The sequence below is a fragment of the Hymenobacter sp. GOD-10R genome, from assembly GCF_035609205.1.
GTDB lineage: Bacteria > Bacteroidota > Bacteroidia > Cytophagales > Hymenobacteraceae > Hymenobacter.
In genome coordinates, this window is sequence record NZ_CP141187.1 from 57,672 (window position 1) to 114,996 (window position 57,325).

Genomic DNA, 57,325 nt, shown 5'->3' on the forward strand with positions numbered 1-57,325 from the left:
CCAGGCCGGAGCCAAGGCGAATGGTGACCGCCGGCACGGGCTGTTTGGTTTCCGCGTCTAGGATGAGGCCCCTCACTTGTGCCTGCGCCCGGCCCGGCAGGCTACTCCAGAGCAGCAGCACGAGCAAGTAACAGTTGATCAGCGGCCAGGCAGGGTGGCTTCTGCCACTCGTGCGCGTGTGCCTGCTGGGTGGATGGCCAATGCATGTTAGCACAGACTACTGCGGGGATGTTGAGTAGCCAACCTCGAAGGAGAAACTATCCATAGCTACTCTTAAGAGCCAGCATTGTAGCGGCTAGGTTGCATCCCTGCAATACAAGCTTGTATTTACTAGCTCAGGCAACTGCTAGGTTCCTTATCAAGCGTATCGATGTAATAGAGCGTAGGTTACAACAGAAAAGCCACTTTCTATTGGGAGGTGGCTTTTTGGTTTGAAAGGCGGCTCATTGGCGTTGTGCGTTCAAGCGTTTCTTCAGCGCCTGTATTCGTTGTTCTAGCACGTGGGTTTGCTACTTTGTTTGTTGCAGGGCGAATGCGTTGCCTTTGTAGCTGCTTGGAGTAATGCAAAGCGAATGAGCAACAAAAAACCCACCGTGGTGCGCTAATAGCGGCGGAGCCGTGTGGACGTGCTAGGTGGACCGGCCGAATTGGTAGAGCACCCGGTAGTGAGAGCGGAGCGCGCTCCAGAAGGAAGTATTTTCCAGGTAGGGCAACGCAAACTCGTGGGCCGTTTGTTTCACGATCCGCGACAACGCGGGATAGTGAATATGACACACGCGGGGAAACAAATGATGCTCAATCTGGCGATTCAAACCACCACATAGGAAACCAGCCAACAAACTCCGGGGTGCAAAGTTGGCGGTCGTGCGCAGCTGATGAATGGCCCACGCTTCCTGCAAATCCCCCGTCTCGTCCGGCACCGGAAAGACCGTGCCTTCTACCACGTGCGCCAGCTGAAAGACCAAGCCCAGCACCAGCCCCATGACCAGATGCAGCGTTAAGAAACCAACCAGTAGCTGCCACCACGTGAGTGGCAGAACCAGGTAGGGAACAACCAAGAACAGCAGGTAGTACAGGGCCTTGTAGCCAAAGAGATTCCAATATTCTTTCCGGGGATGGGCAGGTGGGGCATACTGACCGATGGTGCGCTGAAAGAACTTGACGTAGTCTTTGCGCAGTACCCAGGACAGTGAAGCCAGACCGTAGAGGGGGAAGGCATACCACTGCTGGTAGCGGTGCCAGGGGTGTTGGGGCTCCTCGGCCGACAAGCGGATCAAGCCCGGGGCTACTTCCAGGTCTTCATCATGGCCGGCAATGTTGGTATAGGTATGGTGTACGACGTTGTGGGTCAGGTTCCAGACGTACGGGTTAGCGCCGATTAAGTGAAACAGTAAACTGAAGGCGTGGTTTACCCGCTTGTTAGCAGAGAAGGCCCCATGAATGGCGTCGTGGCAGATGTTGAAACCGATCAGCGCACTACACGCCCCAAGCAAGGCCGCCAACCCCAACAAGCCCCACCCGTTAAAGGAGCCCAGCAAAATCAGCAGATACAGTCCCGCGAAGCTAAGCAGTAACCCAATCGTTTTGCGCCACATGGCGCTGTTGGCGTGCCGCGAGAGACTGCGGGTCGTAAAATAGGCGTCCGTCCGTTGCCGCACGGTAGCGTAAAAGGCGGACTGGGTCGTGTTGGTAAAGTGGAGTTTGGTAGCCATGCAGAAACGATGCACGAGCACCGGATATAAAGCGGCGTAGGATACGCAAGGTACCCAGGACGACCGCCGAAAGAGAAAGGAGAGTATAAGTATAGTAACCTGTTGAGCACCTGAAAAGGTCAATCGTTGTGCTTCTTTCTTGGTAGGCAGCCCCGCGTGCACCGGCCGATAAGTATCGGCCGGGAGTTCTCCTAAGCAGGGCTTTTTGTTGTCAGACGGTAAGCCAAGAAGGTATAGTTTAGGGGTAAGTACACGACGCTACGGAGCCAACTTCACGAGAAAGCACAGAAGCTTATAAGCTAGTAACTCCAGAAAGCTCCTCTACTAAGGGGACATTTTTGGTGTCCAAGACCTAGATCAATTCGATCCTGGGTGATCGATTCCTTCTCCTAGTTCGCACTTGAGACGCTGAGCTTATGGGAGGAGTAAGGTAAGTAGTGGATGAGTTGTAGCGCGTTGCACCGCAGCCGCCTGCCGGACACATCGGTTTGTTGCAGAATTCGATTTTTGGCGTCGATGTTCGCTTGCGCAATCGCTTAAAAGGCGTGCGTGCCGTCCTCCCCGGTTTGCTTGAGTAGCTCGTGGAGTTTACGGGCGCTGTTGGCGACCAAGCCCAGGCCGCGGATGGGTCCGGTGACATCTAAGGTAAATTCTGCCATGCCCCGAAGGTCCGGGAAGAGATGGGATCATAGAACGAAGTACAAAACGGAGCGAACCGCGGCGTCACGGTCCTGCATAGCGAGTGCTAGTGAAATCATTCGCCAAGCTAGCCACTCCTCCTGGTTTTTTGGTTGCTGGTGTGTGCTGCATTCAAGCATAGGAGGAGCAAGGGGGTGTCCGCCTGTTCTTGGAATTATGCAGTCGCAACGGCCTCGCTTTGTTGACGATTTATGTTCACTAAGGTATATATAATTATCTCACTTACACATGTTTGTGTGATTGACACGTCTTCGCCGAAGCTGGATATTGCGTCAGTCAACTAGGTACTGCGTCTAGCTAGCGCGACGTACTGATACTGCTCGAGCCATTCAGTATACCTCGCCTAGTTGAATCATCTATGCGTTCGCATCGCAATCTTCTTTGTCGATTTCTTCACGTTGATTCACCTTCTCTTACTATGAAACTTCTCCCTTTCGGCCTGTCCCTTCTCCTGACAGCCGCCGTTACCAATTTCGCCTGTGGCCAAACCAAAATGGCCACCACTGCCACTAAAACGATGGCTGCCGCCAAGCAGATTTCTGCGCAAGATCAAAAAGAGATCAAGCAGTTAGTTGGCGACAAATACGACGTGAGCTTCGCCAACGGGTCGGCCGTCATCAGTGAAAAAGCGTCTAATCTATCCCGTGTAAAAGTCTCAAATGGCAAGACAGTGGGCGGTAATGGCGTAGGCGCCGTTGCCATCATTACCGTGGATGTGGTCATTAATAAAAATGCCAAGGCGGGTATTGACAACCTCAGCCAGCGCTTGGATAAACAAAGCGTGCAACGCCTGCAAAGTATCATGATGAAATATCAGTAATGGGGCGAACGGGCTTACGGGCTACTTCAGTCCGTAAGCCCGTTCCTTCTGTTACTACCAGCTTGCTTGCGCAAGTTGGTTTCAAGCGGAAGAGCCCGCCGAGTTGCACACTATTTCTTGCGTTTTATGAGACTGAAACTATTCTATCTGCTGCTCGGGCTTCATTTTACCAGAATTGTACTGGCCGTATCGCACCTCGATACGCTCTTGCCAGATGGTACTTTTCTAGAACTTTTGGATTATACCTCCGCCCTCAATAAGTCCAACTGGACCTTCGGCTACTTTGGCCATGGCATCGAGACAAACGCGAAACTAACTTTTCTTATCCCCGCCCGCGGCGGCACCATCAACTCCGTGAACTCGGACGCTGGGGTAGCCCTCCTCAGCAATGCTGGGGACAACGCCATCCGGTTTTACGGCTTCAAAGCCCGGTACTGCAATGTTGCCTGGAACCCAATAGTGCACGATTTGTACGCCAAATCCATGGGCTTGTATCTGCTTAACCGGTACCGGGCTCGCAAAGTAGAGATCCGAACCGAGCGGTGCGTGACAGCGGATCTGGACCACGCCCGGGCCCAGGCCTCGAACGTCGCTTGTACAAGCGTAGACTCGAAAATCGTGGAATTCAAGTAAATACTGCCATGCGGAATCCTACACCCTCAGCCCTGTTACCAGACGGGCGGTACCACCTGTTTTTACCGGTTTTGCGGATCGGCACGGCCTCATTCTGTTTGGTGCAGTGCTGGTACTGGTGGAGTAATCTCTACGATCTCTTCGGCGACCAGGGCTGGATCCAATGGGAGATTTCCAAAGCTGCTGCCACTACCTGGAGCCTGCATCTGGTAGATTTCAGTGAAGTGGTGGCTCCTGCGGGATTCGACAAGAACGAATCGGTGGTGCTCTTTTTTGCGCTATATAGCTTGCTCGCCGTCGCCGTCTTACTTGGCTTTTGTACCCGGGTCAGTGCGGGCTTGTTATGGGTGCTGCACGTGATGATCCTCAATACCCTTTCGGACTTTATCTACGGGGTGGATATCTTCCTGCATATCGCGTTGTTCTACCTGGTTATTTTTCCCGTGAACCGCTACTGGTCGCTGGACGCGCGACTCTTCGGGCAAAAAGCGAAAGGAATCAGTGACAAAACCTACAACAGAATCTTTCAGCTGCACTTGTGTCTGGTGTATTTCTCCTCCGGCCTGGAAAAAGCCTTGCACGCGGACTGGTGGAATGGAAACGCCATCTGGTATACGCTCAACCACGCGGACTTCACCACCATTCACGTGGCGGATACCCTACTGCACTACCCGTGGTTGCTCCAACTGCTGGGCATTGGAACGCTGTTTACGGAGCTCTTCTATTCGGTGGTGATGTGGATTCCGCGCTGGCGCGTGTTGCTGCTTGCCTTTGTTGTTATGATGCATCTCTACATTGGCATTGCGCTGGGATTGCGTATTTTCTCGGTGATGATGATCCTGTTGTCCGTGACCGCTTGGCTGTCGGATTGCGTTAATGATTACCAGGGGTTTTCTTTCAAACCACGCATAGTGCCTCAACAAGATCCTTTGCAATGGGCGAACGGGCGTTTGTCTTAAAAGCTTCAGTGTCGTGTGTAATGCTCGATTGCTAAACCAAGGAGGCCCCATCTTCTGCTGGATAAGGTAGCAAACAGCCTAGTGCTATAGTCGGGCTTGAAGTGTCTGTTCACGATCGGAAGAGTGGCTTTGGTCAACCACCTGCGCATTTAGGATCTAGAAGACCGTAAGCATTTGACTAGGAATAGAGGGTGCTTGATCCACCCACTTTCCTGAAGCCCGGTTGTTCCACCAGCCGGGGCTTCGTCTTTTCAGACGTTGCGTTGGCGGGAGACTACCGTGCGAACAGAGGCGAAGATACGCGGGTTTTAAAGTCCTGAGCGGGTTTTAGAGAAGAAAAGGAGCTGCTGTAAGGGGGGCAGAGATAGCTCGGTCAGTCCAGTTGCTGAGAAGTATGTTTTGGGTGAGAAAGTATTTTTACGGTCACTATGCCTCCAAGTGGCGGCCAGATATAGCATTTCTGGTATAGGATAGCTGCTCCAAGCTGCCCGCTGATACAACATGGATGGGTTGATCGTAGTAATTCTTCTACTTGGTCATCAGATCAAACAGCACGACAACTGAATGAGCATCATGCAGACAGAACAGGTAGCACTGCGGCCGACGGAGCAAGCGGACCTAACCATTTTGTTTCACGTTCAACAGGACCCCGAGGCGATGTACCAAGCCGCCTTTACGCCCAAAGATCATACGGATCAAGCCGCCTACGTGGCCAAGTTCACCCGGTTTCTGCTGGACCCGACGATCCACACGCACACCATTTTGGTGGGGGAAACCATCGTCGGTAGTATGGCCAAGTATAAAGTGGCGGGCCAAGCGGAAATTACCTATTGGCTTGACCGCTCCTGCTGGGGAAAGGGCATTGCCACGACCGCCTTGACTACCTTTCTGACCCTGGAAAAGACCAGACCTATTTTTGGGCGGGTTGCCTTTGACAATGTCGGCTCACAGAGGGTGCTAGAAAAAGGTGGGTTTACAAGAGTCGGCACGGACAAAGGGTTTGCCCACGCGCGTCAAACGGAGGTAGAAGAGTTTATCTACAAACTACTCTAACGACAACTCATGCCAGAATCAGAAAGATGAAGCAAGCCACAGAATACGGCTAACCACCAGGATACAGGGCAAACCTAACGCGGACGAGTCGAGCCTTCCGCTGCCTGAAGTGAACTTAACCCCGTACGCATCGCTTGACCTAAGTACCCAAGGACGAGTGACTTTGAAAGCAGCGTTTCGCTGCGTCAGGTGAACGGATCGGTGGAACCACCCGCTACTTTATAACGGCTTACCCTGTGATGATGACAAACTCCTCCTTGCAAAGCCTAGGCTTTGTTCCGACGACCAAAGAACGGAATAAGGCTCAGCCAACGTTTGACCAAGCCTGGCGCTACCGCCACGAACACCAAGCCCAAGATGGGACGTTGCTGTTCATTGAACACCCTTTTGGTATCAGTGTCTGCCGCCTTAGCGAAGTGGAAGCGCCCTTAGATATGCGCGACGTCGTCGCAACGGTGCCTTTACTGGATCAATCAGGTCTAGAAACCGCTGTGAAGGCATTTTTTACCGCGCATGGGGGACGAGGTGCTCTCGTTGCGCAGGTCGGTTCGCATCCATTCCGTCCCTACCGCCTCCCCTTGTAGTAGTGATTAGCAAAGGAGCTAGAATATACCTGCTGAGTTATTCATAGCAAGTAAGCCACAGACCCAGAAAGCCCCTCGTACTAGAGGGGCTCTCTTGTTCTCGGACTCCGCGTATCTTCCCGTATGAAATGGATATATGCCGTGCTCATAGCGGGCTTGGTGGGGTGCAACCGCTCCTCGGAGGAGAATGTAAAAGCAGAAGTCGGCGACTTCATGCGTGAGCAACTAGCTGATCCGACCAGCTACCAACCCCTCAGCTACACGTATCGGGCGTACACCCGCGTCGATTCTCTAACGCGTCATCAAGCAGCCCTGGAGCAACTCCGCGACGCCAAACTCGATAGCGGGCTGGCCATCTCCGCGCAGCACGAGGTAAGTGACCAAGAAATTATGGTTGAGCAAGCACGCTTTAGTCGAGAGGCAGCGGCGCTAACCGAGCAAATGGTACAGCTGGCCGGCTTCGGTGACACGACCCGCATCGCCACCCGGGTAGAGCATGCGTTTCGGGCGAAAAACCAGGCGGGGACGCCGATAAAAAGCAAGGAATCCCTGCTGGTCTATCCCAACGGAGTGGTCCAAGTACTAGAGTAGTGCCGGTGCCCGTTTCGTCGCAATCGCAAAGTCGGCATGCAGGAAACAGCAGAAGCCTACTATAAGGTCTTTGTAGATGGGTAGGTGGGGTATGTGTCGAAAGCGCTACTGGCTAGTCGTCGGTAAGAGCCTATTGCGTTGGAGTAAGAAAGCCCGACCATGGGGCTAGGCTTTCTTGTGTAAGGTTGCCTAGCTGACTACTCTTGCCTTAGCGTCTCTTCACGTCTGGTATAGAAGTAAACAGCCACCTAGCCATGCTTTCTCTTATCAGGTTCGCTATTTGCGGGCAACGGTATAGCGGGTTTTGACTCGCTCGTAGAGCCAGCCCGTGAATTGGCTCGCAGATTGAAAGGCCTGTACTTCGTTGGGGCTGCCTAGCTGCACAATGGTCCTGTGCGCAAAAGACAAACGGGCAGTGGGGTCGGCCGGGATGGTGAAACAACGGACCAATTGCTTAATGCCGGTTGTGAACTCTGGTAAGGGAATCGAATAGGGGACAAACGGCTGACCTGGGTGATAGGCATAGATCTCATGTTTCAGCGTGACCTGGTTGTGGAGGATGGGTAGTTCTCCGCTGCTGCCATTGATCAGCTCTAGCGCACCCTGGTGTTTTTGCAGAAACAACACCAGGCGTTGGCCTTTGGCTGCTTTGGCGTAGCGCACATCGCACGTCCACTCTTCAAACTGTTGAACGGTCAGGGTTGAGCGGCCGCTGCCTTTCACGTAGTCGGTTACGTGAAATTGGTAGGTGCTGTCTTGCACGGAGACAATCTCCCCGCTAACAATGTAATCCGCTTGTAAAGCAATGACCTCAAGCGGCAGGATCATTTTCTTTGCCGACGCAAGCGTAGCAACGGCTAACAACAGCGTGAGAAAAAGGATCTTTGTAGTCATGCTATCGGACTAGTTATCAGAGGACGTAAGGGATGATAAGATAGCAAAAAGCCCGGCCATGTGGTCGGGCTTTTTAGTGTACTAGGTAATTCACGGATGCTTACTGACCCATATCTGTGATCTCTATGCGTCCTTGTTCATCATAGCGGATGACGAGCAGAGAAGCTGTAGAAGCAAGAAAGCCCCTCCTGATACAAACCAAACCACACAGTAACCGATTGTATTGTACTGCTCAGGTAATGCACAATTACCCAGCTTGAGTCTTTACGGATTGATTACGCAGAAAAAGTAATGTCAGCAGAGCTATTAAGGCTGGCAGAACGAACGCCGAAACCCACCAACCGGCGAACATGCCGGCTGGTCGTGCGTGGGTTGCTTGCAGCCGGGCCAACTCCGTGGTGATGTTCTGAGCACTCCGGCCAGCTGCCATCAGCTCAGTCCGCTTCAACGCTAACACCGCGGAAAACCACTCTGGATTGAGGCGCGTGTGATAGGCATACAGATATGGGCGGTAGAGCAGTTCTGCCACGTGGCCTATCCCCACGCTGACCGCTATGCGTTGCCCCGCACCCAAGTAGCCCTGCCGCCGCTTGTGTTGGCGAATAGCGGCACTCATGAACCCGATGGGTAAGAGTACGACTACAATGTCTAGGTACTGCCCAGTTGCCAAGTAGCGGGTATCAAGCTGGGTAAGCCACATCAGGGTGGTGTAGAGGCATAGGGCCAACCCTAGCAAAAGGCCGTAACGCAGAATGTTTTTTAGTAATCGAGAGATGTTCATCTGATAATGGAGGAGAGAAAACAAGCACTAACAAGGTCAGCAACCGTTCCCCTACGAAGCACTTCTTCGTCGCCCAAGCGCTTCGTAGGGGATACGATCAGTCACTTGAACGGCGTTCTTTATAAGCAGGCAGCGAAGAACGGTGGCAGGAAAACAGCCAATGCCTGCTCCCGGCTAGCAGGAAAAAGCCCCCCAGGCAAAGCCAGGCGAAGAAGTCACCCCAGGCGTGGTAGGGAGTCCACACCGGCTGTACCGGCACGGTGGCCAGCAATGCCTGCACGGTCGGCGAGAGGTGCTGCTGGCTGTTGCGGGTTTCGCCGTAGGCGGTCGTCAGACTGCTGGTGCCGTGGCTGGTGATGCGAAACAGCGCGAAGCCATTCTCCACGGCCCGCGTTGCGGCCATACGCGCGTGCAGCTCACCAATGCCAGGCCAGTCGGCGGCCGGTGCAAACACGATATTTGCCATACCAGCGTGCCGAATGATACTAGGATAGTCGAAGTCCGCGCAGATTGCCCCAGTATACCGAATGCGATCTATTTGGAACAGCGTCGGAGGCTGCTGGGCGGCCAAGGCGGGCTCCATTCCATCAACGGGCTTGTTCTTAGCGTAGTCGTAGAGCACTTGTCCTTGGGGCGAGAAGATTGTGAGGTGGTTCGTACCGGGCTGGGCGGGGAAGCGTTCGTCCACCAGAAAGTAGGTCACGCCTAGATACAGCTTCTCGGCCGCCGCGAACCGAGCATTGCGGGCTGCAAAGGCGGCGTAATCGGGCCAGTAAACGACTAGGGCAGCCTCTTGCCAGATGACCCACCGGGGGTGGTAGCGCCGGACCCAGTGTTGGGTTTGGGTTAGATAATAGCGATGCGCTGCCACCGCCTTTTGCCGAATCTGCCTGCGGTCGTGGCGTAGCGTTAAAGACGGGCTCCCTACCAATTGTTGAAACCAGGGCCACGAGCGAGCATCCTGAAACGTGAGACCCAACACCCGCACGCTGGCCCGCACCGGGGCTTGCTGTTGTAGGCGCAGCCAGCCCAGGGTGAAACACACGACGAGGAGCCCCGCCGCTAGCCTGAGCGGCCGGCCGGCCCGTTGGCCCACCCGCCAGTACCCAAGGGCTTCGAACAATAGACTAGCCGTGGCATAGAGCAGAAATGTCAGCCCATAGATGCCCGTGCAGGCTGTCAGTTGCCGCAAGTAGAGGTTCTGCTGCGAGTAGCCTACTGAGCCCCAGGTGCCGTTAGGGCCCAGTGCCAGTACGTACTCAACACTGACGGCTCCCAGTGGCAAGAGCAGCCAACGGCCGGCAGGAGCTACCCGCTGCATCAGCGTTCGAGTGAGTAAAAACGGCAGCAGGTAGGTGGCGGCAAAGACGAGGTTGGTCACGTGAAAGCTAGTGCCTTCTAAGATGTTGACCGTATGCTGTGTACTGTACACCAGCGTGAGCCCCAGCAGGCCCACCCCGTAGCCCACCAGAGGACGGGTATGGTGAAAGAAAAGGAGCCACAGCAGGGGGACCACCCAGGCAACTAGTGCCCAGTCGGGGTGCTCGCCCGACACGTATTCTAGTACGCCCAAGGGTAGTACGATCAAGGGCCAGGCGGACCAGCGTTCCTTGGCTAAACGGAGAGAGAGCATAGGGCAAAGGTGCGCTCCCGGCACTAATCGCTACTTGATTACAATCAAAAAATGCGCGGGGGCCTTTTTCGCACTGATTCGCTAATGCCCCTACGACGAATAGATATTGCTTGGTTAGCCTTTGGCGCGCACTCGGCTGAGCGTTTCGGGAGTGATGCCTAAATAGGAAGCAATCATACCCAGCGGCAACCGCCCTAGAATCGGTTGGTAGTACGTGCAGAAGTGCTGGTACTTCTCTGCTGGCGAGGTAAAGCGGAGTGAATTCAGACGCTCGGATTGCTGGATAAACTGCGCGCTCATGATCATGCGTCCGAAGCGTTCCATTTCGTGAAACTGGTCAAAGAGATGGAGCAAGTCCTCCAGCGACCAGGAATACGCCTCGGTAGGCTCGATAGCGGCAATGGCATAAGCGTCCGGCACCCCCCGCATAAAGCTGTACGCGGAGGTCATCCACTCGTTTTCGGCGGCAAAGCCATCCGTTACGATCTTGCCGTCCTTGTTGAAATAGATGCGCACGAGTCCCCGCTGAATCCAGTAGGTGCGCCGGCAGACCGTGTCAGCTTTGTGCAGCAGTTCTTGCTTGCGAAAGTGGTGCGACTGTGTGCGCTGGCGTAACGTGGCGGCTAGTTCCGCAGAGAGGGGAACAAACTGAGCAATATGGTCCAGCAAGGCCTGCATACGCTTGTCAAGATAGGCACTCGTGCAGGATTTGTGGTGCCGTAACAAGTAAGAACATCGTCACGCTGCTGAGGAATACACGCGCGCTCCTCGTCGATGCGCCAACCTGTCAAAGGCCAAGGTAGCAGAAGTAGAAAGCTTAAGCGGTTTGATCAAACATGTTGATGAACTGCTGCATGGCTTGTAAGCCTGTTTGACAGACATCTGTTAAGTTGTACTCCAAATTGTTGAAGGAGAGTACAATTACTTTTTGCGTCTCTTCGGCGGCTATAAAACAACCATCCTCATAAAGTAAAAAAGTCCCATCTTCTGCCAGCATTGCGCTAGCGTGATGGCTGTCAGCTCGATACGGCAACCAGTACCTCCGATTTCGGCTCGCAACGACTTCCTTTCCACGTTTCTTGCCCTTCTCCCGCGAGCGAACCCGCTGCCACGTCCTCAGCACGCCATAAGCCACCGCATGCGTCCGTGATTTGGTCAGCGTTAGCTGGTCCCACACCCGGCTACCGGCTCTCTGCAGTGGCCAGCGGGAGCACCGGGCTCACCGGCATGCTGTAGCCGTTGCAGCCGAGAGAACGTGTACGCGCGGATGTAGCCCGTCGCTGGGATGCGGGACGCTGTGGTTTAAGCCTGTGGGCTAAGCGATTGATGCACAAACTTCTAGGAGATTTTTTTATCTTCGGGCATGCATGCTGCGCTGGGCGATGTCTTGTTTGCCTTTGTAGAGAAGGACCACTTGTGGTTGAGTCCCACCTACCACCTGCAAAAAGCGTGGTGGTCCGTGGCGCTTGACCGAAAGCGGTTGCTGCATCAAGGAGCACTGGAATACGGGCAAGCCTTATGCGCGGCCTACTTGCAAGCGCATCCCCAGGAAGCACACCGCGTGGGCCAGGGCCAAATTCTGAGTGTGCTGCTGCGGGCTCTAGATACGCTTGGGTAACGACGAGGCGAAATGCTGCTGCAGAACGTGCTCGATTTGCTGCTGCGTCAACGGCTTGCTCAAGTATTCAGCCACGGGCAACGCCTGGATACGCTGCTGGTCGCGGGGACTCACCGAGGTCGTCAGCATGACTATCACCACCGCCCGCTGTTCGGCGGCCGGCAACTGCTGGTAGGCTTCCATAAACTGAATGCCGTTCATCACCGGCATATTGATATCCAGGAAGACCAGTACCGGGCAGTCGGCTGGTTGCTCCCGGCAGTGCTCCCGTACCTCGTACAGAGCCTCTTGTCCATTCAGGGCCACGCGGATCGTGTCCGTCACGCCCAGGCGTTGCAGGAGCTTTTTGTTGAGGAAGTTGGTGGTGGGGTCGTCATCGACCAGCAGCACGCAGGGAATTATAGCCATCAACACTATACGACAAGCAACGGTAATGGGCGGGGTTAGCGCCGAAAATAAACCTGAAACGTAGAGCCCAGCCCGAGCTGGCTGCTCACCTCAATATGGCCCCCCGCGTTTTCCACGATGCGCTTGACCATATACAAGCCCACGCCCGTGCCCTCCACGTGCGTGTGCAAGCGCTGGAACATGGCAAACAGCTGCTCCTGGCCCTGCGTCAAATCCAGTCCTAGGCCGTTGTCCTGCACTTCCAACACGACATACTGGTCGGTGAGAAAACTGCGCAACTGCACCGCGGGCTCTCGGTCGGGGTGATAGTACTTGAAGGCGTTGCTCAAGAGGTTGTAGACCACCGAGCGCAGGTTCTTTTCGGCAAACGTCACGGTCAGGCCTTCGGGGATGGTCACCGTCAGCTGGCCCTGGGTGTGGGCCAGCAGCGGGCTCAGGTCCAGGCGCACAGCCTCCACCACGGGGGCTAGGGCCACCACGTCAGCAGCAGAATTGTACTCCTTTTGCAGGCGCGAGAGGTCAGTGAGGTGGTTGATGGTGCGCCGGAAGCGCTCCGTAGCGTCCTGCATCAGCGTTAGCATTAGGAGCACGTCGCCGGTGCGAGCGGCAGCGGGCAGCTCGTGCTCCAGGGCCAGTAGCAGGCCCTCGATGTTGGTGATGGGGGCCTTCAAATCATGCGAGGCCGCGTAGATGAACGTGTCCAGGTCCACGTTGGTGCGCGTGAGCTGGGTATTGCTCTCGTACAGCTCCTCGTTGGTGGCCGTCAGTTCTTCGTTGATGGCGGCTAGCTCCTCGTTTAAGTCCTGCACCTGCTGGCGAGCCCGTACTTGGTCGGTCACTTCAATGCCCACACAGACAATTTCGTGCACCTGGCCCTGCGCATCGAGCAGCGGTTGATAGACGAAGGTGAAATAGCCCAGCTCCTGCGGGGGGCGGTTGCGGAAGTAAACGGGCACGTCCGTAAATGTGCGGGCCTGTCCGCTCTGCCAGACGTCGCGCAGCAGCTCGCCAAAGCCCTGCTGCATGAACTCGGGGAAGGCGTCGGCGTAGGGCAGCCCCAGCAGCTGCTCGCGGGTTTTGTGAAAGAGCCGCGCGGCCTGCGCATTGATGACCTCCAGGACGAAGGTCGGGCCGGTGGCCACGAACACGGGCAGCGGGGCTTGTTCAAAGACGAGGTTCACCAGCTGCTGCTGGGCTTCGCGCTCCCGGCGGGCCAGCACCTGCTCGGCCGCATTGTAGGCGAAGGTGGAGATGCCCACGATCGCGCCGTGTTCGCGGTAGGGCTGGTAGGTAAAGGTGAAATACATCTGCCGAGGCGGCCCCTGGGGCTGCGCGATCAGCAGCGGCAACTCGGTGCCCTCGTAGGGTTCGCCGGTCTGGTAGACGCGGTCGAGCAGGGCCACGACGCCGCTGTCCACCGTTTCGGGCAAGGCCTCGGCCACGGGCTGGCCCAGGAGCAGGCGGCCGGGAAAGAAGTCGCGGTAGGCTTGGTTGGCATACGCGTAGCGGTGCTCCGGGCCGCGCTGGATGCAGATGGCGGCCGGCGTTTGCTCGAACACCTGGTAAAACGCTTCGCGCTCGGCCACCTGGCGCTGGACCGCCGCCAGCACATCCGCTTGCAAAGCCAGGGCAGTTTCGGTGCGCTCGGCCACGCGGGTTTCCAACTCCTGGTTGAGTGTCTGCATGCGCTGGCGAGCCAGCACTTGTTCGGTTACTTCGATACCGACCGAAAGCGCGCCGGTGATGCGGCCGTCGGCCGCCCGCATTGGCACAAAAGCCAAGTTCCAGTAAAGCGTATCGAGCCGCCCAGCCCGCGCGTGCGTACCGGCCCGCTCCTGCACCAGCACGGGCTGCCCGGTCGTGTAGACGCTGGCGAGCACCTGCTCAAAGCCGTGGCCCGCCAGCTCCGGCAGGGCCTCAAACAAGGGCTTGCCCAGCAGCTCGTCGGCCGAGCGGTTCAGCAACTGGCACGAGATGGGGTTGGCCAGCTCAATGCGGTGCTCTGGCCCTTCGTACACGGCAATGGCAACCGGGGCCAGCTCAAACACGCGCGTCAGCTCGCTCCGTTGCCGCTCGACCTCGGCCCGTGCGGCTTGCTCGCGGGCCTGGCTCTGGCGCAAGGCCTCCTCGACGGCCGTGCGCGGCTGCTCGCTGGTGTCGGAGAAGCTCACCAGCAGGAGCTCGCCGCTCCGCTGAGCCGAGAGCAGAAAGTAATTATCCAGGCCGTCAAAAGAATAGTTGGCCTGGTACTGCCCGGGCTGGCCGGAGAGGAACGTGTCGCGGTAAAAAGCAAAGATGCCCGTAGCGACCGCGTGTGGATACAGCGACAGAAATGTCTGCGTAGGATAAGCCGGCAGACCAAGCATGCGTTGCGCCGCGGGGTTTAGCTGTGCGTACGCCCAGTCGACGAGTTCACTGTCCTCGCCGGCTGCGTACACCGGCCGAAACAGAATAACACCCGTGAGGGAGACGTGCAACAGGGTCTGCAGCAGCGCATGACTGGCGGCGAGGTCAGCCGGTAATACGGCGGGTGGCGGCATAGATAGGGGAAAACGAAGACGACCCAAGGTACGCGCTTCCGGGTGGCGACCGCTATGGTCTTCGGTGAATAATCTTCGCTCTCAACGTCAGCAGCCCCTTATTCTGCACTCCCTGTGACCAACGCAACGCTAGGGACAAATAAAATGGGTATTGCGCAGCCACTCATAGGCCGTAGCACCCTCATCGAAGGAGGCAATAAACGGCTTGTACGAGTGCTCCACAAAAGCAGTGATAGTATCGGTGGTCTGCCAGTCCCGGGCATTGATCCAAGCGATCACGCAGATGCCTAGGTCCGCGAGACGGGGTAAGTAGTTGGTGCTGACCCATTCGCTGATTTCATTCCAGCCATCAATGGCTTGGCTACTATCACACAGCAGTTTCGTAACCGAAATTTCGCCTACGTGCTGCGAAATAACGGCACAGGCCGCCAGCGACGCCTCGCTATCCTGCAAACCCGTCCACTGGGCCAAGAGCCAGTGATTGTCGGTATCGTGGTATAGAGAAAAAACCGGGCACCGAAATAAGAGTAACATCATCTCTTGTTTACTGCAAATGAGGCGGTGGTAGTTACACGGAAAGATTACGCGATTTTTACGGACTGCTCCGCTAATCGCGGCGAGTAATACGGCCAAGCACGATAACAACCCGTCACACCTTACTAGGGAAGTGGCCTTTCTCAAGCGCTGCAACGAGAATTGACTGCCGAAGCAGCTGGGCCTTAGGCGCACAGCAGCGGGCTAGCTCGGCGGTGAATGATGCGTGCTTGTACATCAAGGTCACAGGCCACTAGTCTATGGCTTGTCTTGTCCTAAAATGAACTGTGTTAAAAGTCAAGGATTCGGGACAAGTTTTGAGGTAAAGTCGGCTTGGTAAGGCACACCCGATTTAACGATGGCGAAGGCTTGCTTGAGCAGCTTGTTGCAGACGGCAATCAAGGCCACTTTGCCATTCTTGCCTTTCCCGACGAGTCGCTCATATAAGGCCTGACAGGCTGTATTCCGTTTCTTGGCCGCGAAGCTGCACATGAAGAGTTTGCCGCGGATTAAGGCCCCACCCATCTTGGTGATGCGCACCTTTCCCCGTACACTGGTGCCTGAACTGTGCTCACGGGGGGAGAGACCTGCTTTGGCAATCAATTGGCGGTAGTTGTCCAAACGAGCAAAGCCGCCGGCAAACAAGAGCAACAAGCCGGCTGTCTTGCGCCCAATCCCGGGAATGGAGCACAAGAGGCTCATCTCGTGGGCATAGCGCTGCTCTAGCAGCCGGAGTAACTCGGTTTCAATGTCACGCAGCTGCTGTGCAAGTTGCTGGCAAGTCTGTTGCAGGCGCTTCAAGGCTAATTTACTCACCACGGGTTGCTGCTGCAAGGCTTCCAAGGAGTTAGTCACCATGGTTTTCTGCTTAAGCAGTTGCTCGCTGACTTGTTCGAGCTGGCGGCATTCGACCAAAACGGTTTCGTCGGGCTGCCACAGTTTGACAGCCTGCTGCTGGCCGTAGCGCAACAGCCACTGGGCATCCTTGCGGTCGCTCTTGCCCTTGCCAAGATGCATTTGAATAAAGCGTTTGATAACTAATGGGTTGAGCACCGCCACCTGTCCTTTCTGCTCGTGCAGATAATAGGCCAAGGTTAGGTAGTAGCTGCCGGTGGCCTCCATGATGAACAAGCAGTCAGATCCACAGGCTTTCACTAACTGCTGAAAGCCTGCCTTGGTGTTGCTGACCTCCAAGTACTGCACCTGCTGGTCGCGTTGATAACAGACGGCGAGCGAGGCTTTGCTCACATCAATGCCGACGACGGGGAAAAGTGATGGCAGATTCATACCAAGCAGCCTGAAAGGTGAATAGAAAGGAGAAAAGGAGTTCTAGGGGATCTTTCGCTATCCTAATACAGGCTCGTGCGCCTCCTGGAACTGTTCAAAGTGGCCCTAGAAGAAGAAGGGGATTGTCATTTTAGACGAGCTAGCAACGCCGCTCCATAGGTTGAGGAATCTTACGCCTTCTCCTTCCTTTTCAATAGTCTCCCTACGGCGGCTAGGTGAACATAGGATAGGTTGACGCCTTCCAACGCGGACTATAGTCTGGAGCTGATGCTAGAAAAGTTGTCAGCGAACTGCACTTGTTGCGCAACCCCGCTAGCTAGGAAGAACGGCTGGCCGAGTTTCCTTAACGTTGTTTTACGTTTCTACTCTAGGGAGACTCTTACTTTGTCATCTTTTTCTGTAGCTAAGAAAATTTTCAACAATCAGTTTCGCCACTAGTTCCGGGTTTTGATAATATATACCATGGCTGTATTTTGGCAGCAAAATAATTTTGCTATTATCATTGTCCTTTATTAAGTCGGAATAGTGTTGGATTCTTAAATTATCATACTCCTTCCACCAAGGTTTGAAATTAATTCCCAAGCTAAGCTTTTTGTTCATTTCTTCATCGGGTGCTTCAATCGGCTTGTTGTACGAAATAATCACTGTTACAGCAATTTTATCTTTTAGTCGGGGTAAGTTGCTATACTCATAGAAGTAACCCGATGCATTTGCTTTCAAAGCTCTTAGTGCATCATTCCTTGTGCCTGGGCCAAAATCTTTATTTTCTGCCATCATTTTTATAAGTATAGTGGAGAGTTGTTGGTACCCCGTAGCACTTTGAGAGTTCATTCTCGCTTTTTCGTTCTCCTCTGATGATAGCATGAAGTCAGTTGGGTCCGAGAAAACAAGGCCAGAAACATCCTCTGGAAATTCGGCCGCAAATAATCTTATATAAGGCCCGCCTATAGAATGCCCAACTAATAGATAGGGCGGTTTTATATGTAACGTTAGCAGTAACGTATGGAGTCGTTTTATAAGTTGGGAATCAGAAATGATTCCAGAATCCGGTTCGGACTGTCCAATTCCGGGCCTATCATACTGAACGCTCGCAATATTTGCTGGAAGAAACGGAAGAATTGGGTCGAATATTCCACCTCCTAATCCTGACTCGAAAACAACAATGGGGTCACCGTTTTTTCTGCCTTGAATATTAAACATTTTATAACCTATTTTCTTCCCGTCAACAACAACCGATTTACTATGATTCTGCTGAGCATGAGTTGAAAGATTACAAGCAAGAAAAAACAAAATGCCCGAAATAATTTCGTTTATATTTTTCATGTCCCTGGCAAAAGAGGTTGGTGGAAAAGGTTGCACACAGCGTTGACGTGTTTAGAAAGTTGTGATAATGGGAAAATGCTAGGTTCAATTAACCACAAGGCAAAGGAGTTTAGGAGGCAGAAACCTCTCGGAGCTGCCCCCAGTTCGTTGGACCGCAACGAGGGCACCTGCGGCCAGCGCTGGCGCGGAACGCGTTACGCCACCGGTTGAGCTGGTCAAGGTCACCCGCTCTTAGTTGGCTACGGATGACCGACCGGGTTCCTACTTTTCGCAATCAGCTGCCGGCAAAATTCTAGCTCCCCATCGTGGTCGCTCAAGTACTGATAGCCGAGGCTATTGACAAGCTGCTCATCGGGTACGATAACGTAGCCCATCTGCTGAGTATAGTTGGAGGGGCATGCTGGGTAGCAAGCGCATCTATACCGGGCGGTCGTAAGGGCTGCGCAGTACCTACAAGAAAGACTTATGAGAAAAGCGCGTGCGGCCCACGGTCGCCTCGGCGGCGCAGAGTGTGCGTTCTTGATCCAACCAAAAGCTTGGGTCGATAGCGAGGTACGCACTAAAGACATCCGCTTGGGTGACGAGCAGTTGCACAACGGCTAGCCCACCGAGCGAGGGCCCGCTCACGACCCGGTAGGAGGTCGTGGGGTAGAGCGAGTCGATACGGGGTACCAATTCCGTTTGGAGAAACTGGCCAGACAGTTCGCCACCGCCGCAGACGCTTGCCGTCCCCGGATCTACAAAGGGAGGCGTGGGGGCTACGCGCGTGGGCGTCAGGTCCCGACCGACCACGGTTCGTATTCAGGATGCCCACCACGATCAGGCGCGGCCAGCGGCCCGCCAGTTGTTCGGTGACGGCGACGGTGCTGGCGAAGTAGTTTTCGCCATCTAGCACATACAGCACCGGGAAACGCGCCTGTGGGTTGGTGGTAGCAGGTACGTGTACCCAGATGGAACGCTGTTCATGTGGCACCTGCGAGTACAGGTCGCGCCGCTGGCCCGAACAAGACGATGTAGAGGGCTGGGCCAAACCAGGAACGACCAGCAACCAGCAGGAGAGTACCAGTATGGTGGAAAGAAAGACCTTCTTGTTCATGGTACATAGCAGGTTGTAAAGTGATAGGTAGTAGCCAGTATGGGGCACCACTGCTCGCTCGCTCCGGGCGTAGCTTGCTGCTTAGTTCCCCCCGGTATTAGTAGCTGACAAAAGCCAGGCGCGTTGCCGAGGCCACGCTGTACAGTGCACGCCAGCGGGCACGAACAGGTAAGGCCAACGGCTGCGTTAGTAAGCCAGAACTCCCCCGGCAGGAAGTAGCCTAGCCCGTGATATGCGCGAGCTGCTCGGCAAAGCCAGGCCCAATCGGCAAGGCTACATGGTGAACCCAAACTGTGGTGCGGTCCAGTTTGGTGATGTGGTTTTTGGCCACAAAGTAGGAGCGGTGAATGCGAACGAACGCGTGAGCCGGGAGCAATTGCGCTACCTCCTGCATGGTCAGGCGCGTGAGTACTTTCTGGCCGGTGGTGATGAATTGCACGTAGTTGCCCTGGCTTTCCACGTACAGAATATCCTGCAGCAGCACGCGAATTTGTTCGTAGCCGCTTTTCAAGAACAGGGCCGTGGAAGCGCTCAGCCGGCTGGGCCCTTGGTGGCGTACCGTGTACTGGTCGTACGCTTTGTGGCAGGCCAGTAGGAAGCGGGCGGCGGAGAAGGGTTTGAGCAAGTAGTCGACCGCGTTTAGTTCATAACTCTGCACGGCATGTTCGCTGTAGGCCGTCGTGAATACCACCAGCGGGGGGCTGGCAATCGAGCGCAGCCACTCCAGGCCCGACATATCGGGCATGTTGATGTCCAGAAAAACCAGGTCAACCGGGTGGTGACGCACGTACTCGGAAGCAGCAAAACAATCCGTGAAGTAGGCCGTTACGTCCAACACACTCACTTTCTGCGCCAGCAGTTGGATAACTTCCAGCGCTACGGGTTCGTCGTCAAGGGCAATGGCACGCATCATGCGGATAAAAGAGATTGGTGGAAGCGAAAGACGTTGTTAGCATCACTCGTGGGTAAACAGCGGCACTACCAAGTGTACGACAAAGTCGGTTCCCTCTTCTTGGCAGCTAAGCTGATAGCGGCCGCCGTAGAGCAGGCGCAGGCGTTCGGTCACGTTTTGCAGTCCGATGCCCATACCCGGCTTTTCCAGGTCGTTTTGCGCCCGCACGTGCCGGCTGTTGCGCACCGTAAAGCGGAGGGATTCCTGCTCACACGTCAGCTGAATATGTACCCACGAGGGTTCCCTGGGGCTGACACCATGTTTAAAGGCATTTTCCACGAACGGCAGCAGCAGCATGGGGGCAATTTGGTACGGGCGAGACGGCGGCTGCATAGTCGTCTCAATGCATAGCGTAGGCGAGGGCGGGGTCCGCAGCTTTTGCAAGGCGATGTAATTCTCCAGGTAGCCAATCTCCCGGTCAAGGGAAATGAAGTCCTGCGTGTTTTCCTCCAGCATGAAGCGCATCATGTCGCCTAGCCGTTGCACCCCTTCGGCGGTGGCTTCGGCCCGCTCCTTCAGGGCCGTGCCGTACAGCGTGTTCAAGGCGTTGAACAAGAAGTGCGGATTGATTTGGGACCGTAATCGGTGTAGCTCCACCGCCGAGTGCACCAATTGCTGCTCGACGCCGCGTAACTGCAACAAGGTATCCTGCCGTTGCTGGTACAAAAACCACGAAATCGGGAGGGTCACGACTACTTGTATCGTCCAGCCACCAAGCAGTACGAGGAGAAAATTTTCATGAAAGACGAATCGAGTCAGCAGCAGCGCAAAGGGGAAGGTCCAGAGAAAGGAAAGGGCGAAGAGGCGTAGCAGAAAGGCTGGCGCCTCCTGTCGAGTTGTTGGCGTTGCACTTGGCAGCAGCCAGTAGGTGGTGCTCAGGTATAGCCCGGCCATGGGAGGAATGATGAAGAGATACACCAGCAAGGACTCCTCACTAACCAGATTAAACGCCCCTAGCAACCGACCCAAGCACACATACACCGTGACCAGCGCGGTTATTTGGTTAGTCACTACTACCCGGTAGGTGCGGCGTGGACCGGGTTGTTCCACCCAGTGGAGGACCGCTTCCCGTACGCCTACATACAGCCCAAAGCCTAGCAGCAGCCCCAGTGCTCGGTCCAGACCGGTAAAGACATCAAGTAAAGGCTGCTCATGGTAGCCAAACAGGCTTAGCAGGCGGAAGCTCAGACCATAACTAATGTAATGCGGATGCGCATAATACGTGGCTACATTGGCCACCAGTGCCATAAAGAAAGCTACCAGAGCCAGTTGAAAAATAGTCCAGACGAGCGAGCGAAGTGCCGTAATGGTCAGCCCCTGCGACGTCCAGCGTGCTCGTACCGTTAGGAAACTATAGTTGGCCCAGCGGTAGCCCACGTACAAGGCCAGCACCACGGCTAGCTGGGGCCCCAGCAAATTGAAGTACTGGTTGAACGGTTGTCGATGCTCGCTAAAAGCAGCAGCCAAGCGGCTGATTTCCGGCGTATGCACGTACCAGCAGTAGCCGGCACTGGTGATTCCTGTCAGCAGAGTGACAAGCAGCCGTTCATGGTCTCGCCATTTCGTACCCATTGTTCTTTGTTCTTTTTAGCCAAGAGTACGGTACCAATCCGGCCCGTGCTGGCAAATGTGACGAAAGGCTATGCAGCGGGGATGAATAATGGCTTTGTGATGAATTCACTCCAACGCATGATTTGTGCGCGGCGTGAAGTGGCCGTAGGAAAGCAGCAGGCGCTGGCCGTAGCCTTCGCCTAGAGGTCGCCCGTAAATTGGCTGCACATCCATCTGCAAGGGGAGTTCGACTTCTTAGAGGAGGGGCTCACAGGCACTTGGCCGTTCGCCCTAAACAGGCTGCTCGCAGCGGAGGAGAAACGCCGACCATGTAATAGTTAACCCAAATTTTTCCTAAGACTAAGGGTAGTGGTTGAATAGGTACCTATTGTGATAGAATGCCCCTGGTTTCGCTAAATATACTGTTCAGCGAAACCAGGGAAAAACTGCCAACTTATTCCCGGCAAGACAGTCTTCCGTTCCTCCTCTAGGGCGCCCCCCGTAAAGGAGTCCGAGCAGGGCCGCGAAAGCGACGGGGCAGCCGCTGGTCCTAGAAAAGCAGTCGGTTCCACGGGCGGCTTTCGTCCCTGCCGGGCCGTTCTGCGTTATAGGGGAGCCGGGCACCGCCGTTTCGCCGGGCCGGTGGATACCGCCCGGCGGCTACTTTCTTGTTTCCCTTCCCCTACTGCTGTTTTATGAACCTGCACTTTGTTCGCCGCGGCACCGGCCGCCCTCTGTTACTAGTACACGGCATCGGCGGCAGCTGGCGGTCCTGGAACACTATCCTCGACGTGCTGGCCGCCGAGCGCGACGTGCTGGCCGTGGACTTACCCGGCCACGGCGCAACCCCCCAGCTGGCCGGCGAAAACTCGATCGCCACCTTGGCCGACGCCGTGACGGGCTTTCTCACCCAGCACGAGCTGCTGGGCATTGATGCCGTGGGCAGCTCCATGGGCGCGCGCCTAGTGCTGGAGCTGGCCCGGCGCGGCGGGGTGCTCGGCGCGGTGGTCGCCCTGGACCCGGGCGGCTTCTGGCAGGGCTGGCAGATTCCCTTTTTCTACCATTCGGTGGACCTGTCGGTCAAGCTCGTCAAAGCCCTGCAACCGGTGATGCCCGCCCTGGCTGGTTCGGCGCTGGGACGCACGGTGCTGCTGCCCCAGTTTTCGGCCCGGCCCTGGGCCGTGGAGGCGCAGCTGGCCCGCGACGAGATGCACTCCTTCGCCCACTCGCCCGCCTTCGCTGAACTGCTCGACCAGCTGGCGCACGGCCCCGTGCAGCAGCCCGCCCCCCAGGGCAGCATCCCCGCGCCCCTGGTCATCGGCTGGGGCCGGCAGGACCGGGTGTGTTGGCCGAGTCAGTCCAAACTGGCGCTGGCCAAATTCCCCGATGCGCGCCTGTATTGGTTTGCGCACTGTGGCCACTTCCCGCAGTGGGATCAGCCCGCCGAAGCCGCCCGCCTGATTCTGGCCGTGACCAGTCGCCAGCCCTTCCCCGAGGCGTCCCTTGCCCGGGCCAAACCAGCCAAGGCCGCGCCCGCTTGGCCCACAGTGGCCGTTGCGGGGGCCGCCTTGGCGCTGGTGGCGGGTAGCCTCTGGCGGCGGTCGGCGCGTCGAAACGGTAGGCAGCAGGACCGCTAGTCAGCGGCGCCACGGCGTGGAGTAGCTGGCAAGGACGGGCGGGAAAAGCCCCCGCCTAGGAGCAGGACCGGGGCTTTCGGTTGCCCTGGGGGAGTCGCTTCGCGGTGCTGGGCGCCGCGTCCCTGCGGCAGTCTACCCAGGCGCGGTTGCGCTTGTCCTGGCCGGTGCTGAACAGACCGTGCGGCGCCCCCTCGTCGGTGGGGTTCTTCTTGCGAAAGGATACTGTTGGCGAATTCGTTTGGGGGCAAGATAGGTCAAACGAAGTGCCGTTAGCCCAGACCCGTCAGGCTGTTTTCGAGCGATTAATGTCTCTCACAAGGGCTTAAAGATGAATTCGCCAACAGTATCCGAAAGGGTAGATTTACACGCGAAGCCCTGCTGATCAGAAAGGCAGCCCCAAAAGCCGGCGTAAAGCGGGCGATTCTCAGCAATTCAGCGGGTTTGCCAAGCTTAGAACTAGGGTAAGCAAGCCTGATTTATAATAGGGTATAATTTAGACAGGTGGGTGCTTAGCGTGTAAGGCCAACCATTTGCAACCAGAAGCTCTTACCTAGTTAAGCGCAATGGCGTTTTACAAGCTACAGATGGTCGTTGCTAGTACGTAAAAGGATATGTAACCTTAATTTATCTATGTGATTAGCTGCTATAAACCACACATTTAGCTGATAAACAATCAACGATGAGCAAGTCTAGTTCTTATGTTTATTTTGCCTTTAGAGGCGACTTCAACCCTATTGAGCTAACCGTACGCTTAGGCATCGAGCCCACCACTACGTGGAAGCGAGGGGAAGGCCGTTACCCTTCGCAACGGAAATCTGCTTGCTGGCAATTGGAAACAGCCAGAGGGAAAGAGCCTGTTCTGATTGATAAGCTAGTTGCAGAAGTGATTGCGAAGCTCGAAGACAAAGCCGAGCTTATCCTGCAGTTAAAACAGGAATTCCGCCTCGACTCAGTTTTAGAAATTGTCTTGTTTGTCGATATGAACGAAGAGGCATCGCCCCCCGCTTTAGGGCACGACGTACGCACGATCAACTTTCTCGCTCGGACGCAGACGCGGACGGATGTCGACCTCTACCGCTATGATTCGCGGGCTGATGAGTAGCTTAAGTACGGAAAAGTACCATACTGAGCGTAACGGCTAAGTGCCTTCAAAATTACACTGATTCCAAGATTCGGGGTATAAGCAACGTTATATAAATCAACTTATTTTAGGAACCAGTAAGCGGAGCAACAAAGCTGAATCTGGTTTTCGTCTATTTTTATCAGTATGCTCAACCTCCTATTCCCAAGCTTACCCTATCAACGCGTGCTCGATCCGATGTGGCAGCCGGAAGCCCAGCAAGCCCAGCAGCGCGGCTACTCGGTGTGCCTCTATGATGCCGAGCAGCAACGGCTTTATCAGACCTCGAATCCGGCATGGCCCACCCTGTACCGTGGGTGGATGCTCTGTGAGCGAGAGTATCGCCAACTTGCTCAGTTAACGCCCCTGTTCATCTCGCCGGAGTTGTACCTGGCATCCCATCACGCCACGGGCTGGTATGCCGCGATTGCGCCGTTCACCCCAGCGAGTGTGTTTGCGCCGGTCCACCGAGCAGCCCTCTTGGTCGAACAAGCCTTGCAAACCCAAGGTCGTTGCTTTATCAAGACCCTGACCAAATCGTTTGGCGCAGAGTCCGTGATTTCTTCGGTGCCTGCTTTTACTGCGCTCGTGCAGCGGCATGCCTTAGCGGCCGATGAAGTGCTGTTCATTCGCTCCTATCAGGAACTCTCCACCCAGCCAGAAGAGCGCTATTTTGCCATTCAGGGGCAGCCTTATGGCGCTGCGGGGAAACGCTTTCCGGTGGAATTGCAACCCGTGCTAGCCCAGTTGCAATCCCGGTGGTTATACACACTGGATGTGGCCTATACCATTTCGGGCACGCCGCTGATCATCGAAGTTGGTGATGGCCAAGTTTCGGATACAAAGGAGTGGCCCGTGGCAGAGTTGTATCAAACTGTGCTGCAACAGTTAGCTGAGCAGGCCGCTTCGTAGTTGAGCCATATTGAATAAAACGTCTACTTATGAGACATTTAAAATTAGCTTCTTGCACCAGCTGCTAAGTTGGGAGGGCTTGTTTGAGGATGCGCTTGGGTAGCCGGGTGTTTTCCTTCCACAGCAAGATCGTGTAGCAGTCTTCGCCTTCTAGCCCAAACTCATCGATGGAATTCAGGTTCTGGTAGCACAACCACACGCCATACAGGCCCGCAGCTAGGGGAATACGTCGACGGTCTGCTAAGGCGTCGATAACGCCGTAAAGAACTGCGGTGTTCGAGTGCATAGTAAGGCCGCACTCGACTACATGATCGTACTGCTCTAACGCGAGCGCAGGCTTCTCCTCGTAGAGGAGCACCGATACCGGTACAGTATGGTCGCGCACGGTCGTTAAGACCAGCGTGTGCTCACTCGTATAATTCAGCGTATCGAGTTGCTCCTCATTCCACTCAATTTCCTCTACCATATGCGCCACGGCCGCATCTTGAAAGGTCACTTGAAAGTAGGCAGCTAAAAGGGTGAAGTTGAATTCCTGCATCAGCGGATCTTGACTTATAGAACGTCATTTGGTGCCTCTGAGCTTTGTGTACTGCTGTTTTAGTGCCTTACTAGCCACGTGTTTCAACGGGGCATCGGGCAGATGCAGGCAATGCAGCAAAAAGGGCTTTACGAGTACAGGATCCCACCCCGCACAAGCCGCTGCTAGCCCGTAGCGGGGATCCGTACGAGAGCGTAGATCAAGCCCCTGCCCGAAATGAAAAAAGGTATTAATGATTCTTTCCTGCTCCTCACTAGTGGGTACCATGCGGTCATAGCCCAACACTTCTAGAAGTGCTTCTTTGACCGCGTACTTTTCAGTCGTCGCTACTTCAAACAGCGGCCTACAGTCTACTAGATGCGCTCGTTTGATGCGAAAATACGCTCGAACAACAGGAACGAGTATTCCTGCATCTTCTTCCGTATCGATAATATGGCGTAAGCTGCCTAGAATGCTTTCCTCTCTATTGACGGTTACCTCATCCAGCACTTTTGATAGCTTATTATAGTGTTTCAGAAGCCACGCTTTCAAGAGGATTGCATTGCTATCATGCGTCATCTAGTGAATAGGGTAACTTAGTGTAAAAAGGTAGACAAAATAGAGAAATTGCTTCTGAAAGAAATAGCCACACAGAGGAGCCGCTTGCTAGCCTTTTGTCTAACTAGAAGTTCATTCAGAAAAGCAGCTCCTTTATGGCTTTTTATCTTTCGTCCCTAGAAGTGCTTGCGCGTCTCCACCGCGGCAAGCAGGTCGAACAATGGCTATCCTATCACCAAGAGGCTGCTTATGGGGTCATTCGGTGGCTATCGCTCTACCGAGATAAGGCGCATACCTACACAGTGCTCTACGTCGAATCATTTGATGACGGAGACGAGCACGACCACAATGTACACGAGTTCAGCACCGTAGATCCGGACGAGTTTGGAGTAGCGCATTCCTTCCACTCGGCGGAAGAAGCGGTGGCTTACGCTTGCACTTACGATGGGGCTTCAGCTGATAAGTTTGTCACTGCCGGCATGATCAATGAAGAATATGCTCAGCAGCAAAAGAGTAGGCAACAGTAGCCATCGCTGTAAAACCGGCTTTTAGGATCTACGACAAGCCGGCCTATTAAACATAACATTTAGTGGCTGTTGCAAAAGTCGACACTTACCTATACGGGCTTCTGAAGCCGACTTTTTTTCGCTGTCCAGTCGCCAGAAAGTGGCTGTCTACGTAGGGTGTTTTGCTTCCTGCCTGACTTTTGCAACAGCCACATTTACTTATACGACAGGTATATTTTCCTCTCTATTGGTTCTTTATCCAGTCATGGAGCCATTTTTTTCGCAAGCATTGCTGCAGCAGCCCATTCGCGATATCTATCTTATCTATTTCGAGGAAGAACCGAAAAAAGATAGCTCTTCTCCCTGTCAGCTAATCATTGCTTTTCAGGAGGATAATCACTTGTTGGTTGTGGAAGACGCCTATGACGGAGACCACATCGATATTCGGTTATCGCCTTCTTTACAACTGGAAAGCTTGCTGACTGAAGCAACAGAATCTACCGTATGGAAGCCTTATAAGACAGTGCCAACCGATGCTATTGGTGTCTTACTAACCGGTCAAATTACGCAACTACTTTATGCTAAGGATAAGTCAGAATTTATAATGAACGGCAACCTACTACAAGGCAGCCAGCGCTTTTATACGGGCTTAAAGCTCAACTGCGGGCAGAACTGCCTAACCGTTTTCAATAACGGGGTGGGGCTTTTTGTTGGCGTTAACTCGCCGTTGATGCCTCCTTTTGAAGCTACCTATACTTGGTTTGCAATAGGCTAGTTATGCTATTATTTTAAGTTTTACTCATTCTTCAGTATCACGTATGAAAATGTGTTTTAGTCATTAACATATTGTTTGTTATACCCGCGTTCTTGGAATAATAATAATTTTATCTCTACTGCGCTTATCCTTCGATGGTGGTATTTTGGCGCTATTCATGCGCTGCAAACCACCATATATTCCCTGCACACGCTAATGAAGGATTGTTACCGCTCATTTCTTTGCCTTATCCTGCTACTGTGAGCCTGCTCTCAACCAGAGCCAACCCAAGACTTTCCTCGCCAAGCACCTCCCAAGCAGACCACCTCCTCTGCCCGAGCGCCGTTTAGCTATATCCAGCAGGGCGATACCCTGGACTGGCGTACCGTAGAAGCAGCTGTTCCTACTTCCTATAAGGATAGCGTAGTCACGGCGCTTGCCCCCTTCTTTGCCGAGATAAACAGGGAAAACCAAGACGGCCCACGTCTGCCACGCAACACGGCCCTTCATGTAGTGGAGTTGAACGGCGATGGGCAGTTGGATGCGGTCTATACTGGCCCGGTTGGCGCCGAAGCCGACGTGGTCTGGTTCTTTCTCAATGAGCACGGGCGCTATCGTAAAATAGCCCAAGAATGGTGGGGACAGGTCAAGCGCCTTACGTTCCAAAAGCGCCACTTGGCAATGCTAACCCTGCTCGATTTTGGGTGTTGCGCGCAGTACATCGAATTCGAAAGTGCCTATGCCTTCGACCAGCACTTGAACGCAAAGCTCGTCCTGCAACGGGGTACTGCGGCTTTCACGCAACGACCCATCGGTTCGCTGCTAGCCTCTCCCCAAGCGTTTCGCCTGTCCACTGATTCTGTTGCGCTGCGGACGGCACCCGTAGTAGATGACACCTCCACGATCATGTATGATGCGGTAAAGAAAGGCAATATCCTGCTCAAGTTCGGCAAAGGGGCCCAGGGCATTGCCTGGGCGGACAAGGTAGATTCCCTTGGGCAGCAGTGGCGCTACGTAGAAATGCAACCAACTAGTAGTGCCGGGTATTTGATGTACAGTAAAGAGGACTTTCCCACCTACACGTTGGGCTGGATGCAAGCGAAGGACATACACTAAACAACAGCGTTCTAGTAAGCTTACCGCTCAATTTCACCATTGCAGCGGAGCGGCTGCCCAATCTAGGATAGGCGCTGCTGGCCCATTTGGCACTGAGTTGCCGCCTATAGAAGTGTTTTATCTCCATGGTGGCCGTAAAACTGGGGTAATCAACGCATGAATTGCGCTTAAACAGTCGAGCTTATAACATTAATTGAACGTTGCTCGGAAGATGTTATGGTGATTACTGCTGAGGTACAAGGTAGTGCGAAGACGCCTTTGCAGTACGTTATAGGCTTACCTAGTTTGGGCATTTCACAGAAGATTCTAAGCAGGTGTCTACCAGCAGTTTACTATCTCCCATTTACTCGCTGTGAATGAGCTCCTTGTCTATTCAATCAGGCTTCAATGGGCTACGCGCTTTCCTTCCAAGCGAAGTAATGTCAGTTCACTGTAGACATTAAAGCCACGAGGGTCTTGCTTACTAAATAAGGCTGCCATATTGTTAGTGCCAATGGTAGCGGATCCGATCCGCAAGGCTATCCCACAGTTGAGTTGCTGATAATTATTGACGAATGAGAAGGGGAAAGCTACTCCCAGCCATTTGCTTTCAAAGCGAGGGGTAAGAGAAGCATAAGAAAACTGCCGCATCCCTCGGGAATACCGTCCTTTAATGCCTTGACTCAAGCCCGCATTCAAGTACAGGTGACGGTTGAACGCGTAATCTAGGTCACAGTTGAATGCAGTAGGTAATCCAGTCGAGAGGTGGTTACGGCTGTTCAACGACGCTAACGGCAATGCGGAATTTAACTTAGAATCAAAGTTGGTCAGATAAACTCCTGTGATATCCTCCTTGCTGACGGCTTGGTCGTTTAATTCGAAGTTATCGTAAGCGATCGCCCTGCGATTGTAGTTTACTGATCCCACATCATTGAGTGAGACAGCGACTCGCCACTTATAAGAAGCCCCTACCTGGTTACCAGTCTCTGATGTAGAGGGAGGGTCCGCAACCGGATCGAACTCGTATACGACACCCAGATCAGCACCCCAACCCTGTCCACTGGTACCGCGCCCCGTTAGCCATTGGATAGCTTTAGCTAAGTCGAAGTCGCGCTGGGCCTCGGCGTTTGCTACGGCATAAGAGCCTTGTAGGTGTTCAAGCACTAGCGTTGAGTCTCCACCTTTTCTATAGGCCTCCTGGGTGAGCTCATACGCTACTTCTCTTCCTTGTAAGTAGGCAGCACCCTGCCCCATCATTCGCTTCAGGGTCACCCCTGCTTTGAGCAGGTGCTGGTTCTGCTGTATTATAACTCGCCCATAGGTCAGATCCCATTCGGCAAAGGCATTGCTGTTGAGGTTAAAGGAGCTATTCCGCCAGCGCCCGGGTGTGCTAAACCCTGTAACAGCCTGCGTCAGCAGACTAGCCGAAATGGCATTGCCTTGTAGGCTTCGACGGATCCTCGTGCCTACTGCTACAGCACTCGTAGGAGATAGGCGAACGAGTACACCTGGGCCGCGCAGATCCATGCCTGCGCTAAACAGTTTTAGGGCATTCGTTGACGTTGCCTTCAGAAAAGGAGCTTTGAGCGTAAACCCCTCGTCGCGGTTAACGGGCGTCCAGTTTCCGATATACTTGTATGCGTTATTGGTCGCATGCAAATCGGAGGAAACGCCATGGATCTGCAGTCTGTAGCGATTTGCTGCCACAGAGGCCGGATTATAGACTACCCCATTCATTCCCGCGTAGTTGCTATGCGAAAGATCGTAGCTTGGTTGAGCCTTTGACAAGGGTATTTCGAACCAGCACAGGCTAAGCGTGAATGCTAGTACACTTGCGTATCCCTTATGCATATCTACACCTTATTGAAACACCTAGTGGTAGGCCAATACCAGCCATTCTCTTATGCAGCAGTAAAAGCTGAGTTGGAGCATACGCTGGCCTGGAAAGCATATGCTGCTTGAAGCGGAGTACCTTATCTTAGAGGCATAGCACGTTGCAGATGATTTTACTTACAAAGCAATCAAGCTCATCGTGGCTAGATGTCCATCCTCTGTCGTGGTCAGGGCGGTGGCCTTATCCTTCGTGATCGATAGCAGAATAAAACCATCTTCACCACCATCAGAATAGGCAAGATTGAGGTTGTTATTCTTGTCTAAACAAAATCCGCCCGTTCCACTATTGGTATTAGGTAAATAGCGACAGCTCTGGTTTTTGGTCACGCCAACATCGCCAATGTGCGACCAGCTGATAGTGCCGTTGCGATTGAAACGGATAGTCGGATTTCCTTGCGTAGGACCACCACAGTAGGGAATGCCGGGAACGGAGTAGCTGACCCACCGCCATACTTTACTGTCCCCGCCCGTCAGTAATTGGTGAACAGCATTACTTGGAGGAACGGCGGTGCAGATGGTTCCCGTGGCCGCAATGTTGGTGGGGCTGTTTAGAATGGGGGTACCGGAGGGAGTGGTTGAGCTTACCGTCAAGTGCTGTACGGTACTGCTATTATCGCCTAAGGTCCAAAATACTTGCACGTAACCGTCCGGGTCTGAAGTGACGGTTTGCTGAGAAACATAACCGTCGCCTGGGTTTACCGTGAATGTTACGGGGTGGCCTTTCCAAGCCACTCCCTGCGTGGTAACAACTCGGAATATAACGGGAGCTGGTAAAGAGGCGTTGATCTTGGCAGCTTGGTTACCACCTGATATATACTTCAATTCCAAGACGGGATCTGCCCCCGGTCCTGAATTTGCCGTGAACAAGGTTGGTTCACCGGCAATTGGATTCTGATCGGCTTTCTTCACCTGGACGGCTACGATTTGTGCCTGACTCAGAAAATTCCCCAATTTCCATCTTGTCTCGGCGTAGCCGGTGCTGTCGGTGACCACTTTGTTGCTGCTCAAACTGCCCCCCCCGCCTGTTACCTCAAAATAGACGGGCACGGATGAGCAGGCTCGGTTGAATTTATCGACAACCCGTACGCGTATAGGCGCCGGTAAGAACTGACCTGCTGCGCCCGTTTGATCATAGCCGCTCGCCCGAAGAATTTTCATCGGCGCGTTGTATTCCAGCAAAGGAATGGAGGTGCTAAATTCCATTTTACCAATCTCGGAGCCAAATAGTGTAAGCGCTAGACCAGCAGTCGGTTCCAAGGCCAGTTGGCCCTTAAGATCCCAGTCGCTGCTCGCCGGTGCATAATTGCCTGCTAGCTCGGCTTTCAGCGGAAAACTAAAGAATGGCCCGGCAGCCCCCAGGATGTTGAAGCTGAACTCGGTCTCAAAAATCACCGCTGCACTAGCACCCCCCATGCGAAATCGTCCGGTAGTCTCCCAGGTTGATGATGGTTCGTAGGTGCTTAGATTTCGCCACTGACTAAACTCGTACAATGCCCCCATTGAGAAGGCGTTAGCAGTAGTCCAGTGATAATTCCACCGGAAGGGAGTGCTGGCTTTGAGTTTAGCATCCAGGGCCAAGCTAACCACGGCTTGAACAGGTATGGGGAAAGGCAAGCCAGCTGGAACCCAGTAAGTCCTTTTAACTTTTTTTTGTGGCGTTAGTGGTATTTTAATCTCCTTAGCACTACCAGCCGTTAGCCCAACAGCAATATCACTATTCAGCTTCCCGTTCTTAGCTAGTACTTGAAACCGCTTGACTTGGCCTTCATTGAACTGAAAGTCAAATTCCCATTCCATATCCAGTTCCAGATCCGCTTTATCCAGGCTCATTCCAATATCAACTTGCCCCAGAAATTTGGGATCCAGCTTAATTTTGAATCCGTCGACTTGGGTGGGGCCTCTTCCCTGCAGCTCCTCCATGGGGGTAGTGAAGTGTAATCGACCACTTTCGTATAAATCAGCCAAGCCAGCGGGTACAGTTTCTAAGATTAGTTGCCCCGGGGCCCCAGACACCCGCACGACTCGGCGAATAAACCCTAAGCGCTGATTTCCGACAATGATGTTGCCCGGCACGACAGTAGCTGTCTTCCCCGTTGGGGAAGTAAAGCTGTAAACCCCGCGCCGCAACAAAGCAGTGTCTGGACGAAGCTTAAAGTTGACGGAGTCCAGCGGAACTACCCCTTGCCGAAGCTTTAGCTCAGGGGAGGGGGGCGCAGTAGGCGTTAGGCTCTCTTCTGGGTCTTTGGCACAGGTTGCTAGGAAAACCCAGCAGCTTACGAGGAGAATACCGCGGAAGGCAACAGCGCGTAGAGTAGCAAAAGGATTCATATACCCGAGATTAAAAGCACTAACTCCGCTACGATCAAGTAATCATTAATTAACTTATTATCAATAGCTTATTATTTACATTCAGCATATCGCATAATGAGGAATGTTCGGATTGGGGAAATCTTCTTTGAAATAGTTTTCCCGTTTTACTAGTAGAATTGGATAGGTTAATTGAACAAGCCAGGTACAAACGGCCCTCATTATACTGGAAGGCAGGTTCGTAGCGCTTTTATCACACGCCTATTTCCGGGCAACCAAGAGAGGCTATTGCAAGGCAAGCATCACTAGTTTCGAATGGCTTCGTTGCGGCAAATGGTGTACTACCTTTCGATGAGACGATCCAAACAGGCATCCACGCACTGAGACGTTCAGCTTTTGAAGAACGCTTTTATCTTTTCGGGGGTGAACTGGATACCTAAAAACGCGGCGACGAAAGGCGCATTCTTAGGTAACAAGCCTCGGATCTCTACGCCAACCGTTCCATTAAGCCCCGTATACTTTTCAGTAATCCGGCCTTTAACCAAGTAATAGCTGCCCCAGGCATCATTTACTAACCGTTGTAAGCGAAATTCGGGGTCTGAGACCGTTACGGGAATATCCTCCAGCGAAGGATTATTCGTCGTCTTACCGATGACTCCCTGAGCATAAAAGTCGAAGCTTTTGGCAAAGCTCATGTAGGTGGTAAGGCCTACCCCAAAATAGCCATACGCTCTGTTGTTAACTACTTCGCTGGGCCGGGTTTGTTGATATAAAGCAACTCGACGGGCATCACTGCTTCGGTAAATGGCCGTGTCAGTGCGCACATTTGTTTTGGTTAGCGTAGTACGGTACGTAGTGACCAGCACTTCCGCATCCACTGTCAGGAAAGCGCGCACGTAGCTACTTTGCTTTTTATCCTGGGGCGGTTTCCCCAGCCCGATGAGCAACTGCGCATTATAGCCCCAGACTCGAATGTCCGTCTTGGAATTGAGGGCATAGGAGCTTCGTACATACCGGGTTGAGTCAGGGACCAAACGCCGAACATTTGGATTAACCAAATAACTCTCACTGTAATTACGTCCACCGGAGGTGTCGGCAGTATAATAGTGGTAATGAAAGATCGAGCCATCGAGTCCCAATGTTATCGGAGTGCCTTTTATAGAGCCAATGCGTACTAAATCAGGCAAGTGTGCTGTCACGCTACCCGCAAAGTTTTTGAACTGGGACTTGCCAAAGAAGTCAAAGCTAGCGCCGGTGAAAAGCAGCAAATCACGATGTAACGAGTCTGCAATAAAAGTGTCATCTCCCCCTTTCTTCTTGGCAACCGACGACTTTTTGAAGTCACTGATGGTAAACACTACCTCTTTTGGAATCGAATTAGCTGCCGAATCCTTCGTACGTTTTGCCTCTAGAAACAATTCAATGGTTTCATCAGGATCAACTTGGTCATCCTTTAGTATTGTAATGTCTACTGTAAACGTATTGGGAGAACCAGTGCTTGAAGTAAGGATTTGTCCCGATGCGAGCCTATGCCTATAGTCTACTCCTTGCGTCGCCGTGCCACTGTTACGGTCTATGACGGTAACCGTGTAGGGATCGGCAACGCTATTATACTTAATGGTCAGAACTACCGTATAAGTTGTGTCTGTTGCTCGCTCCGCTAACTTCAACTTCGAAGCGACTTCCAGCTCTTGGGCTTCGGATAGGGCCACTTTTAGTAAGCACAGTATCAAGAGTAGTATAGCTTTGTTCATACTCTATCCTGTTATGATCATGTGCATGTTCTTATTCTACGCACATGGTTTTCAACGTCTTTCGTAGAGCGCACATCAGTCACTACGTACTGCGTTAGTCGGGAAAACTGCCTCACTAAAATCAACTGGCCCTACCAACTCTAAGCAAACTAGTAGCTCATGCTCTACTAGCATCCTGATCATCTAAGGAACCTTCCTTCAACCTATTATGCATCAGTGTTAGCACTGAATTAGCGCTATGCCTCTTCCCTTGGTCAACGGCATCATCAAAATGAACTAGACGCACGTTTTTCAGAGCTCAATGGAGTGAGCAGTAGCTCACCTTATGAGATTCTCGATTTGGTCTTACCCGTTTGGAGGTGTAAGCAACTTTGCAACAGCTTGTGCCGTGATGCTCTGCATTATCTACCACTTAGCTGCACTGGTAGCGGTGTTTTAATACTTAGCTCGAACCGATTAGCAGAGCCGTTAGCTTACGTACGGTAATGGTAAGTCCGACACGACGCAAGGTATCTAAGACTTGTTCAGCTGTCTTCGGTGGATTGCGCAGGAACGAAACCTGTTGGCGAAAGGCCTGTAGTACACGGGCAGGCTGCTCATCGAGCAACGTGGTCATGAACGCATCGGGGTGTTGCGCTTCAACGCCGTATTCGCGCAACACATCAGCCGGAAAGTCTTTCAGGTTAGCGGTCACAATAATCTCCGCCTGCGCCCGAATGGCGGCAGCTAGTACATGCCGGTCATCCGGGTCCGGTAACTGTAGAGAATCGATCAGCGGTTCGTAGACAGGTACCTCTGCCTCGGGAAAGGCCGCTTGCATAGCCGCCGCAGTCCTCTGCAGCTGCTCAGCCGTAAGTTCCGGCCGATTCATTACTAAATTGCGTGTCCACTCATCTTGGATACGTGCCGTCCACTTCGGTGCGTATAGTCGGAAGTCAGCGGCGTTCAACAACAAGTCCCGCAGCGGCGCCGGGTATAACACGCAGGCATCTAGCACCGCTACCCGCTTAGCGGAAACACTCATTCGTAGCCTAAGTTCAGCTCCTGAGCCTGCTCGGCCAAGAACTGCAAGTGTTGTTTCCGTTGTGCTTGCTGCGTCGCCTCATAGCGCAGCACCTCCGCCAGCAGCACCCGCCGATGGCTACCTACCTTCTTGAACGGCATGGCACCTTCTTCTAACAGCTTGACCAGGTGCGGGCGCGACACTTGCAGCAAGTCGGCGGCCTCTTGGGTACTGACTTCTTCATCTGTAGGCAGTAGGGAAACGGTTTTGCCCGTCGCCATATTCGACAGAATCAGTGCGAGCAGCTCCAGCGCTTTGCGCGGAAGGGCAAGGCGTTCATGATTATCCGCCAGCTCCAGTGTTACGTGGTCAGCACCTTTTATGGCAATAACTTGCGTGAGGTGCGCGAGGGCTTCGCGTGCTAATTGTTGCTCGCGTAGGGTAGAGTCGTTGCGTAAGGTTTCCATTCGCTGGCTGGTTCCGTGCAAAGCTACTAAACGAAATAAACGAAACAATGTTCCATTGATGCTATTATCTGCTCACAAGCCTAATGCTACTAGTAGCTTCATCGCCTCCTGTAACGAAGCTGCAGTAGAAGAAATGAAGAACCACTCATAGAACTGCTGCGCTGCTCGGCTGTAGCAGACCCAGGTACCGATTCCGTGCTTCCACCTGGGCCAACGCTTGGGCGTGCCGCCATTCCCACTGGGGATAAAACGGTAGTCGTCCAGGTAAGTGTCTTGTCCGGAAATAGGTTGACAGTTTTACTTGTTTTCTTAGTTTAGTCGGCCTCGTTTCGCTGTACAATTAGCTTCGAATTAGGAGTACGGCAAAACAGCGTTTCTGTGAATTGAAGGCCATTTCTGCTTTACCTTGTTCAGCGAAACAACCCACGAGGTGAACTTTATGGACTAGTCTACTTTCTAAATGGTTTAATGGTCTTTGTCTGGTTTGAAAAGATCTTTCTCGGGGTGTCTAAAGCGACTCCTATAAGTCTACAGGCAGCGCAATTCTGAAGTGCATGCTTCTGACAAGACTACGGGCTAGGTTAGGATAGAGTGTCACAGCTGCCTCCAATGCGGCCGACCTGGCAGCTAAGGGCACATTCGGATCCAAACGGGTGCTGGCGGCCTCTAACCGCAGGTAGTCGTACTGAATGTTCCCCGCGTTTGGCCGGTTGGTAAAGGTTATTTGGTTGGCCCCCAAACTAAGCTTGCCAAGTAACTGGCTCAAGTTGGCCCGTCGCAAATTTCGCTCACAAATCCTGTGAGGGGTTAATCTCTTTTCCGGAAGCTTCAGTGGCAAGGATAGCCCACTGGTAAATAGCGCCAGTGGATCTTCTAGTAACTAACTGCCCTGCCGCTGGTGACACCGAAGGACCAGAAAAGGAGCCGAAAGCGGCGGCCAATCGCTCGGCAGGACGGTGACCGTGCATTGGCCCAGATTGCTGTAGCTTTTGATTAAGCTTTCGCGTACCGGAATCTATACTGCGCCACGCACGGATCTTACATTTCCGGGTTACTATTGTGCGATTCGCCTTTCTGATCCTATGTTTCGCCTCATGACCAATCGCCTGAACAAAAAGCTGGAGTACTGGCAGAACCAGGTTCGGGAATCCTCTCTAACAGTGTTATTCTTGGGGCAGATGGTATTGCTGTTTGTGGTGAGCCCGTTATCCAGCATAAAGGTGCTTACTTATTCTATAGTGAACGGCCTGCAAATACTGCTTCTGATCGTTGCCTCCTTCGCCCTACCTGCCCGCAGCAAGGCCCGTGGGCTCATCCTGCTTTGCTTAATGCCCATGGTATGGGTGTTCTACGTTGGCTCGAATTTGTATATCGGCCTACTGCTGCGTATGGTCGGCACGTTGAGCATCACCGTAGCGGTGGGGCAGGCGGTGTTCCGGGCGCAGCAGGTTAGCCGTCATCAATTACTGGGGGCCATAGTTATCTATCTGAACCTAGCCCTGCTATTCATGGGCGCCTTCATCGTCCTCAACATGGCTTTCCCAGATGCGTTCACCACCCTGACAAAAGCGCCCTTGCGGCCCGGTGAACTGTTATATTTCAGCTTAACCACGCTTACGTCCACCGGCTACGGCGATATTGTGCCCGTGCATCCGCTGGCCCGCAGTCTCGCCAACCTAGAAGCTGTCGTCGGGCAGCTCTTCCTGGCCATTTTGCTGGCCCGCTTGGTGAGTCTGAATAGCGCTGAAACCCGTCCGTAGCGCCAGTATAAAAATTATTAGCAGGGCACACTTGCTAATCTTAAGTGCCCCGTAGTCGTTTTAGTTTGAGGACAAGAAGGCACTTCAGGGAAGGCGGTTGCTTTAGCTGCCAGTCAAGTTACTCCTTCACTACTTCGTTACCCAGTGCCACGCCCATGTTAGTCCCTGCCAGAAGTAGGGATGCAGGTATAGAAGGAGCAAGATACCGCTGACTAGCAAGCCAACTAGGACTTTCTCATGGAGGTCAGATGATTAGAATTTACAGCCATTGGCAAAATAAAGCCGCCCACCTAGCTTAGCTAGGTGGGCGGCTTTATTTTGCCAACCTTACGGCTACTTCACAATGAAGCGGTGGGTTACAGGTGCTTTGCCGTCCACTTCCAGACTGAGCACGTACGTGCCCGCTTTTAGGTTAGTGGTGGGTACCTCCACCGCGATACCTTTGAATTCCTTAGTGGCGAGTGTCTGGCCTAGGGTGTTGCGCACGGTATAGCGTGCTACTGTCGCCGGGTTAGTTAGCTTCAACAGCAGTCCCCCCTCACGGGCGGTAGGATTGGGGTAGACGGCAAACGTCTCGGCAGCGGCGGCGGCCTTGGTGCCCAGCACCGGCGTGTAGGTGCCGTAGAAGTTGCCGCCGTAATCGCGGGCCCGGTCGCGATAGAGGGTGTGGTAGTGAATCTGGGTCCGGAACTCGGCCCCTTGTTGGACCACAAACTCAATCCACACGTTGGGCCCGTCGATGCGGACGTAGTCACCGATGGTAGCCAAGGTGCCGGTGCCCGAATAGGCAATGTAGGTGTTGGCCAGTTGGTTCTGGTAAGTGGTCAGTAAGAAGGTTGCGGTAGCGTCATCGGCATCCTTTACCCAGGGGGCCATAGCGTTCATTACCAGTTGCTGCTGGGTGCTCGTGAGCTGGCTGCATGGCAAGCCGACCTTGGTGGCCGGGAACTGTCCGTCTTTCTGCGGCCCTACGACTATGTCGTTAAAGGTTTGCGTTAGCTTGGCGGTGGCTTGCTGCGCGGTGGTCAGGCCGCTGATCATAGCCAGCATCCCGGCCGCTTCCTGGGCCTGGGGCGCGTAGGTGACGCCGGTCGGCAATACGTTGGCGTTCGGGGCGGTGAAGCTCAACGGTTCCACGCCTTCAAACTTGGGCGTAGCGCCGGTCACGTTACCGCCCCCGAAGGTGATGTTGGTCGCGGAATGGTGGCCGCCACACTGCAGCATCCAGGTGCCGGTGGTGCTGGGCTGCCCTAGGAAAGCAATGAAGTAGATGTTGCTGCCGAAGATGCTGCTGTTGCTACCGGTGGAGACGAGGTAATCATCGGCCGTCCGAATCTGCTGAATCTCGTTGAAGCCCTCATTCGGGGTAGTGCCGGTGGCGGCCTGCACGACCGCCATGGCGGCGGCTTGCTGCGCGGCGGTCAGGGCATCGAGGCGGATGCCGATGCGGCCGTTGTAGCCCGCGATGGGGAAGTTCGACCACCTGATGACGTTGGTCGCGTTGAAGGTTTGCAGTACGGTGCTCTGCTGCGCGGCGGTGAGCGTGGCCAGGAAGGCGTTGGCCGCCGTTACGACGTCCGACACGGTGGCGGTGCCTTCAATCGGTTGCACCCGGGTTAGGCAGGCCGGTTGGGCAAACGAGGGAATCAGCGCGGCATACGAGAAGGCGGCAGCAGGTGGCGCGGCCTGCTGCTGCGGCGCGACGCGGCCGAGCAGGAGAGGCGCAAGAAACAACAGGTTTTTCATGAGTAGAAGAGTGAAAAGGTGAAGAGGAGGGGGAAAGGGGATAACTCAGCGCAGGTCTAAATTGAAGCGAGCTGAGTAGCGTGCACGGGTGTGATTCACCTAGGTATTGGTCACGAAATAGGCTTTGGCTACCAAGGAACTGTCTCGATCATAGATAGTCGCTCGACTTGACCGCACCGAGCCCTGTTTCAGGAGGTAGTTAAAAAAGTGACAGGTACGAACGGTACAGCCATAAGCATTGGTGATAGTGGCGGGACTCACCAGCTACTTTGCACCCAGTGCCACATCCAGGCCAGCCCCTGCCAGAGGTAATAATACAGAAGCAACAGAAGCAGGATACTGCCAAGTAGTAAGCTGAACACAAGTTCGTCGTTCAAGTTGTAGCGGTAGCGAGTCATGGGGGCGTTGCAGGAGATTCGACGTCCTCCCGCTGTTTATTGTCCGGGAGGCGTTTGGGAGTTCAGGTTACTAGGGCGGAGGTTGAGATCCCCGCCCGAACAGGTCTAACCAGACAAAGGCGGTCCACCTAGCCAGATAAGCGGACCGCTTTGTTTTGGTAGATTATTACTTGACTAGGAAGCGGTGGGTGACCGGGGCCTGGCCATCTACTTCCAGGCTAAGCACGTAGGTGCCGGCTTTCAGGCCAGCGGTGGGCACTTCCACCGCATTGCCCTGGAAGGACTTGGTAGCGACGGTCTGGCCTAAGGTATTGCGCAGGGTATAAGTAGCGGCCCGGGCGGAACTCGCCAGCTTCACTTGCAGGCTGCTCTCCGGCGAAGTAGGGTTCGGGTACACCGAGAAAGCCTGCGCAGCCGTAGTCGCCTTGGTACCCGTCACAACTGTGTAGAAGTTGCCGCCATAGTCGCGGGCATGGTCGCGCCAGACGGTGTGGTAGTGAATCTGATTGCGATACACGATGCCGCCCTGGCAGGCAAACTCAATCCAAACGTTCGGCCCATCGATGCGGGCATAGTCGCCGTTGCTGGTGAACAGGCCGGTGCCGGAGTAGGCGACATAGGTGTTGGCCAACTGGTTCTGGTAAATACTCAGCAGGCTAGCCGCTGTGGCATCGTCCGAGTCCTGCACCCAAGGCTTCATGGCTTCCAGCACCAAAGCCTGCTGCGCCGCCGTGAGGGTACTCACCTGTAGCCCCACTTTGGTAGCCGGAAACTGGCCGTTGCCGTTCGGGCCGAGCACGACATCGTTAAACGTCTGGCTGAGCTTGGCCGTGGCCTGCTGGGCCGTAGTTAGGCCATTGATCATGGCCAGCATGGTCGATTGCTCGCTGCTCAGGGGCGCGTAGGTGCCGATAGGCAGCACGTTCGTGTTGGTGGTGGTGAAGCTTAGCGGCTCCACGCCCTCAAATTTGGGTGTAGCCCCGGTCACGGTGCCGCTGCCGAAGGTGATGTTGGTGGCCAGGTGGTGACCGCCGAACTGCAGCATCCAGGTGCCGGTGGTGGAGGGCGTACCCAGGAAGGCAAGCAGATACACGCCGCTGCCGTAGGTCGAGCCGCCCCCGTTGGCCGCCAGGTTGTCGTCGGCGGCCCGAATCTGCTGAATCTCGTTGAAACCTTCGTTGGCGGTGGTGCCGGTGGCGGCCCGTACCACGGCCAGGGCCGCGGTTTGTTGGGCCACGGTCAGGGCATCGAGGCGCAGGCCAATCCGGTTGGTGGAGTTAACGGGCAGGTTGGACCATTTCGTGACGTTGGTAGAATTAAACTCCTGAAGTAGGGTAGCTTGCTGAGCGGTGCTGAGCGTGGCAATGAAGGCATTTGCGGCCGTCACGACGTCCGCTACGGTAGCATTGTCCGTTACTATTTGGGTCACGCGAGTGGGCAGAACAGCCGGGGTCGCAAAGGGAGGAATCAGCGCGGCGTAGGAGAAGGCCACGGCGGGTGGCGCGGCCTTCTGCTGCGGCGTAGCGGGGCCGAGCAGGAGAGGCGCGAGAAACAAAAGGTTCTTCATGAGTGAAAAGGTAGAAAAGGGGAATAGTGAAAGAATAAGGTGAAAAGGACACTGAACTGAGGTAAGCAGCTACTGGCTGGTGGGCTGTATCAGCGGAAAAAGACCGTGGCGCTCAGCCGGGCGAAAAAGGGCGTACCGGGCGTGAAGTGAATTTCCTCCACTGGGGCGGCTTCACCTTGCAAGCGGCTTTCAGTAGCAAACTGGGTTTCCTTCCAGCGCGTGTTCAGCAGGTTTTGCACCGATAGACCGAGCTGGTAGCGCGAGTGGGTGTAGTTTACCTGCGCATCGGTTACGAAGTAACCCTTGGCGATCAGGGAGTTATCTTCGTTCGCCGGCCGGTCAGCCAGGTAGCGGTAGCGCAGCGAGCCGCTGAAACGCCTCCCGCCTTGCACGCTCAACCCGCCGGTGGAGGTGAACGTGGGCGCCAGCGGCAGGTAGTTCTGCCCTGCTTCCGCCCTTAAGACCCGGGGCTGGGCGGCGGTGAGGTCGGCATCAAAGTAGAGGTGGCGGGTGAGCTGGTAGCGCAGCGACAGGTCCAGGCCCTGGCGGCGAGTGCGGCCACTGGGCTCTACCACGCCTTCGTCGCCCACATACACAAACTCCTGCGCCAGCCACAAGTACCAGGCAGCGGCATTCACCAGCAGGCGCGGCACGGGCTTGAACACGACCCCGAGGTCGGCCCCGTAGGCGGCGGGCAGCACCTGCCGCCCCGCTTCGGCCACCACCACGCGCGTGTCATTGGAGTGAAAGTCTTTGCCTGCCTTGAGGTAGAATTGCAGCCCTGGTGAGGCGGTGTAGGCTAGGTTCAGCTTGGGCGAGATAATGGACGCGCCGGTGTGACCCGTCGTGTTCGGCGTCTGGAGTCGATCCAGGTACTGGTTGCGGAACACGTCGAAGCGCACGCCGGCCGCTAGGTTCAGGTGGGCTCCGAGCTGTAAGGCTTCGTCCAGATACACGCCCGCATTCAGCTCATTAATGTCGCCGAACTGCCGCTGTTCGAGCGTTTCGCGGCGGTCTTTGGTGTGCGAGAGCTCAGTATGGTCCGTGATATCCTGCCGGTATTGCACGCCTAAGGTCGAAGTCAACGGCCGCTTGCCCAGCGTATGCGTGCGGCTGAAGCTGCCATTGTAGCCGAAGAGGTGACGGCCTTCCTTTTGACGGATTTGGTCGCCGTTGAGCGTGTCGTCGCGGAAGAAGGTAAAGTTGGAGTACAGTTCGAAGGCGTAGCGCGAGTAGAAGAACTGGTTGCGCAGCACGTTGCCGGCGGGCGTCACGGTCACCAGCTCTGCATTAAGGTTGGTGCGGCTGGTCTGGCCCCCTTCGCTGGGGTCAATGGAACCAAACCAATCAATGAGCCCCTGTGCCACGGCCCGGTCGGGAATCTGGCCCGAGTGATTCCACTTACTATAGAACGTGGAGCCGGTCAGCGTCAGGCGGGAGGCTGGCGTGAGATGCCCGTGGTACTTGCCCACCAGGTTGAGCCGGTTGAAGTGCTGCGGATTGTCAAAGTAGCCGTTGGAGAACGAATATTCGGCCGCGACGTAGGCTGATTGCTGCCGGGCACGACCCTTAGCCCCGAGCAAATTCACGGCAGCCACGGCTCGGTAGGTGTCGTACTCGCCCGCTTCCACCTTCGCGAAGCTGCTATCCAGGGCCGTGCGGGTGCGGAAGTTGACCCAGCCGGCCGTAGCGAGGTTGCCCTGCTCAGTGGTGTACGGGCCTTTGCTAAAGTCTAGGCCTTGTACCAACTCAGGAATGACGAAGTGCAGGTCGGCGTAGCCTTGCCCGTGCGCGTGCGAAACCATATTTACCGGCATGCCGTCCACACTCAGGCGGATGTCGGTACCGTGGTCGAGGTCGAAGCCGCGCAAAAAGAGCTGCTCGGCCTTGCCTCCGCCCGCATGCTGCCCAATGAACAGTCCCGGCACCAGCCGCAGAATTTCCTGGGAGTTGGTGACGGGCCGCAGTTTGATATCCAGCGCGCTGATGAGCTGCTGCTCCTGCGCCCGCTCCGAGGATACCGCGACTTCCCCCAACTCAATAGGGGCCGCTACCAGGTTGGTGCGCACGGTAGTCGTCTGATCTTCCAGCACGGTGGCTGGTATGCGCAGCGCTTGGTAGCCAAGGTGCGACAGCGCCATGTGGTAGGCACCACTCGCCAGATTAACAAATCGGTACTGCCCTAGCTCGTTGGTGACAACCGTCTTGTGCAGTTCTACAAGCTGCACGGACACCCCGTGTAACGGCAGTTGGGTACCCGCCTCGTACACGGTGCCGCTGATAGCGCCACTCTCATGAACCGCACTAGCCCACGCACCAGTAAGCGTCAGGAAAAACAGCAGGGTGAATAGACGTTTCAACTCGGTAGCCAGTAGTAATAAGTAGGAGAGAGTTGAGAGTACTGGTTAAGTTGACCCATGAACAGGACGTCGTGGTTAACTCCTCCTTAGAGCATCCCTTGTCCTTGACCTAACACGTTCACTATTTACGGCGATTAGTCAGCGTTTATCTCTGCCATATCAGGCTTTGTCGGAGACAAATCAAGCTTTCTTGGATACAAAACGACCACAGCAGAACTATTCAACTAGGCTGACCCCCTTATTCGACAGTCCCAAAGCCGCCGGAGCCTTTTTATAGGACTTACGCAAAGAAGCTGGTCAGAAGCGCCAAAAGTTGTTTTTAAGCTCACGTCTAATACACTGTTAATCAGTATGCTAGACACTGGTGAAAAATAGCCTAACCTACCTGCTGACCTTCTCGGTAGTCAGTAGGAGTCAGTCCCATGTGTTTCCGGAAGAACTTGGCGAAGTAGTTGGGGTACTTAAAGTGGAGCAGGTAGGCAATTTCTGACACCGAGTAGTTGGTGTAGATCAGATATTTACGTGCTTCATCCAGGATATGCTCCTGCACCAACAAACTGGCCGACTGACCGGCTACCTCCTGGCAGATGCGGTTCAGGTGCCCAGGAGTAATGGCTAGTTCGCCGGCGAACTGGGCCACGCCGTGGGTGGTTCCTGCCTGCCGGACCCGCTGCTGAAATTGCCGAAAGTACCGGAGTGCTTGGGTATTGGGCGTGACGCCCATGACTTCATGTTGCTGCCAGATTCGGAACAGGACCAGAAACAATCGTTGCAGACACACGCGCAGCATGAGCCGCTTTTCGGGCTGATTGTCAAATAGCTCCTGGTCAATTTCCTTCAGCAGCGTACCTACCCGGCCCGCCGAATACGGTTCTTCAAAGGACGTTAGGCATTGGACCGCGCCGAGCAGAGGAGACAGCAGCGAACTGTTAGAGAATAAACTATCCACCAGTGCCTTAGATAAGGTCAGGATACGACCGGTGGCATTAGAGCTGTACCGAAAGCCATGCAGGGCATTGGGCGGAATCAGCAGGAGTACCGGGGCGGTCAGGTGACGTTGACGAGTGGCTTCTTGAAAGGTAACGTGACCGGTTTCCACCAAAAATACCTGAAATAAGCGGGCATGTAGGTGGGGTTGGATGACCCAGTTGAAGCTTCGGCTGCGCGTCTCCAGTAGTTCGGAGAACAAGTACTCGGCATCAATCTGCGCCTGCGTTTGCCCATACAAGCCGTCGAATTGAGAGAAGCCCTTCACCCGAGGCGAATTGCTAGTACTAGTATTTTCCATAGCTCCTGATATAAGGGTAGTCTAAATGCGACAGCGCGACATGCTGGCTGCCATAAGCACCTCGGCTTATCTGATGGCCGGGCGCGGGTTCCGACTGCGCCAGTAGCTGAACAGGGACCCGGCAGCCAAGGCCACCAACAGCCACGGCGCTAAGCTCGCTATGCCCCCCACGACGGTCGAGAAGGGGGTAGTGCTTAGCAGGGTCCGCTCAATAATCCACGCCAAGGCGGCCAGGGCAGCGCAGAGCGCCCCACCAACGCGCACTGCTTTGTAGGTGGGGGTGCGGCTCAGCAGTAGTAGCCAGGGAATGGTCAGCGTGATGACACCCAGCTGCATCAGTTCAATGCCTAGGTTGAAGCCTAGGATGCTCAGGGCCATGGGTCCAGCCTCCAGCCGCAGGTTCGCCAGCGTACTGGCGAACGCCAGTCCGTGCACTAAACCAAAGCCGGCGGCCACCCACGCCTCCCGTCCCGGAAACAGGGGCCGCATGGCGTGTACTGCCGACACCAGAATAGACACGGCGATGAGCACTTCCACGGGTTGACTCGGCAGCCGCACCCAGCCCAGCGCGCCCAGCAGCAGGGTAAGCGAGTGGCCGAGGGTAAAGGCCGTGACGATCAGCAACAACCGCCGGATACTATAACGTACCCCGCCAAACCGGCTCCACCGCCGCCCCTTAACCAACAATGGCGCCGGCAGCAGCAACACCAGCAAGAACAGCAGGTGGTCGGTGCCTTCGGCAATGTGGCGGATGCCTAGCTGCACCATCGCTCGAAAACCGGTCCAGACGCTGCCCTCCTCTAGGTTGATGGACAAGGGATGAATAAGGTTGTTGACCACATCCAGCTCGATGACGCCCACCTGCGCTGCCGCCGTGTCGGCCACCTGCCCCCGCGCCCAGTCCTGCCGCACCGACACCAGAATTTTGTGCGTGACGACCTGGTGGATAACAGCGTCGTAGCGGAAGATGAACCGCCGCACGTTCGCCCGAATCGGGGGCACCAGTCGCACCTGCGCCGTCAACTCACGGTAGGGACCGTTGATCGGGTTCTGCGTCTCGTGCACCGTTAGCGTTCCGACGGTCACAGCCCAGGGTCGCCCATCGGGGCTTTCGGGGTGAATGTGCTGGGCCAGGTAGGCGCGCAAGGCGGGCCCTAGGCGCTCTATTAGTCGAGCAGAGGAGTCATTTACGGCATGACCCCAGGCCGCCTGCAACTCGTTGAGGGGTACCTGCACCTCCGCGTCCATGCGGTCGGCGTGCACCGTGAGCAGCACCACCGACGTCGGCATGGGGTGAGCAACGACAACGGGAATACGGCCGAGGCTGACGAGTAGAAGCAGAAGCGCCAGTGGTAAACGGCCGAGGCGGGTAATAGGCAAGTTCATCAAGTCGAATGGATTTGGTTAGTTTCCCCCGTAATCACTGGTCCGGTCGCGCCAGACCGAGTGCGGATGAATAGTGCCGGGGAAATCGCGGCTGGGCTGAGCCGAATACTCCAGCCAGATATTCGGCCCATCCAAGCGTATGTAGTCGTTCGCCTGGCTCATCGTGCCACTTCCCACATACGCGAGGTAGGTATCGGCTAATTCGGCGGTGTACTTGGCCAAGACGGGAGCGGCAGTGGCCGGGTCCAGGTCATTAACGTACCGTTTCACGGCACCTATCGCTAACTGTTGCTGCGTAGCGCTCAACTCACCCAGACGCAAGCCCTGCCGGGTGGCCGGGAAATGTCCGTCCCGGCCCGGCCCGAGCAGGACATCCCGGAACGAGGACGAAAGTTTAGCGGTCGACTGTTCTTGACTGCTCAGGCTACCCAGCAGCGCTGCAAACGCCTGCCGCTCCTGCTCCATGGGCTGATAGGCTTTGCCGTTGGCGATTACGGCCGTCATCGGCTCCACGCCTCGAAACGAAGGCGTTACCCCCGCAATGTTGCCACGCTTGTACGTATTGGCGAAGGCGTAGTGGTGCCCACCGTACTGCAATTCCCACAACCCGGTGAGGCTAGGGGTACCCAACAAAGCAAGGTAGAAATTGCCCGCGCCGAAGGTATCAGTCTGTTGGGTCGCCTCTCCTAAGTACGTATCAGCGGCTAGTCCACCTTCTAACTCCTCATAGCCTTCATTAGGCACGCCTTGAACCAGCACAGCGGCCATCAGAGCTTTCGCCGCTACAAGTTGAGTCGCATTGAGTGAACCGAAATTCAGGCCTACCCGCTGGGGCCGGGAGAAAGCCTGCGGAAAGTTCGACCATCTGACAGCATCAGCTTTCGAATACGGCCGTTGTACTGCGGCTAGCTGGCTGGGTGTAAGGGTAGCTTTGAACGCCTCCGTCAGGCAAATTACCCGGTTTAATCCTTTCGCCGAGGAGCAGTCGGTCGCTACTAGCCCGGATAGCAGGCTATTCGCCGGGCGCTGTGCCGGCTCCCGAACCTGACTTGGCAGGGTGAAAAGGGCAGGTAACAGCAACAATCCGGTACTACATAAAAGCGCAGGATACTTCATGGTATGGACCTCTTCAGTATAAATTGTTAGCTGCCCGAAAAGCGACTAATGGTATAACGATGCTCTACGTGGTGAGTTCGGCGTACTCATCGACCACTTACCGGACGTTCAAGGCCTTAGGGTGAATAAGCACGGGCGGCTTACCGGATGTTGCCGCCCACAGACAGCCCACTCGGCACGGTGGTGGGCACGGTGCGGTCGTAGCTCTGAGCCGTGAGGGTATTAAGAAAGGCCACAATGGCTTGGGTATTTTGCACCCGTCCTGGTAGCAATGGGTCAAGCTGGCGAGCAGCCACATGCGGGTTTTGCGGGGCACGGCCGCCGTTGCGTCCCCCCTGATCGTAGAAATTGACGACATCCTGCAGGGTAGCAAGCATGCCGTTGTGCATGTAAGGAGCGGTCAGGGCCACGTTGCGCAGGCTTGGGGTACGGAAAGCATACGTGCCGTTCACGCCGGAGTCGGACGTGGCCAACTTAGGGTTATCGGCGATGCCGAGCACGTGGGGCAGGTAGTCGCTGAGCATGGGCCCGCTGTGGCACTTGTTACAGCCGGTCGCCACGAAGGCGTTCAGGCCCTGGACCTGCTGGGCCGTCAGGGCGCTGGTGTTGCCGCGCAGATACTCGTCGTACGGTGCATCCGTGGTCACCAAGGTGCGCTCAAAAGCCGCGATGGCTTTGCCCAGGTTCGTTGAGGTAACGGGCGTGGACTCAGCAAAAGCCTGCTGAAACAAGGTTACGTAGGCCGGAATGTGGCGCAGGCGGGCCACGACCGAGTCGAGGGCGGCGGCTTCGGGGTAGCGGCCACTGCGCATTTCCTCTAAGGTAACAATCGGCAGTAGCGCCTGGGCCTCGAGCGACTGCGCCCGGTTGTCCCAGAACATGGGAGCCGTAAAGGCGTTGAAGCTCCCATCGGCGGCCATGCCATTGTAGGCCGTGTTGAGCACGGTGGTGCAGTTGCGCTGCGTGAAGGGAATCGTATTGGGCGTGAGAAAGCGCCGGGTACTGCCTAGCCCTTGGCCATTGACGCCAATGGATAAGTCCAGCCCGTCGGCGTAGGCCTTGCTCGGATGGTGGCAGGTAGCGCAGCTCACGTCGCGGCCGCCGGAAAGGATGGGGTCCCAGAACAAAGCACGGCCCAGCGCTATCTGAGCCGTGCTGCTAGGGTTACCGGCTGGAGCAGGTACGGCCGCTGGCAGGGTTGTTAAGTTGTTAGTGGGCGTAGCGTCCTGCTTTTGACAAGCCACGGCCAACAGCCACACCGCCGCTGAGAGCATCAGCATTGCACGGGAAAAGAAAGGATTAGTAGTCATTAGTAATGCAGAACACAGAAAGAAGAGGGCGTGGTAGGTGGGGGAAGCTTACCAAAGTTGCTTGGCCTCCTTTTAAACTTTGGGCATAATCGGCTACTTTCCCTTATTCATCGACTGTTTGGCAAACTACCTAGCTTCAATAGCGTGACGCGCCAGCGTACAGTCGGGCTTATTACTAGCTTACTACATAGTAGAGTATATTTCTTGTTGAAGCCCTTATTTGGCAAGCCTTAACCACTGTGCCGCGTATTCAATCTCTGAGAGTAGGGAGCTGCTCGAACGAAGCAGCTAGAAGTAGAGAAGAAAGTAGGCTACTATGCATAGGAAGGAGGAGTTAAGTGGTGCTAACTAATAGAAGGATACTTAAAGCGCTGCGTACCCCTACTCGCGCCCGCTTTTTTTTGCAGAGGACAAGCGTCGGCACCGAACGGACCATTCCCGCTCCGTATGCTTTTACTAGCTTACTGGCCGTATCCTGTGACTCCAAGCTCAAGTCGCCTAGTAGTAGGCAAAGCCAACATTTCTCCTGTCAGGAAACTTCGCACCTTTGGTTCCAGTTAGGTGCGGCAATGTGCCGGTTTGAACCTGTTAAGCGGTGCATGCAGTGGGCAACCTCTTTCTATGGCGAAGTTCGATGATACGGCGCTCGATGCGCACTTAAGGCAGCTACACCAGACCGACGCGAAAGCTTTTCTAGAGCAGCTGTTCAAGACGTTTTATGCTCCCTTGGGGAGCCTAGTTTACCGTGTAGTGCCTGACCGGGCAGTGGTGGAAGATATTCTACAAGACGTGTTTTTGCGGGTCTGGCAGGGGCTAGCCACGCAACCGGTCATTGACTCGCACCGGGCTTATCTCACGCGTATGGCCTTGAATGCCGCTCTCCGCTACCAGCAGCGCTCCCAGCGTCAGGTGGCGTGGGACGATGCGCCGCTGACGCAGCCGCCCCTGGCCGCCGATGCCTTGGATGAGTTGCACGCGACCGATGCGGCGGAAGCAGTAGTGGCGGCGCTCGACCGCTTGCCACCGCAGTGTCGCCTGATATTTGAGTTGAGTCGCTATGAGGAAATGAGCTACCAGCAGATAGCCGACAGCTTGGAAATCTCGCCGAAAACTGTCGAAAACCAAATGGGAAAGGCTTTGCGCATCTTGCGCCGCGAATTGGCGGGTATTCTCAAAAATCTGTACGGACTACTATTCTGGCTAGCGGCTTGGCGACTGCTACCCGCCACTGCTGGGACACTCTTAACACCGGGTTGCACCGTCCCTAGTAATTATTTTTGGAACTTGCGTGGGGGTAGTGAGCCAGCTGGGTATCCTTTATCTAACCTGCTGCCACTTCGCGCCGGCCGTTTTACTGATGCTTCACAATTCTGACCCTTCCGACGCTCCTTGGAACCTGCTGGCCCGGCACTTGGCCGCCGAAGCAACGCCGGCTGAACGTTTGGCGTTACGCGAGTGGGTGCAGGCCGACCCGACACACCTGCAAATCCTGACCACGGTTACGCGGGCCTGGGAACGGGCCGGCGAAGCCGCAACCGCACCGGTGCTATTCTCGCCGGCGGATGTGGAAGCCGCCTGGCTACGCTTACGTCCACTCGTAGATGCCCATCCATTAGCCGCTGCGCGGGTTTCGGAGCAGGCGCCAGTACCGGTAGTACGCCTGCCCTGGGCCACCCGACACCGGGCTTCGCGCTGGCAGCTAGCGGCTGGGCTGGTGCTGCTGTTGGGCGTAGGCTACGCAGCAGCTCGGACTTGGCTCTTCAGGCTCCCGCAAACGGTGGTGACCTACACCAATACGGACCAGCGGCAACAGGTGCGCTTGCCTGATGGCAGCACGGTCTGGCTGAACGCCCGCTCGCGGTTGCAGTACATGGGAAGAGAGGGCGCCTCAGCACAGGGCGTACGGGCGGTGCAACTCACGGGAGAGGCCTACTTTAACGTGGTACCTGACCCGATCCGGCCCTTTGTGGTGAATACTACCGCGGCCCGTGTACGGGTAATCGGCACGGCCTTCAACGTGCGCGCCTACGCTGCGGAAGATTCGGTAGAAGTGAGTGTGACCCATGGCCAGGTATGGCTGACGCACCTGATCGTGCCCGATAGCGTGTTGCTCACGGCAGGCACCCGTGCCGCCCTGCGCGCGGCCGACGCCCCCGGCCGGGTATCCGCGCGGCTGCGCAGCAGTCCGGCGGCTGATCCTAATTTCCGAGCTTGGCAAAGCGATACCTTGCGCTTTGCGGATGCGTCAGTGACCCAGGTAACACGTACGCTACACGCGATGTTCGGAACGGATGTACTGCTAGGCAGCCCCGATCTAGGACAGTGCCGCTTCACGGGGACCTTCGTCCGCCCGCAACCGAGCCAGGTATTAGCAGTGCTCGCTGCCGCTACGGCAAGCCGCCTTTCTTCCAATGGGCACGGCGGTTATCAGTTGCAGGGTCCGGGGTGCACGTTGCCTACTCCCGCGTCCCATGCCTCACAGGCCTCAGATGCGGAGTCAACCCCGCGTGCTCCCCGGCCGTGAGAAGGCACAGCGGTCGTGCGGTGGCTTGGTGGATGGACCTACTAAGGCTGGTCTTGTTGCTACTACCCCTGAAAATAGCGTGGGGACAGACCAGAGACCAAGTGCTGAATCGGCCTGTACAGCCCGCTCCAGGCCGTCGGTCCTTGGGCGCGGTACTGGCTGAACTGTCACGCCAAAGTCATCTGTCCTTGAGCTACAGCAGCTCGCTGGTGCCCCTAACGCACGCGTGCTACCTGCAGCCTGGCCCGCCGCGGCCCTTAAAAACAGTGCTACGCGAAGTGCTGGCAGCCGAGCACCTGTCGTATGGGGTGATCAACGGTCAGCTCGTTTTGTGGCCTGACCATGTAGTCGTACCGGCAAGTATGGTTGGGGCAAATAGCGCTACGGCGTTAGTTAAAGAGGCTACTAGGCCTCCTGCTTCACTTCCGCGAGCCGCCGCGCTAGGAAAGCGGGCTGGTGTAGCAGGCCAGCCACTAGGCCAGAGTACGCTGGCTCGGGAGTTGCAGGTACCCGAAGCTCCTCGTTCCGCAAAGCAAATCAGGGTAGCGATGGCTGCTCAGAATAGGGCGATGCAGCAGTCGCCGCTTGGTAGTACCGCAGCAAATCAGGAACTCTCTTCTCCGCGCAGCCAGGCAGAACGCCGGGTACCCTACAGTAGACGCGCCGCTTCTCCTGCCGCCAAGCCGCTCACGGCCCAGGTAAGTCGCGTGGGCGCCCGTACGCGGCCGCTGTTAGGTGGTCGGATGCAAGCTGGGCAGACTACGTCAGAGACGGCCCAGCCCCTAGCTCCCGCTGCCGCCCGGTTTACTGGTTTTCCTCAGCAATTGGCGCCAGCTCAGGGTCCGCTAACCAAGCTCGCATCACGATCCGTTTCACTGGCATCTAGTAGTGAGTCAATTGAAGGGATACCGCCCGACCTGAAACTGGCGAAAGTTAGTTTCTCACCCATACTGCCCGCAGCAAACCCCGCGCTAAGAACCGATTCCGCAGCCAAGAAGTCGTCTGCATTCGGGGCGTGGTTGCGGCCTCTCTACCTGCATGGAGAAGCCTGGTGGAGCGAGACGCTACCGCTTAACGCGGCCATTAAGCTCGGGTGGCCCCGTATTCATCTTGTGCTAGGCGTCGCCGCTGGCCCGTTGGACCACCGCGGTAGCTGGGCCTGGGGCGGGGGGCTCGGTACCGTAGGCCACCCCAGAGGCCGCTTTACGCCTAGTCTCGATTTGCTGTATTGGGTAGTAGCGGGCGCGGATAAAAATAAAGCCGCGCAGGGCCAGCTCACGCAGTTGCGGCCGGCGCTGGCTTGGCAGTTTAAACGCGCTGGGCGCTGGCAGCTGGTGGGCGGGCCGACCCTCAACCTGGCCATGACTCACCGTGATGGCTTTCGTACCCGCCAATTGCTAGGCCAGGACCAATGGCTCTGGCTCGCCACAGATCGGGGACGGTCTAATGTTCGTCTGTGGCCGGGCGTGCAGGTGGGGTTACGCTTTTAGGGGTTCTTGTTGCAAATGGGCGGATTTACACGCTAAGCATTTAGTTGCCTGATTTTAAAGAACTTGCAATTTGATTGAGTTTGCGGTATCACAAAGGAGTTCCTTTGTAATAGGCTGCTTACACCCCTTATACGCTTTGGAACCGACCTTTTTCGGTCTGTTTTTCGCTCACCCTTTTTGATAACCGGGCTTAGCGTGTAAATCCGCCCTTTTGGAAGAAATACCCCTTTTAAGGCCGCAAAAGCTTCCCCGTGTTAGGAAGGTAGCTGTTGGTAGCTGGTTGCTACCGCGTAGGAAGACAAGCGTCCGACCACCGGCCGGACGCTTGTCCAAGTGCCTGCGTACTTACCCTTAGTTAGCAGGGGTACTGGTGGTATCTGCGCTGATACAGCCCAGTTCCACGAGCGGACCCGCCGCGCAACTGTTCTGGGTGCCACGATGCTTTTTAGTGGTATAACCCACCAAGAGCTTATCGCCGGCTTTCGCGTTGAAGTTCGTCCAGGTGGAGCCGGTGGGTACTACGTAGGTGCTGTCGGCCAGGCGTAGCGCGAGACCGCAGCCGGTCGTTGTGCTCAGGTCCACGACGGTAGCAGCGGTATCGCAGGTACCGCCCTTTGGGCTGCAGCTTTCGCTGTCTTCCTTTTCAAAGCAGCCGGTGAGCAGCGTACTGGCGCCTAGACTAAACAGAGTCAGCATGGTGAAGGCAATACCGCGGGATGAAAAACGCTTCATAAAAAACTTAGTTAAAGAGAATGGGGAAATGAAGAAGATGATAAAGGAAGTTGAAGGGGGCGGGAAGCAGCGCAAGGAACCGGCGTCGGTGGCTGCTTCGGGAGTTGTGTCTTTCGTGTAGGATAACTGGCGCGTACTGAACTAACTCCTGGCGCAAGTCGGCGGGGCAACCTAGTAGTAAGAGACACAAGCGACTGTTAACCCCTACGCGCGCAGAAAATTATTTTTAGGGAGCTGGACTGAATGAGCGAGCAGGAATCTATCTATTGGCATCAACCAACGAATTACCCGACTGCAGTCGCTTTACTAGGAGAACTCCGGGTCCACGCTCGCAGGGCTAGCTAGTCGGCACCACGAAAAAAAACGAGGTGGGGCGTAGGGGTAAGTAGCCCCTTAGGTATCCTTCTAGTGGAAAGAATGCAAAGCTCCGTGCTACTTGCTGGCTTAACAGGCTGCACCAATGGACATGCCTGCTACTCTGTCTCTCCAATCTAGGCATTTTCCTCCTTGATATTGCTTACGGCTCATTGCCGGCCCACCATGGTGAAGTTGTTCCAAAAGCCGTTCTCCTACTTCTCGCTTGTCTTACTACTGCTTCTGCTGATCGGGCCGACGGCGCACGCCACGCACATTGTTGGGGGCGAAATGGAGTTGCAGTATAAATCAGGCAACACCTACACGCTAACCCTGAATCTGTACTTCGATGTGATCAACGGCAACCCCGATGCAGAAGACCTAACCCTGACGGCCGGCATCTTCGACAAAGCCACTAACCGCCGCATGACCGACGTTGTGTTGCAGAAAGTGAGCCGCACGCCCGTGCAGTACACCAACCCGGCCTGCACCGTCTCGACCCTGAGCACGCGCAAGATTGTGTACAGCAGTGATATCATCTTAGCATCCACTACCTTCACCAACACGGCCGGCTACTACGCGGCCGTGGAGCGCTGCTGCCGTAACCAGAGCATCAGCAACATTATGTCGCCGCTCACGGCGGCTCAGACATTTTACCTGGAATTTCCGGCCGTGGTGCGCAACGGGCAGTCGTTCATCGACTCCACGCCGCGCATCTTCCCGCCCCTGGGCGATTATGCCTGCCGAGGCGAGCTGTTTTACTACGACTTCGGCGGCCAAGATGCGGATGGCGACTCGCTCATCTACGACATGGTGACGCCGCTCAACGGCCATTCCTCTACTGCCTTTCCGGCTCCACAGCCACAAGCCGCCCCGTATACCACGGTCAACTGGACGGCCGGTCTTTCCGCGCAACGCCAGATTCCCGGCACGCCGACCCTGGGTATCGACGCGCACACGGGCCGCCTCACGGTGCGCCCCACGCAACTCGGGCTGTTCGTGTTCGGTGTGCGCTGCTCGGAGTACCGTCAGGGCGTCAAGATTGGGGAAACGCGCCGCGACTTCCAGCTTTACGTGCTCAACTGTCCGCAGAACACCGCTCCCAGCTTGCAGCTATTTACAGCGGGTAGCACGCGGGCCTACACGCCGGGCCGCGACACGCTGAAGATCAAGCCCGGCACCAACCATTGCGTGAACCTGCGCTACACCGATGCTGACCCCAACTCTCAGCTCACGGTGTCGGCCGTGCCCATCAACTTCACCAGTGCCGCCAACGGACCTAGCTTTACTACCGCTAACAGCGGCACGGTGCGGGCTACCGGCGCTCCCGATACGCTCACGGCCACCCTGTGCTTTCCCGAGTGCTTCGATACCAAGAACAAGGTGTACCTGCTCGACCTCATCGTGGCCGACAACGGGTGCAGCCTGCCCAAGCGCGACACCGTTCGCCTGGCCTTCAAAGCCGAGCCGCTGCCGAACACGCCCGCCGTCCTGACGAGCAGTTTTCCCGCGGCCAGCGCCACCAGCACCGCGCCCATTCTCGTGCAAGTTCCCCTCGGCAGTACCTACAAGGCCACCCTCACCGGCATTGATGCCGACAAGAACGCTTTGGTACTCAGCGCCCAGGGACAAGGCTTTGACCTAGCTTCGATGGGCATGACCTTCACTGCCCAGAATGGCAACGGCCGTGCTGATGGCACCTTCGAGTGGCAAGCCACCTGCGACGCGGCGCAGGTGCTCGAAAAGCTCATAGTGGTTTTTCAGCTTCAGGAAACGGCCGCTTGTGAAAAGCTAGCCTACAGCCGCACCGTGCAGTTTGAAGTGGTGCCCGTCACCGATTCGCTGCGCTTCCTGCCACCCAACGTCATCACGCCCAACGGCGACGGTCTCAACGATGTCTTCACCCTACCTGAACTGCCAGCCGACTTCTGCGACGTGCGCTTTGCCGGCATCAAAATCTTTTCGCGTTGGGGCAACGAGGTGTATCACTCGCCGGAGCGCACCTTCCATTGGGCGGGCATCGGCGCCTCGGGCGTGTACTACTACCTTATCACTTACACTGACGGCCGCAAGTACAAAGGCACGCTCACGGTGTTGCCGTAAAGAAAATTACTTTCTTAACACTGTAAAAATTAGTTGTTGATGACTACTCCTATTCAACAGGTGATACACCGTCTACTAAGCAAGCAACTCCGTCGCCGCTTAGCTTGGGTTACCCCTAGTACCCGCTTGGTAGAAGATCTAGGATTTGAGCTGCTGGATCAGGTGAACCTAGTCTGGCAGCTGGAAAAGACGTATCAGATCATTATTCCCGATCCAGAGATTGATGATCTCCGCACCGTGCAGGACGTAGTGACCTGTGTACAAAGTCACTTGGTCCACTATGTCTTGTCCTAAAATGAACTGTGTTAAAAGTCAAGGATTCGGGACAAGTTTTGAGGTAAAGTCGGCTTGGTAAGGCACACCCGATTTAACGATGGCGAAGGCTTGCTTGAGCAGCTTGTTGCAGACGGCAATCAAGGCCACTTTGCCATTCTTGCCTTTCCCGACGAGTCGCTCATATAAGGCCTGACAGGCTGTATTCCGTTTCTTGGCCGCGAAGCTGCACATGAAGAGTTTGCCGCGGATTAAGGCCCCACCCATCTTGGTGATGCGCACCTTTCCCCGTACACTGGTGCCTGAACTGTGCTCACGGGGGGAGAGACCTGCTTTGGCAATCAATTGGCGGTAGTTGTCCAAACGAGCAAAGCCGCCGGCAAACAAGAGCAACAAGCCGGCTGTCTTGCGCCCAATCCCGGGAATGGAGCACAAGAGGCTCATCTCGTGGGCATAGCGCTGCTCTAGCAGCCGGAGTAACTCGGTTTCAATGTCACGCAGCTGCTGTGCAAGTTGCTGGCAAGTCTGTTGCAGGCGCTTCAAGGCTAATTTACTCACCACGGGTTGCTGCTGCAAGGCTTCCAAGGAGTTAGTCACCATGGTTTTCTGCTTAAGCAGTTGCTCGCTGACTTGTTCGAGCTGGCGGCATTCGACCAAAACGGTTTCGTCGGGCTGCCACAGTTTGACAGCCTGCTGCTGGCCGTAGCGCAACAGCCACTGGGCATCC

At 55.3% G+C, this 57,325-nt stretch carries 54 protein-coding genes (2 of these 54 only partly in view); 20 read left to right on the top strand and 34 right to left on the bottom strand.

Features of this window, described 5'->3' with window-relative positions; translation table 11 throughout:
* From SD425_RS28520 to SD425_RS28530, 3 genes are all read right to left on the bottom strand, one after another.
* Nucleotides 1-121 carry the 5' end (the start) of an alpha/beta hydrolase-fold protein gene (locus SD425_RS28520; protein ID WP_324680563.1) on the bottom strand. It extends 1,505 nt beyond the left edge of the window, so 121 of the gene's 1,626 nt are visible here — the first part of the coding sequence; the start codon lies at nt 119-121; its stop codon lies off the left edge, out of view.
* A 508-nt stretch (nt 122-629) separates the two neighbouring features.
* Nucleotides 630-1,712 carry an acyl-CoA desaturase gene (locus SD425_RS28525; RefSeq protein WP_324680518.1) on the bottom strand — a complete coding sequence of 361 codons (1,083 nt, stop codon included), beginning with the start codon at nt 1,710-1,712 and terminating at the stop codon, nt 630-632.
* Nucleotides 1,713-2,248: 536 nt separating this feature from the next.
* A complete protein-coding gene (locus tag SD425_RS28530) occupies nt 2,249-2,371 on the bottom strand; it encodes a hypothetical protein (protein WP_324680520.1) in 123 nt (40 codons plus the stop codon).
* A 458-nt stretch (nt 2,372-2,829) separates the two neighbouring features.
* On the opposite strand from SD425_RS28530, the gene SD425_RS28535 reads away from it, so the two are divergent.
* The 6 genes from SD425_RS28535 to SD425_RS28560 all read left to right on the top strand — a co-directional run bounded on the left by SD425_RS28535 (nt 2,830) and on the right by SD425_RS28560 (nt 7,051).
* On the top strand, nt 2,830-3,231 hold the full coding sequence (locus SD425_RS28535; protein WP_324680522.1) for a hypothetical protein: 402 nt from the start codon (nt 2,830-2,832) through the stop codon (nt 3,229-3,231).
* 126 nt (nt 3,232-3,357) lie between these two features.
* The gene (locus SD425_RS28540) at nt 3,358-3,864 is read left to right on the top strand and encodes a hypothetical protein (RefSeq protein ID WP_324680524.1); all 507 of its coding nucleotides are present in this window, start codon (nt 3,358-3,360) and stop codon (nt 3,862-3,864) included.
* An 8-nt stretch (nt 3,865-3,872) separates the two neighbouring features.
* Complete coding sequence (locus SD425_RS28545) at nt 3,873-4,823, top strand: HTTM domain-containing protein (RefSeq protein WP_324680526.1); 951 nt, start codon at nt 3,873-3,875, stop codon at nt 4,821-4,823.
* A gap of 573 nt (nt 4,824-5,396) precedes the next feature.
* The gene (locus SD425_RS28550) at nt 5,397-5,876 is read left to right on the top strand and encodes a GNAT family N-acetyltransferase (RefSeq protein WP_324680528.1); all 480 of its coding nucleotides are present in this window, start codon (nt 5,397-5,399) and stop codon (nt 5,874-5,876) included.
* 239 nt (nt 5,877-6,115) lie between these two features.
* Nucleotides 6,116-6,460 carry a hypothetical protein gene (locus tag SD425_RS28555; protein ID WP_324680531.1) on the top strand — a complete coding sequence of 115 codons (345 nt, stop codon included), beginning with the start codon at nt 6,116-6,118 and terminating at the stop codon, nt 6,458-6,460.
* Between the two features lie 123 nt (nt 6,461-6,583).
* Nucleotides 6,584-7,051 carry a hypothetical protein gene (locus tag SD425_RS28560; RefSeq protein ID WP_324680533.1) on the top strand — a complete coding sequence of 156 codons (468 nt, stop codon included), beginning with the start codon at nt 6,584-6,586 and terminating at the stop codon, nt 7,049-7,051.
* A 276-nt stretch (nt 7,052-7,327) separates the two neighbouring features.
* On the opposite strand, the gene SD425_RS28565 is transcribed toward SD425_RS28560, so the two are convergent.
* The 5 genes from SD425_RS28565 to SD425_RS28585 form a co-directional block, all read right to left on the bottom strand.
* Nucleotides 7,328-7,945, bottom strand: coding sequence for a hypothetical protein (locus tag SD425_RS28565; protein WP_324680535.1), 618 nt, complete (start codon nt 7,943-7,945; stop codon nt 7,328-7,330).
* 247 nt (nt 7,946-8,192) lie between these two features.
* Complete coding sequence (locus SD425_RS28570; RefSeq protein WP_324680537.1) at nt 8,193-8,726, bottom strand: DUF4199 family protein; 534 nt, start codon at nt 8,724-8,726, stop codon at nt 8,193-8,195.
* 97 nt (nt 8,727-8,823) lie between these two features.
* The gene (locus SD425_RS28575) at nt 8,824-10,359 is read right to left on the bottom strand and encodes a hypothetical protein (RefSeq protein ID WP_324680539.1); all 1,536 of its coding nucleotides are present in this window, start codon (nt 10,357-10,359) and stop codon (nt 8,824-8,826) included.
* Nucleotides 10,360-10,473: 114 nt separating this feature from the next.
* Complete coding sequence (locus tag SD425_RS28580) at nt 10,474-11,037, bottom strand: Crp/Fnr family transcriptional regulator (protein ID WP_324680541.1); 564 nt, start codon at nt 11,035-11,037, stop codon at nt 10,474-10,476.
* A 139-nt stretch (nt 11,038-11,176) separates the two neighbouring features.
* Entirely contained in the window at nt 11,177-11,356 is a 180-nt protein-coding gene (locus tag SD425_RS28585; protein WP_324680543.1) for a hypothetical protein, read from the bottom strand.
* A gap of 366 nt (nt 11,357-11,722) precedes the next feature.
* Between SD425_RS28585 and SD425_RS28590 the strand changes: the two genes are divergently transcribed.
* The gene (locus tag SD425_RS28590) at nt 11,723-11,977 is read left to right on the top strand and encodes a hypothetical protein (RefSeq protein ID WP_324680545.1); all 255 of its coding nucleotides are present in this window, start codon (nt 11,723-11,725) and stop codon (nt 11,975-11,977) included.
* On the opposite strand, the gene SD425_RS28595 is transcribed toward SD425_RS28590, so the two are convergent.
* The 10 genes from SD425_RS28595 to SD425_RS28635 form a co-directional block, all read right to left on the bottom strand.
* Nucleotides 11,960-12,385, bottom strand: a complete 426-nt coding sequence (locus tag SD425_RS28595) for a response regulator (RefSeq protein WP_324680547.1) — start codon at nt 12,383-12,385, stop codon at nt 11,960-11,962. The genes SD425_RS28590 and SD425_RS28595 overlap by 18 nt on opposite strands.
* A 35-nt stretch (nt 12,386-12,420) precedes the next feature.
* Nucleotides 12,421-14,925 (bottom strand): PAS domain-containing protein, encoded by a 2,505-nt coding sequence (locus tag SD425_RS28600; protein ID WP_324680549.1) that lies wholly within the window; start codon nt 14,923-14,925, stop codon nt 12,421-12,423.
* Between the two features lie 129 nt (nt 14,926-15,054).
* Entirely contained in the window at nt 15,055-15,462 is a 408-nt protein-coding gene (locus tag SD425_RS28605) for a hypothetical protein (protein ID WP_324680551.1), read from the bottom strand.
* 294 nt (nt 15,463-15,756) lie between these two features.
* The gene (locus SD425_RS28610) at nt 15,757-16,746 is read right to left on the bottom strand and encodes an IS110 family transposase (RefSeq protein WP_324680347.1); all 990 of its coding nucleotides are present in this window, start codon (nt 16,744-16,746) and stop codon (nt 15,757-15,759) included.
* A 387-nt stretch (nt 16,747-17,133) separates the two neighbouring features.
* Nucleotides 17,134-18,069 carry an alpha/beta hydrolase gene (locus SD425_RS28615; RefSeq protein ID WP_324680553.1) on the bottom strand — a complete coding sequence of 312 codons (936 nt, stop codon included), beginning with the start codon at nt 18,067-18,069 and terminating at the stop codon, nt 17,134-17,136.
* Nucleotides 18,070-18,308: 239 nt separating this feature from the next.
* Nucleotides 18,309-18,443 (bottom strand): hypothetical protein, encoded by a 135-nt coding sequence (locus SD425_RS28620; RefSeq protein WP_324680555.1) that lies wholly within the window; start codon nt 18,441-18,443, stop codon nt 18,309-18,311.
* Between the two features lie 76 nt (nt 18,444-18,519).
* Nucleotides 18,520-18,732: a hypothetical protein gene (locus SD425_RS30115; RefSeq protein ID WP_416381052.1), complete on the bottom strand. Its 213-nt coding sequence runs from the start codon at nt 18,730-18,732 to the stop codon at nt 18,520-18,522.
* On the bottom strand, nt 18,629-19,165 hold the full coding sequence (locus tag SD425_RS28625; protein WP_324680557.1) for a hypothetical protein: 537 nt from the start codon (nt 19,163-19,165) through the stop codon (nt 18,629-18,631). Before SD425_RS28625 ends, SD425_RS30115 begins: the two co-directional genes overlap by 104 nt.
* A 220-nt stretch (nt 19,166-19,385) precedes the next feature.
* Nucleotides 19,386-20,078, bottom strand: coding sequence for a LytTR family DNA-binding domain-containing protein (locus SD425_RS28630; RefSeq protein ID WP_324680559.1), 693 nt, complete (start codon nt 20,076-20,078; stop codon nt 19,386-19,388).
* Between the two features lie 42 nt (nt 20,079-20,120).
* Nucleotides 20,121-21,689 (bottom strand): sensor histidine kinase, encoded by a 1,569-nt coding sequence (locus SD425_RS28635; protein ID WP_324680561.1) that lies wholly within the window; start codon nt 21,687-21,689, stop codon nt 20,121-20,123.
* A 6-nt stretch (nt 21,690-21,695) separates the two neighbouring features.
* Between SD425_RS28635 and SD425_RS28640 the strand changes: the two genes are divergently transcribed.
* The 4 genes from SD425_RS28640 (at nt 21,696) to SD425_RS28655 (ending at nt 25,337) form a co-directional block, all read left to right on the top strand.
* On the top strand, nt 21,696-21,872 hold the full coding sequence (locus tag SD425_RS28640) for a hypothetical protein (RefSeq protein WP_324680289.1): 177 nt from the start codon (nt 21,696-21,698) through the stop codon (nt 21,870-21,872).
* Between the two features lie 491 nt (nt 21,873-22,363).
* Entirely contained in the window at nt 22,364-23,305 is a 942-nt protein-coding gene (locus SD425_RS28645) for an alpha/beta fold hydrolase (RefSeq protein WP_324680291.1), read from the top strand.
* A gap of 679 nt (nt 23,306-23,984) precedes the next feature.
* Complete coding sequence (locus SD425_RS28650; protein ID WP_324680293.1) at nt 23,985-24,407, top strand: DUF4279 domain-containing protein; 423 nt, start codon at nt 23,985-23,987, stop codon at nt 24,405-24,407.
* A 165-nt stretch (nt 24,408-24,572) separates the two neighbouring features.
* Nucleotides 24,573-25,337 carry an ATP-grasp domain-containing protein gene (locus tag SD425_RS28655; protein WP_324680295.1) on the top strand — a complete coding sequence of 255 codons (765 nt, stop codon included), beginning with the start codon at nt 24,573-24,575 and terminating at the stop codon, nt 25,335-25,337.
* A gap of 64 nt (nt 25,338-25,401) precedes the next feature.
* On the opposite strand, the gene SD425_RS28660 is transcribed toward SD425_RS28655, so the two are convergent.
* Nucleotides 25,402-25,833 (bottom strand): hypothetical protein, encoded by a 432-nt coding sequence (locus tag SD425_RS28660; RefSeq protein ID WP_324680297.1) that lies wholly within the window; start codon nt 25,831-25,833, stop codon nt 25,402-25,404.
* Between the two features lie 66 nt (nt 25,834-25,899).
* A complete protein-coding gene (locus SD425_RS28665; protein WP_324680299.1) occupies nt 25,900-26,433 on the bottom strand; it encodes a hypothetical protein in 534 nt (177 codons plus the stop codon).
* Nucleotides 26,434-26,567: 134 nt separating this feature from the next.
* Between SD425_RS28665 and SD425_RS28670 the strand changes: the two genes are divergently transcribed.
* The 3 genes from SD425_RS28670 (at nt 26,568) to SD425_RS28680 (ending at nt 28,788) form a co-directional block, all read left to right on the top strand.
* Nucleotides 26,568-26,939, top strand: coding sequence for a hypothetical protein (locus SD425_RS28670; protein WP_324680302.1), 372 nt, complete (start codon nt 26,568-26,570; stop codon nt 26,937-26,939).
* Nucleotides 26,940-27,183: 244 nt separating this feature from the next.
* Nucleotides 27,184-27,693 (top strand): hypothetical protein, encoded by a 510-nt coding sequence (locus tag SD425_RS28675; protein ID WP_324680305.1) that lies wholly within the window; start codon nt 27,184-27,186, stop codon nt 27,691-27,693.
* Nucleotides 27,694-28,185: 492 nt separating this feature from the next.
* Complete coding sequence (locus SD425_RS28680) at nt 28,186-28,788, top strand: hypothetical protein (RefSeq protein WP_324680307.1); 603 nt, start codon at nt 28,186-28,188, stop codon at nt 28,786-28,788.
* A 384-nt stretch (nt 28,789-29,172) separates the two neighbouring features.
* Here SD425_RS28680 and SD425_RS28685 read toward each other — a convergent pair whose 3' ends face one another.
* From SD425_RS28685 to SD425_RS28705, 5 genes are all read right to left on the bottom strand, one after another.
* Entirely contained in the window at nt 29,173-30,474 is a 1,302-nt protein-coding gene (locus tag SD425_RS28685) for a DUF5723 family protein (RefSeq protein ID WP_324680309.1), read from the bottom strand.
* A 303-nt stretch (nt 30,475-30,777) separates the two neighbouring features.
* A complete protein-coding gene (locus SD425_RS28690; RefSeq protein WP_324680311.1) occupies nt 30,778-32,580 on the bottom strand; it encodes a hypothetical protein in 1,803 nt (600 codons plus the stop codon).
* A gap of 776 nt (nt 32,581-33,356) precedes the next feature.
* On the bottom strand, nt 33,357-34,721 hold the full coding sequence (locus tag SD425_RS28695; RefSeq protein ID WP_324680313.1) for a hypothetical protein: 1,365 nt from the start codon (nt 34,719-34,721) through the stop codon (nt 33,357-33,359).
* A 442-nt stretch (nt 34,722-35,163) separates the two neighbouring features.
* A complete protein-coding gene (locus SD425_RS28700; RefSeq protein ID WP_324680315.1) occupies nt 35,164-35,745 on the bottom strand; it encodes a PIN domain-containing protein in 582 nt (193 codons plus the stop codon).
* Nucleotides 35,742-36,191, bottom strand: a complete 450-nt coding sequence (locus tag SD425_RS28705; RefSeq protein WP_324680317.1) for an excisionase family DNA-binding protein — start codon at nt 36,189-36,191, stop codon at nt 35,742-35,744. The genes SD425_RS28700 and SD425_RS28705 overlap by 4 nt, the downstream gene beginning before the upstream one ends.
* A gap of 1,094 nt (nt 36,192-37,285) precedes the next feature.
* On the opposite strand from SD425_RS28705, the gene SD425_RS28710 reads away from it, so the two are divergent.
* Nucleotides 37,286-37,951 carry a potassium channel family protein gene (locus tag SD425_RS28710; RefSeq protein WP_324680319.1) on the top strand — a complete coding sequence of 222 codons (666 nt, stop codon included), beginning with the start codon at nt 37,286-37,288 and terminating at the stop codon, nt 37,949-37,951.
* Between the two features lie 333 nt (nt 37,952-38,284).
* Here the strand turns inward: SD425_RS28710 and SD425_RS28715 are convergent, their stop codons facing one another.
* From SD425_RS28715 to SD425_RS28745, 7 genes are all read right to left on the bottom strand, one after another.
* The gene (locus tag SD425_RS28715; RefSeq protein ID WP_324680321.1) at nt 38,285-39,697 is read right to left on the bottom strand and encodes a DUF3500 domain-containing protein; all 1,413 of its coding nucleotides are present in this window, start codon (nt 39,695-39,697) and stop codon (nt 38,285-38,287) included.
* Nucleotides 39,698-40,261: 564 nt separating this feature from the next.
* Nucleotides 40,262-41,662 carry a DUF3500 domain-containing protein gene (locus SD425_RS28720; protein WP_324680323.1) on the bottom strand — a complete coding sequence of 467 codons (1,401 nt, stop codon included), beginning with the start codon at nt 41,660-41,662 and terminating at the stop codon, nt 40,262-40,264.
* Between the two features lie 89 nt (nt 41,663-41,751).
* Nucleotides 41,752-44,022, bottom strand: coding sequence for a TonB-dependent receptor (locus SD425_RS28725; RefSeq protein WP_324680325.1), 2,271 nt, complete (start codon nt 44,020-44,022; stop codon nt 41,752-41,754).
* A gap of 376 nt (nt 44,023-44,398) precedes the next feature.
* Nucleotides 44,399-45,310 carry a helix-turn-helix domain-containing protein gene (locus SD425_RS28730; protein WP_324680327.1) on the bottom strand — a complete coding sequence of 304 codons (912 nt, stop codon included), beginning with the start codon at nt 45,308-45,310 and terminating at the stop codon, nt 44,399-44,401.
* A gap of 66 nt (nt 45,311-45,376) precedes the next feature.
* On the bottom strand, nt 45,377-46,696 hold the full coding sequence (locus SD425_RS28735) for a HupE/UreJ family protein (protein WP_324680329.1): 1,320 nt from the start codon (nt 46,694-46,696) through the stop codon (nt 45,377-45,379).
* 18 nt (nt 46,697-46,714) lie between these two features.
* The gene (locus SD425_RS28740; RefSeq protein ID WP_324680331.1) at nt 46,715-47,812 is read right to left on the bottom strand and encodes a DUF3500 domain-containing protein; all 1,098 of its coding nucleotides are present in this window, start codon (nt 47,810-47,812) and stop codon (nt 46,715-46,717) included.
* Between the two features lie 140 nt (nt 47,813-47,952).
* Nucleotides 47,953-49,122, bottom strand: coding sequence for a cytochrome-c peroxidase (locus SD425_RS28745; protein WP_324680333.1), 1,170 nt, complete (start codon nt 49,120-49,122; stop codon nt 47,953-47,955).
* A gap of 621 nt (nt 49,123-49,743) precedes the next feature.
* Here SD425_RS28745 and SD425_RS28750 point away from each other — a divergent pair.
* From SD425_RS28750 to SD425_RS28760, 3 genes are read left to right on the top strand one after another with little or no spacing between them, the layout of a single operon-like run.
* Nucleotides 49,744-50,496 (top strand): RNA polymerase sigma-70 factor, encoded by a 753-nt coding sequence (locus tag SD425_RS28750; RefSeq protein ID WP_324680335.1) that lies wholly within the window; start codon nt 49,744-49,746, stop codon nt 50,494-50,496.
* On the top strand, nt 50,480-51,646 hold the full coding sequence (locus tag SD425_RS28755; protein ID WP_324680337.1) for a FecR family protein: 1,167 nt from the start codon (nt 50,480-50,482) through the stop codon (nt 51,644-51,646). Before SD425_RS28750 ends, SD425_RS28755 begins: the two co-directional genes overlap by 17 nt.
* A gap of 53 nt (nt 51,647-51,699) precedes the next feature.
* Complete coding sequence (locus SD425_RS28760) at nt 51,700-53,136, top strand: hypothetical protein (RefSeq protein ID WP_324680339.1); 1,437 nt, start codon at nt 51,700-51,702, stop codon at nt 53,134-53,136.
* A 351-nt stretch (nt 53,137-53,487) separates the two neighbouring features.
* Here SD425_RS28760 and SD425_RS28765 read toward each other — a convergent pair whose 3' ends face one another.
* Nucleotides 53,488-53,868, bottom strand: a complete 381-nt coding sequence (locus SD425_RS28765) for a hypothetical protein (protein ID WP_324680341.1) — start codon at nt 53,866-53,868, stop codon at nt 53,488-53,490.
* Between the two features lie 540 nt (nt 53,869-54,408).
* On the opposite strand from SD425_RS28765, the gene SD425_RS28770 reads away from it, so the two are divergent.
* Nucleotides 54,409-56,325, top strand: coding sequence for a gliding motility-associated C-terminal domain-containing protein (locus SD425_RS28770; protein WP_324680343.1), 1,917 nt, complete (start codon nt 54,409-54,411; stop codon nt 56,323-56,325).
* Between the two features lie 39 nt (nt 56,326-56,364).
* The gene (locus tag SD425_RS28775) at nt 56,365-56,619 is read left to right on the top strand and encodes an acyl carrier protein (protein ID WP_324680345.1); all 255 of its coding nucleotides are present in this window, start codon (nt 56,365-56,367) and stop codon (nt 56,617-56,619) included.
* 18 nt (nt 56,620-56,637) lie between these two features.
* Here SD425_RS28775 and SD425_RS28780 read toward each other — a convergent pair whose 3' ends face one another.
* On the bottom strand, nt 56,638-57,325 hold the 3' portion of the coding sequence (locus SD425_RS28780) for an IS110 family transposase (protein WP_324680347.1). It continues 302 nt past the right edge of the window; the window shows 688 of its 990 coding nt (coding positions 303-990); the start codon falls outside the window, past its right edge; its stop codon occupies nt 56,638-56,640.

Bases quoted from the DNA above. Each gene is read 5' to 3' on its own strand.
- SD425_RS28525 (WP_324680518.1), bottom strand. From the start codon at position 1,712: ATGGCTACCAAACTCCACTTTACCAACACGACCCAGTCCGCCTTTTAC.
- SD425_RS28530 (WP_324680520.1), bottom strand. From the start codon at position 2,371: ATGGCAGAATTTACCTTAGATGTCACCGGACCCATCCGCGGCCTGGGC.
- SD425_RS28535 (WP_324680522.1), top strand. From the start codon at position 2,830: ATGAAACTTCTCCCTTTCGGCCTGTCCCTTCTCCTGACAGCCGCCGTT.
- SD425_RS28540 (WP_324680524.1), top strand. From the start codon at position 3,358: ATGAGACTGAAACTATTCTATCTGCTGCTCGGGCTTCATTTTACCAGA.
- SD425_RS28545 (WP_324680526.1), top strand. From the start codon at position 3,873: ATGCGGAATCCTACACCCTCAGCCCTGTTACCAGACGGGCGGTACCAC.
- SD425_RS28550 (WP_324680528.1), top strand. From the start codon at position 5,397: ATGCAGACAGAACAGGTAGCACTGCGGCCGACGGAGCAAGCGGACCTA.
- SD425_RS28555 (WP_324680531.1), top strand. From the start codon at position 6,116: ATGATGACAAACTCCTCCTTGCAAAGCCTAGGCTTTGTTCCGACGACC.
- SD425_RS28560 (WP_324680533.1), top strand. From the start codon at position 6,584: ATGAAATGGATATATGCCGTGCTCATAGCGGGCTTGGTGGGGTGCAAC.
- SD425_RS28565 (WP_324680535.1), bottom strand. From the start codon at position 7,945: ATGACTACAAAGATCCTTTTTCTCACGCTGTTGTTAGCCGTTGCTACG.
- SD425_RS28570 (WP_324680537.1), bottom strand. From the start codon at position 8,726: ATGAACATCTCTCGATTACTAAAAAACATTCTGCGTTACGGCCTTTTG.
- SD425_RS28575 (WP_324680539.1), bottom strand. From the start codon at position 10,359: ATGCTCTCTCTCCGTTTAGCCAAGGAACGCTGGTCCGCCTGGCCCTTG.
- SD425_RS28580 (WP_324680541.1), bottom strand. From the start codon at position 11,037: ATGCAGGCCTTGCTGGACCATATTGCTCAGTTTGTTCCCCTCTCTGCG.
- SD425_RS28585 (WP_324680543.1), bottom strand. From the start codon at position 11,356: ATGCTGGCAGAAGATGGGACTTTTTTACTTTATGAGGATGGTTGTTTT.
- SD425_RS28590 (WP_324680545.1), top strand. From the start codon at position 11,723: ATGCATGCTGCGCTGGGCGATGTCTTGTTTGCCTTTGTAGAGAAGGAC.
- SD425_RS28595 (WP_324680547.1), bottom strand. From the start codon at position 12,385: ATGGCTATAATTCCCTGCGTGCTGCTGGTCGATGACGACCCCACCACC.
- SD425_RS28600 (WP_324680549.1), bottom strand. From the start codon at position 14,925: ATGCCGCCACCCGCCGTATTACCGGCTGACCTCGCCGCCAGTCATGCG.
- SD425_RS28605 (WP_324680551.1), bottom strand. From the start codon at position 15,462: ATGATGTTACTCTTATTTCGGTGCCCGGTTTTTTCTCTATACCACGAT.
- SD425_RS28610 (WP_324680347.1), bottom strand. From the start codon at position 16,746: ATGAATCTGCCATCACTTTTCCCCGTCGTCGGCATTGATGTGAGCAAA.
- SD425_RS28615 (WP_324680553.1), bottom strand. From the start codon at position 18,069: ATGAAAAATATAAACGAAATTATTTCGGGCATTTTGTTTTTTCTTGCT.
- SD425_RS28620 (WP_324680555.1), bottom strand. From the start codon at position 18,443: ATGGGCTACGTTATCGTACCCGATGAGCAGCTTGTCAATAGCCTCGGC.
- SD425_RS28625 (WP_324680557.1), bottom strand. From the start codon at position 19,165: ATGAACAAGAAGGTCTTTCTTTCCACCATACTGGTACTCTCCTGCTGG.
- SD425_RS28630 (WP_324680559.1), bottom strand. From the start codon at position 20,078: ATGATGCGTGCCATTGCCCTTGACGACGAACCCGTAGCGCTGGAAGTT.
- SD425_RS28635 (WP_324680561.1), bottom strand. From the start codon at position 21,689: ATGGGTACGAAATGGCGAGACCATGAACGGCTGCTTGTCACTCTGCTG.
- SD425_RS28645 (WP_324680291.1), top strand. From the start codon at position 22,364: ATGAACCTGCACTTTGTTCGCCGCGGCACCGGCCGCCCTCTGTTACTA.
- SD425_RS28650 (WP_324680293.1), top strand. From the start codon at position 23,985: ATGAGCAAGTCTAGTTCTTATGTTTATTTTGCCTTTAGAGGCGACTTC.
- SD425_RS28655 (WP_324680295.1), top strand. From the start codon at position 24,573: ATGCTCAACCTCCTATTCCCAAGCTTACCCTATCAACGCGTGCTCGAT.
- SD425_RS28665 (WP_324680299.1), bottom strand. From the start codon at position 26,433: ATGACGCATGATAGCAATGCAATCCTCTTGAAAGCGTGGCTTCTGAAA.
- SD425_RS28670 (WP_324680302.1), top strand. From the start codon at position 26,568: ATGGCTTTTTATCTTTCGTCCCTAGAAGTGCTTGCGCGTCTCCACCGC.
- SD425_RS28675 (WP_324680305.1), top strand. From the start codon at position 27,184: ATGGAGCCATTTTTTTCGCAAGCATTGCTGCAGCAGCCCATTCGCGAT.
- SD425_RS28690 (WP_324680311.1), bottom strand. From the start codon at position 32,580: ATGGAGGAGCTGCAGGGAAGAGGCCCCACCCAAGTCGACGGATTCAAA.
- SD425_RS28695 (WP_324680313.1), bottom strand. From the start codon at position 34,721: ATGAACAAAGCTATACTACTCTTGATACTGTGCTTACTAAAAGTGGCC.
- SD425_RS28700 (WP_324680315.1), bottom strand. From the start codon at position 35,745: ATGAGTGTTTCCGCTAAGCGGGTAGCGGTGCTAGATGCCTGCGTGTTA.
- SD425_RS28705 (WP_324680317.1), bottom strand. From the start codon at position 36,191: ATGGAAACCTTACGCAACGACTCTACCCTACGCGAGCAACAATTAGCA.
- SD425_RS28710 (WP_324680319.1), top strand. From the start codon at position 37,286: ATGACCAATCGCCTGAACAAAAAGCTGGAGTACTGGCAGAACCAGGTT.
- SD425_RS28715 (WP_324680321.1), bottom strand. From the start codon at position 39,697: ATGAAAAACCTGTTGTTTCTTGCGCCTCTCCTGCTCGGCCGCGTCGCG.
- SD425_RS28720 (WP_324680323.1), bottom strand. From the start codon at position 41,662: ATGAAGAACCTTTTGTTTCTCGCGCCTCTCCTGCTCGGCCCCGCTACG.
- SD425_RS28730 (WP_324680327.1), bottom strand. From the start codon at position 45,310: ATGGAAAATACTAGTACTAGCAATTCGCCTCGGGTGAAGGGCTTCTCT.
- SD425_RS28735 (WP_324680329.1), bottom strand. From the start codon at position 46,696: ATGAACTTGCCTATTACCCGCCTCGGCCGTTTACCACTGGCGCTTCTG.
- SD425_RS28740 (WP_324680331.1), bottom strand. From the start codon at position 47,812: ATGAAGTATCCTGCGCTTTTATGTAGTACCGGATTGTTGCTGTTACCT.
- SD425_RS28745 (WP_324680333.1), bottom strand. From the start codon at position 49,122: ATGACTACTAATCCTTTCTTTTCCCGTGCAATGCTGATGCTCTCAGCG.
- SD425_RS28750 (WP_324680335.1), top strand. From the start codon at position 49,744: ATGGCGAAGTTCGATGATACGGCGCTCGATGCGCACTTAAGGCAGCTA.
- SD425_RS28755 (WP_324680337.1), top strand. From the start codon at position 50,480: ATGCTTCACAATTCTGACCCTTCCGACGCTCCTTGGAACCTGCTGGCC.
- SD425_RS28765 (WP_324680341.1), bottom strand. From the start codon at position 53,868: ATGAAGCGTTTTTCATCCCGCGGTATTGCCTTCACCATGCTGACTCTG.
- SD425_RS28770 (WP_324680343.1), top strand. From the start codon at position 54,409: ATGGTGAAGTTGTTCCAAAAGCCGTTCTCCTACTTCTCGCTTGTCTTA.
- SD425_RS28775 (WP_324680345.1), top strand. From the start codon at position 56,365: ATGACTACTCCTATTCAACAGGTGATACACCGTCTACTAAGCAAGCAA.